The organism is Serratia nevei (assembly GCF_024160145.1).
Lineage (GTDB): Bacteria > Pseudomonadota > Gammaproteobacteria > Enterobacterales > Enterobacteriaceae > Serratia > Serratia nevei_A.
This window is the reverse complement of record NZ_JAMYWQ010000026.1, coordinates 1-56,312: the sequence shown is the minus strand read 5'-3', so window position 1 is coordinate 56,312 and position 56,312 is coordinate 1. Positions and strand designations below refer to the sequence as shown.

At 61.6% G+C, this 56,312-nt stretch carries 52 protein-coding genes and 1 riboswitch (1 of these 53 running past the window's edge); of the genes, 19 read left to right on the top strand and 33 right to left on the bottom strand.

All coding sequences use genetic code 11. From position 1 onward, the window contains the following. The 3 genes in view from M6G53_RS17510 to M6G53_RS17500 are tightly spaced (at most 10 nt apart) and all read right to left on the bottom strand, a layout consistent with a single transcriptional unit that may run on beyond the window. Positions 1 to 1,366 carry the 5' portion of an FUSC family protein gene (locus M6G53_RS17510; RefSeq protein WP_253333329.1) on the bottom strand. Its footprint begins 599 nt before the window's first position, so only the first 1,366 of its 1,965 coding nucleotides appear in the window; it begins with the start codon at positions 1,364 to 1,366; the stop codon falls past the left edge of the window. A gap of 4 nt (positions 1,367 to 1,370) precedes the next feature. After that, positions 1,371 to 2,408 (bottom strand): multidrug transporter subunit MdtN, encoded by a 1,038-nt coding sequence (mdtN, locus tag M6G53_RS17505; protein ID WP_253333328.1) that lies wholly within the window; start codon positions 2,406 to 2,408, stop codon positions 1,371 to 1,373. Between the two features lie 10 nt (positions 2,409 to 2,418). Further along, positions 2,419 to 2,682: a YtcA family lipoprotein gene (locus M6G53_RS17500; protein WP_253333326.1), complete on the bottom strand. Its 264-nt coding sequence runs from the start codon at positions 2,680 to 2,682 to the stop codon at positions 2,419 to 2,421. Between the two features lie 216 nt (positions 2,683 to 2,898). On the opposite strand from M6G53_RS17500, the gene M6G53_RS17495 reads away from it, so the two are divergent. The 3 genes from M6G53_RS17495 to M6G53_RS17485 all read left to right on the top strand — a co-directional run bounded on the left by M6G53_RS17495 (position 2,899) and on the right by M6G53_RS17485 (position 5,401). After that, positions 2,899 to 3,510: a TetR/AcrR family transcriptional regulator gene (locus M6G53_RS17495; protein ID WP_253333324.1), complete on the top strand. Its 612-nt coding sequence runs from the start codon at positions 2,899 to 2,901 to the stop codon at positions 3,508 to 3,510. A 179-nt stretch (positions 3,511 to 3,689) separates the two neighbouring features. After that, positions 3,690 to 5,006: an aconitase X gene (locus M6G53_RS17490; RefSeq protein ID WP_253333322.1), complete on the top strand. Its 1,317-nt coding sequence runs from the start codon at positions 3,690 to 3,692 to the stop codon at positions 5,004 to 5,006. Beyond that, the gene (locus tag M6G53_RS17485; RefSeq protein WP_253333320.1) at positions 5,003 to 5,401 is read left to right on the top strand and encodes an aconitase X swivel domain-containing protein; all 399 of its coding nucleotides are present in this window, start codon (positions 5,003 to 5,005) and stop codon (positions 5,399 to 5,401) included. The genes M6G53_RS17490 and M6G53_RS17485 overlap by 4 nt, the downstream gene beginning before the upstream one ends. Before the next feature lie 52 nt (positions 5,402 to 5,453). Here M6G53_RS17485 and M6G53_RS17480 read toward each other — a convergent pair whose 3' ends face one another. Further along, positions 5,454 to 5,780 carry a hypothetical protein gene (locus M6G53_RS17480; RefSeq protein ID WP_253333317.1) on the bottom strand — a complete coding sequence of 109 codons (327 nt, stop codon included), beginning with the start codon at positions 5,778 to 5,780 and terminating at the stop codon, positions 5,454 to 5,456. Between the two features lie 208 nt (positions 5,781 to 5,988). Here M6G53_RS17480 and M6G53_RS17475 point away from each other — a divergent pair, with 208 nt between their 5' ends. The 4 genes from M6G53_RS17475 (at position 5,989) to M6G53_RS17460 (ending at position 9,252) form a co-directional block, all read left to right on the top strand. Further along, positions 5,989 to 7,542 carry a UGSC family (seleno)protein gene (locus tag M6G53_RS17475; RefSeq protein ID WP_253333315.1) on the top strand — a complete coding sequence of 518 codons (1,554 nt, stop codon included), beginning with the start codon at positions 5,989 to 5,991 and terminating at the stop codon, positions 7,540 to 7,542. Continuing rightward, positions 7,530 to 8,159 (top strand): phosphopyruvate hydratase family protein, encoded by a 630-nt coding sequence (locus tag M6G53_RS17470; RefSeq protein WP_366519503.1) that lies wholly within the window; start codon positions 7,530 to 7,532, stop codon positions 8,157 to 8,159. Before M6G53_RS17475 ends, M6G53_RS17470 begins: the two co-directional genes overlap by 13 nt. Before the next feature lie 74 nt (positions 8,160 to 8,233). Further along, positions 8,234 to 8,935, top strand: coding sequence for an AzlC family ABC transporter permease (locus tag M6G53_RS17465; protein ID WP_253333313.1), 702 nt, complete (start codon positions 8,234 to 8,236; stop codon positions 8,933 to 8,935). Continuing rightward, positions 8,932 to 9,252 carry an AzlD domain-containing protein gene (locus M6G53_RS17460; RefSeq protein ID WP_253333311.1) on the top strand — a complete coding sequence of 107 codons (321 nt, stop codon included), beginning with the start codon at positions 8,932 to 8,934 and terminating at the stop codon, positions 9,250 to 9,252. Before M6G53_RS17465 ends, M6G53_RS17460 begins: the two co-directional genes overlap by 4 nt. Positions 9,253 to 9,258: 6 nt before the next feature. Here M6G53_RS17460 and M6G53_RS17455 read toward each other — a convergent pair whose 3' ends face one another. Next, positions 9,259 to 10,098: an AraC family transcriptional regulator gene (locus M6G53_RS17455; protein ID WP_253333309.1), complete on the bottom strand. Its 840-nt coding sequence runs from the start codon at positions 10,096 to 10,098 to the stop codon at positions 9,259 to 9,261. A 329-nt stretch (positions 10,099 to 10,427) separates the two neighbouring features. Then, a riboswitch (TPP riboswitch) is annotated at positions 10,428 to 10,524 on the top strand. Positions 10,525 to 10,559: 35 nt separating this feature from the next. Between M6G53_RS17455 and thiM the strand changes: the two genes are divergently transcribed. From thiM to M6G53_RS17440, 3 genes are all read left to right on the top strand, one after another. Then, positions 10,560 to 11,351 carry a hydroxyethylthiazole kinase gene (gene thiM / locus M6G53_RS17450; protein ID WP_253333307.1) on the top strand — a complete coding sequence of 264 codons (792 nt, stop codon included), beginning with the start codon at positions 10,560 to 10,562 and terminating at the stop codon, positions 11,349 to 11,351. Next, positions 11,351 to 12,151 carry a bifunctional hydroxymethylpyrimidine kinase/phosphomethylpyrimidine kinase gene (thiD, locus tag M6G53_RS17445; RefSeq protein ID WP_253333360.1) on the top strand — a complete coding sequence of 267 codons (801 nt, stop codon included), beginning with the start codon at positions 11,351 to 11,353 and terminating at the stop codon, positions 12,149 to 12,151. The genes thiM and thiD overlap by 1 nt, the downstream gene beginning before the upstream one ends. Before the next feature lie 84 nt (positions 12,152 to 12,235). Then, positions 12,236 to 12,694 carry an inhibitor of vertebrate lysozyme family protein gene (locus tag M6G53_RS17440; protein ID WP_253333305.1) on the top strand — a complete coding sequence of 153 codons (459 nt, stop codon included), beginning with the start codon at positions 12,236 to 12,238 and terminating at the stop codon, positions 12,692 to 12,694. A 39-nt stretch (positions 12,695 to 12,733) separates the two neighbouring features. Here the strand turns inward: M6G53_RS17440 and gutQ are convergent, their stop codons facing one another. From gutQ to yegS, 9 genes are all read right to left on the bottom strand, one after another. Then, the gene (gene gutQ, locus M6G53_RS17435; protein ID WP_063990517.1) at positions 12,734 to 13,705 is read right to left on the bottom strand and encodes an arabinose-5-phosphate isomerase GutQ; all 972 of its coding nucleotides are present in this window, start codon (positions 13,703 to 13,705) and stop codon (positions 12,734 to 12,736) included. After that, entirely contained in the window at positions 13,698 to 14,471 is a 774-nt protein-coding gene (srlR, locus tag M6G53_RS17430; RefSeq protein ID WP_033635559.1) for a glucitol operon DNA-binding transcriptional repressor SrlR, read from the bottom strand. The genes gutQ and srlR overlap by 8 nt, the downstream gene beginning before the upstream one ends. Before the next feature lie 83 nt (positions 14,472 to 14,554). Beyond that, positions 14,555 to 14,911 (bottom strand): transcriptional regulator GutM, encoded by a 357-nt coding sequence (gene gutM / locus M6G53_RS17425; RefSeq protein ID WP_253333303.1) that lies wholly within the window; start codon positions 14,909 to 14,911, stop codon positions 14,555 to 14,557. A gap of 46 nt (positions 14,912 to 14,957) precedes the next feature. Further along, positions 14,958 to 15,737, bottom strand: a complete 780-nt coding sequence (gene srlD, locus M6G53_RS17420) for a sorbitol-6-phosphate dehydrogenase (RefSeq protein ID WP_253333301.1) — start codon at positions 15,735 to 15,737, stop codon at positions 14,958 to 14,960. Between the two features lie 10 nt (positions 15,738 to 15,747). Continuing rightward, positions 15,748 to 16,110, bottom strand: a complete 363-nt coding sequence (gene srlB, locus M6G53_RS17415) for a PTS glucitol/sorbitol transporter subunit IIA (RefSeq protein WP_021504438.1) — start codon at positions 16,108 to 16,110, stop codon at positions 15,748 to 15,750. 22 nt (positions 16,111 to 16,132) lie between these two features. Continuing rightward, positions 16,133 to 17,113: a PTS glucitol/sorbitol transporter subunit IIB gene (gene srlE, locus M6G53_RS17410; protein WP_187322675.1), complete on the bottom strand. Its 981-nt coding sequence runs from the start codon at positions 17,111 to 17,113 to the stop codon at positions 16,133 to 16,135. A gap of 15 nt (positions 17,114 to 17,128) precedes the next feature. Continuing rightward, entirely contained in the window at positions 17,129 to 17,677 is a 549-nt protein-coding gene (gene srlA / locus M6G53_RS17405) for a PTS glucitol/sorbitol transporter subunit IIC (protein ID WP_253333299.1), read from the bottom strand. Between the two features lie 234 nt (positions 17,678 to 17,911). Next, positions 17,912 to 18,961 (bottom strand): class I fructose-bisphosphate aldolase, encoded by a 1,050-nt coding sequence (fbaB, locus tag M6G53_RS17400; RefSeq protein WP_033644067.1) that lies wholly within the window; start codon positions 18,959 to 18,961, stop codon positions 17,912 to 17,914. Positions 18,962 to 19,230: 269 nt separating this feature from the next. Next, on the bottom strand, positions 19,231 to 20,136 hold the full coding sequence (gene yegS, locus M6G53_RS17395) for a lipid kinase YegS (protein WP_253333296.1): 906 nt from the start codon (positions 20,134 to 20,136) through the stop codon (positions 19,231 to 19,233). Positions 20,137 to 20,165: 29 nt separating this feature from the next. Between yegS and M6G53_RS25515 the strand changes: the two genes are divergently transcribed. Then, a complete protein-coding gene (locus tag M6G53_RS25515) occupies positions 20,166 to 20,300 on the top strand; it encodes a hypothetical protein (protein ID WP_301286243.1) in 135 nt (44 codons plus the stop codon). A gap of 302 nt (positions 20,301 to 20,602) precedes the next feature. Here the strand turns inward: M6G53_RS25515 and trhP are convergent, their stop codons facing one another. Then, the gene (gene trhP / locus M6G53_RS17390; protein WP_253333295.1) at positions 20,603 to 21,955 is read right to left on the bottom strand and encodes a prephenate-dependent tRNA uridine(34) hydroxylase TrhP; all 1,353 of its coding nucleotides are present in this window, start codon (positions 21,953 to 21,955) and stop codon (positions 20,603 to 20,605) included. A 301-nt stretch (positions 21,956 to 22,256) separates the two neighbouring features. Further along, entirely contained in the window at positions 22,257 to 22,595 is a 339-nt protein-coding gene (locus M6G53_RS17385) for a YegP family protein (protein ID WP_253333293.1), read from the bottom strand. A 338-nt stretch (positions 22,596 to 22,933) separates the two neighbouring features. Here M6G53_RS17385 and M6G53_RS17380 point away from each other — a divergent pair, with 338 nt between their 5' ends. Both M6G53_RS17380 and M6G53_RS17375 read left to right on the top strand, forming a co-directional pair. Beyond that, complete coding sequence (locus M6G53_RS17380) at positions 22,934 to 23,197, top strand: antitoxin (protein WP_253333291.1); 264 nt, start codon at positions 22,934 to 22,936, stop codon at positions 23,195 to 23,197. A 3-nt stretch (positions 23,198 to 23,200) separates the two neighbouring features. After that, positions 23,201 to 23,590, top strand: a complete 390-nt coding sequence (locus M6G53_RS17375) for a type II toxin-antitoxin system VapC family toxin (RefSeq protein WP_047730091.1) — start codon at positions 23,201 to 23,203, stop codon at positions 23,588 to 23,590. Between the two features lie 4 nt (positions 23,591 to 23,594). Here the strand turns inward: M6G53_RS17375 and baeR are convergent, their stop codons facing one another. Genes baeR through M6G53_RS17345 form a run of 6 tightly spaced genes read right to left on the bottom strand, consistent with a single transcriptional unit; the run spans position 23,595 to position 34,566 of the window. After that, on the bottom strand, positions 23,595 to 24,311 hold the full coding sequence (gene baeR / locus M6G53_RS17370; protein WP_253333289.1) for an envelope stress response regulator BaeR: 717 nt from the start codon (positions 24,309 to 24,311) through the stop codon (positions 23,595 to 23,597). 9 nt (positions 24,312 to 24,320) lie between these two features. Beyond that, on the bottom strand, positions 24,321 to 25,694 hold the full coding sequence (gene baeS, locus M6G53_RS17365) for an envelope stress sensor histidine kinase BaeS (RefSeq protein WP_253333287.1): 1,374 nt from the start codon (positions 25,692 to 25,694) through the stop codon (positions 24,321 to 24,323). Beyond that, on the bottom strand, positions 25,691 to 27,121 hold the full coding sequence (mdtD, locus tag M6G53_RS17360) for a multidrug transporter subunit MdtD (RefSeq protein WP_253333285.1): 1,431 nt from the start codon (positions 27,119 to 27,121) through the stop codon (positions 25,691 to 25,693). Before mdtD ends, baeS begins: the two co-directional genes overlap by 4 nt. A gap of 10 nt (positions 27,122 to 27,131) precedes the next feature. Further along, complete coding sequence (mdtC, locus tag M6G53_RS17355; RefSeq protein WP_253333283.1) at positions 27,132 to 30,212, bottom strand: multidrug efflux RND transporter permease subunit MdtC; 3,081 nt, start codon at positions 30,210 to 30,212, stop codon at positions 27,132 to 27,134. Continuing rightward, positions 30,209 to 33,328 carry an MdtB/MuxB family multidrug efflux RND transporter permease subunit gene (locus M6G53_RS17350; protein WP_253333281.1) on the bottom strand — a complete coding sequence of 1,040 codons (3,120 nt, stop codon included), beginning with the start codon at positions 33,326 to 33,328 and terminating at the stop codon, positions 30,209 to 30,211. The genes mdtC and M6G53_RS17350 overlap by 4 nt, the downstream gene beginning before the upstream one ends. After that, on the bottom strand, positions 33,328 to 34,566 hold the full coding sequence (locus M6G53_RS17345; RefSeq protein WP_253333279.1) for an MdtA/MuxA family multidrug efflux RND transporter periplasmic adaptor subunit: 1,239 nt from the start codon (positions 34,564 to 34,566) through the stop codon (positions 33,328 to 33,330). Before M6G53_RS17345 ends, M6G53_RS17350 begins: the two co-directional genes overlap by 1 nt. 273 nt (positions 34,567 to 34,839) lie before the next feature. Here M6G53_RS17345 and M6G53_RS17340 point away from each other — a divergent pair, with 273 nt between their 5' ends. Further along, positions 34,840 to 35,793, top strand: coding sequence for an aldo/keto reductase (locus M6G53_RS17340; RefSeq protein WP_100396702.1), 954 nt, complete (start codon positions 34,840 to 34,842; stop codon positions 35,791 to 35,793). A gap of 68 nt (positions 35,794 to 35,861) precedes the next feature. Next, positions 35,862 to 36,479: a pyridoxamine 5'-phosphate oxidase family protein gene (locus M6G53_RS17335; RefSeq protein ID WP_253333277.1), complete on the top strand. Its 618-nt coding sequence runs from the start codon at positions 35,862 to 35,864 to the stop codon at positions 36,477 to 36,479. Here the strand turns inward: M6G53_RS17335 and M6G53_RS17330 are convergent. Beyond that, positions 36,476 to 37,042 carry a GNAT family N-acetyltransferase gene (locus tag M6G53_RS17330; RefSeq protein ID WP_102984290.1) on the bottom strand — a complete coding sequence of 189 codons (567 nt, stop codon included), beginning with the start codon at positions 37,040 to 37,042 and terminating at the stop codon, positions 36,476 to 36,478. The two genes, M6G53_RS17335 and M6G53_RS17330, sit on opposite strands and share 4 nt — an antisense overlap. A gap of 51 nt (positions 37,043 to 37,093) precedes the next feature. Then, positions 37,094 to 38,446 (bottom strand): molecular chaperone, encoded by a 1,353-nt coding sequence (gene yegD / locus M6G53_RS17325; RefSeq protein WP_253333275.1) that lies wholly within the window; start codon positions 38,444 to 38,446, stop codon positions 37,094 to 37,096. 164 nt (positions 38,447 to 38,610) lie between these two features. On the opposite strand from yegD, the gene alkA reads away from it, so the two are divergent. Next, complete coding sequence (gene alkA / locus M6G53_RS17320; protein ID WP_100396705.1) at positions 38,611 to 40,101, top strand: DNA-3-methyladenine glycosylase 2; 1,491 nt, start codon at positions 38,611 to 38,613, stop codon at positions 40,099 to 40,101. 12 nt (positions 40,102 to 40,113) lie between these two features. Here the strand turns inward: alkA and M6G53_RS17315 are convergent, their stop codons facing one another. From M6G53_RS17315 to ppk1, 6 genes are all read right to left on the bottom strand, one after another. Further along, positions 40,114 to 40,467, bottom strand: coding sequence for a DNA-binding protein (locus M6G53_RS17315; protein WP_253333273.1), 354 nt, complete (start codon positions 40,465 to 40,467; stop codon positions 40,114 to 40,116). Between the two features lie 187 nt (positions 40,468 to 40,654). Then, positions 40,655 to 43,975 carry a diguanylate cyclase gene (locus tag M6G53_RS17310; RefSeq protein ID WP_253333271.1) on the bottom strand — a complete coding sequence of 1,107 codons (3,321 nt, stop codon included), beginning with the start codon at positions 43,973 to 43,975 and terminating at the stop codon, positions 40,655 to 40,657. A 185-nt stretch (positions 43,976 to 44,160) separates the two neighbouring features. Next, positions 44,161 to 45,594 (bottom strand): magnesium transporter, encoded by a 1,434-nt coding sequence (gene mgtE, locus M6G53_RS17305; RefSeq protein WP_015378729.1) that lies wholly within the window; start codon positions 45,592 to 45,594, stop codon positions 44,161 to 44,163. Positions 45,595 to 45,697: 103 nt separating this feature from the next. Further along, entirely contained in the window at positions 45,698 to 45,880 is a 183-nt protein-coding gene (locus M6G53_RS17300; protein WP_004941600.1) for a YfgG family protein, read from the bottom strand. A 181-nt stretch (positions 45,881 to 46,061) separates the two neighbouring features. Next, on the bottom strand, positions 46,062 to 47,612 hold the full coding sequence (gene ppx / locus M6G53_RS17295; RefSeq protein WP_253333269.1) for an exopolyphosphatase: 1,551 nt from the start codon (positions 47,610 to 47,612) through the stop codon (positions 46,062 to 46,064). Positions 47,613 to 47,622: 10 nt separating this feature from the next. Continuing rightward, entirely contained in the window at positions 47,623 to 49,686 is a 2,064-nt protein-coding gene (gene ppk1, locus M6G53_RS17290) for a polyphosphate kinase 1 (protein ID WP_253333267.1), read from the bottom strand. Positions 49,687 to 50,082: 396 nt separating this feature from the next. Between ppk1 and M6G53_RS17285 the strand changes: the two genes are divergently transcribed. From M6G53_RS17285 to pstB, 3 genes are read left to right on the top strand one after another with little or no spacing between them, the layout of a single operon-like run. Beyond that, the gene (locus M6G53_RS17285; RefSeq protein WP_253333265.1) at positions 50,083 to 52,254 is read left to right on the top strand and encodes an ABC transporter permease subunit; all 2,172 of its coding nucleotides are present in this window, start codon (positions 50,083 to 50,085) and stop codon (positions 52,252 to 52,254) included. Beyond that, positions 52,251 to 53,900 carry a phosphate ABC transporter permease PstA gene (pstA, locus tag M6G53_RS17280; protein ID WP_253333263.1) on the top strand — a complete coding sequence of 550 codons (1,650 nt, stop codon included), beginning with the start codon at positions 52,251 to 52,253 and terminating at the stop codon, positions 53,898 to 53,900. The genes M6G53_RS17285 and pstA overlap by 4 nt, the downstream gene beginning before the upstream one ends. 28 nt (positions 53,901 to 53,928) lie before the next feature. After that, the gene (gene pstB / locus M6G53_RS17275; RefSeq protein ID WP_253333261.1) at positions 53,929 to 54,741 is read left to right on the top strand and encodes a phosphate ABC transporter ATP-binding protein PstB; all 813 of its coding nucleotides are present in this window, start codon (positions 53,929 to 53,931) and stop codon (positions 54,739 to 54,741) included. Between the two features lie 272 nt (positions 54,742 to 55,013). Here the strand turns inward: pstB and M6G53_RS17270 are convergent, their stop codons facing one another. The 3 genes from M6G53_RS17270 to M6G53_RS17260 form a co-directional block, all read right to left on the bottom strand. Next, on the bottom strand, positions 55,014 to 55,235 hold the full coding sequence (locus M6G53_RS17270) for a hypothetical protein (RefSeq protein WP_253333259.1): 222 nt from the start codon (positions 55,233 to 55,235) through the stop codon (positions 55,014 to 55,016). A 186-nt stretch (positions 55,236 to 55,421) separates the two neighbouring features. Next, positions 55,422 to 55,973: a spermidine N1-acetyltransferase gene (gene speG, locus M6G53_RS17265; RefSeq protein WP_253333257.1), complete on the bottom strand. Its 552-nt coding sequence runs from the start codon at positions 55,971 to 55,973 to the stop codon at positions 55,422 to 55,424. Between the two features lie 107 nt (positions 55,974 to 56,080). Beyond that, positions 56,081 to 56,312: hypothetical protein (locus tag M6G53_RS17260; protein WP_253333255.1), on the bottom strand; the 232-nt coding region annotated here is incomplete at its 5' end.

The window sequence follows — 56,312 nt, the reverse complement described above, 5'->3', positions numbered from 1 at the left end:
CCAGCAGCGCCAGGGAAAAGGTGAATACGATCTGCACCCCGGCATAGCTTATCTTCTCGGAACCGGCGGCGATCCAGGCGGAGAGGGCGATCACCGGCAGCGTCAGCAGCAACAGCCCGACGAGGCTGTCGAGGTGAGGCATGATCCACACCACCGAGATCAGCGCCAGCAGGCTGCCGATCGCCGCGCCGCCGAGACGCAGCCGCGCCCGCCGCTGCGTGGCGCCAAGGCTGGGCTGCGCCACGATCAGGCAGCTCAGCATGATGGTATGAATGCCGGACCAATCGACGGCGGTATAAAACACGTAAGCCACCAGCACGGTCAGCAGCGTTTTCAACGAAAACTGGATGTAAACCGGGTTGGTCAAGGCATCGGGGGTAAAGAAGGGCACTTTCGGCGGCGGCGCGGCCTGCGCGGTGTCGGCGTAATCGCTGCGGTTGGCGTAGACCTGCAGGAGGCCGGCCATTTCATTGAGCGGCGCCGGCACCTGCGGATCGCTGCTGCCGGCGATCGCGACGGAAAATCGCAGCGCGCTGTCATCGTTTATTGCGGCTTGCAGCGCGCGACAGGCGGCGTCTATCTCTTGCGCCAATTCGCGCGCGGCCGCGCCAAAGGCCGGCGGCAGCTGGTAGGCCAGGATATTGAGCTGCAACACCAGGGTGATCAGCGCCAGATAACCGGGTTCGTTGGCGCGGCAGCGATCGCTGCGCATCACCGAAAAGCGCAGCAGCTTATGCAGCTCGGTGGCGTGCTGCGAGATGGCGCTCAGATCGCGCGTCGCGTCGCCGTTGGCCAACAGGGCGCGGGTTTCGTCCAACACTGCGCTCATCCGGCCCTTTAGCTGCTTGAGCGGCTCGGCGGGCAGCAGCAGGGTATTGACCAGCAGGGTGAGCAAGATGGCGTAGTTGATCGCCACCCATACCCACAGCACCAGCCGTATCACCACTTCCGCCTGCGGGGTGAGATCGACAAAGCTTTGCGTGTAGATCACCACCAGCGCCATCAGGAAGAACAGCACCCCGACCTTGGTCACCCGCATCAGGAACACGCTGAGGAAAAACAGCGCGCTGGAGAGCAGGATGCGCAGCATCGGGTAGTCGTAGGTGAACTTCAGCACCAGAATGGCGGCGCCGATCGCCAGCGTCGAGCTGACGAAAAACAGGATGCCGATCGTGCGGGTGATCACGATATTGGATTGCGTGATAAAGAAGATAGCGATCAGCGATAACGCCAGCCACGGCACCTGCAGCGTCTGCGAGATCACGATGGCGATCGCGCTGGAGAGCAGGGCGCGGATCACCAGGTTGATGCGGCTGTCCGAAGGGCGCAGCTCGTCGATCAGCTGAGACAGCCAGCCGCGAGACATCGTTTTATTCTCCATGGCGCAGGTTCAGTTTCGCCACCGCCGAAGCGCCCACGCGGAACAGCGCCGGGTTGGGGGCTTCCACCGCAATCTTGACCGGGAAGCGCTGCGAAACGTGCACCCAGTTGATGTTGCGCGATACGTTGGGCAGGCCGCCCAGCACCGTGCCGCCGTCGTCGGGCTGCACGCCGTAGCTGACCGATTCCACCTTGCCGTTGAATGTCTGGCCGGTATCGCTCATCAGATAGAGCGTGGCCGGCACGCCGGGATGTACGCCTTTCAGGTCGGTTTCGCGGAAGTTGGCGACCACGTACCAGCGGCGGGTGTCGATCAGCGTAAATACCGGTTTGGCGCTGGAGGCATATTGGCCGACGGTGGTTTTCAGCGAGGCGATGCGGCCGTCGAACGGCGCTCTGACCTCGGTGAATTCCAGGTTCAGTTTGGCGATGGCGATGTCGGCCTGCACTTCGGCGCGCTGCGCGACCAGGGCTTCGACGCCGCTGACGGCGGCTTCCGCCTGTTTCGCCTGCAGCAATGCGGCCTGCAGCTCCGCCTGCGCCGAGCGCTGGGAGGTGCGGGCGGTTTCCACTTCTTCCGCCGAAACGTAGTTCTTGCCGAGCAGCTTCTGCCGGCGGTTGAGGGTGTCGGTCGCCTGCGCCACCAGCGCCTGCGAGCGTTTGACGATGGCGTTCATCGATTCGGCGTTGTACTGCTGCGCGTTGACCGAGCGCTGCGTCAGCTTGATTTGCTCATTCAGCGTGATCAGGCGCGCCTTGCTGGCCGCCAGCGCATCCTGGTAAGGGCGCGGATCGATGCGGAACAGCAGATCGCCTTGCCGCACTTCCTGGTTGTCGCGGATCGGCATCTCGATGATGCGGCCGTTCACCTCAGGCACCACGTCGATGGTGTCGGCATAGGCGTAGGCATCGTCGGTGGTGGGGGCGTTTTCCACCCGCCAGACGACGACGGCGGCCACGATGAGCGTCAACGCCAGGATGGCAAGCACCAGCAGTCTGCGCCGGTTTGGGGTATGTGGTTGGGTCATGGCGTCAGTCTCAGTGGGGGAAAACCAGTAACCAGGTCAGCATGGCAATCAGCGCGGTCAGCGCCGGATACGTCAACAGCTGCGGCGCCAGCCAGGCGCGTTTTTCCGGGGTGCGCAGCAACAGGTGGATCGCCACCATGCCCGCCACGCCGCCGCACAGGCAAAACAACCAGTCGGGGAACGAGGCGCCGAACACCACCATCGACGGTGCCGGCGAGCACCCGGTGAGCAACAGCGCGGTCAGGCAGGTGATAAACAGTTTTTTGTCGGGCATAGGCGTTCTCTGGCGATTGGCTTGGGCGACGGGCCGAATGAAATGACTCTTTTTCAGTGAGTGAGATCACTGTTTGTCTCCCCTGCGCTTGCGTCAGGGTAAACTAGAATAAATACTCTACTCCAAACTAGAGGAATTAATCTAGTTTTTTGTGTTGCTCTGCCTTCGTTGCGGCAAATGGGTATAATGTTTCGATCATAGTAGGCAGATACGAATATGCATATCGACGAACACATCACCGGGCGGGAGCCGCAGCAGGAAAGAGGGCGGCAGCGCGTACAAACCATTCTGGACTCGGCGGCGGCGATCGTGGCGCAGGACGGGCTGGCGGCGCTCAGCATGCAGCGGCTCGCCAAACACGCCAAAACCTCCATCGGCTCGATGTATCACTTCTTCCCCGATCGCCACGCGGTGATCAAGGCGCTGGCGGATCGGCATACCGAGTCGGTCGAGGCGCTGGTGCGCGACATGGCGTTGGCCAGTGATGACGAATGGCGCGGTCTCTCCGCTGAAGAGGTGATCCAGCGGCTGTTTTCACCCTATGCGCAATATTTGCGCGAGCACACCGATTACCTGCCGGTAATGCGGGAGATGAACCTGCCGGACGAAAAGTCCACCTTCCTGGCGCTGATCGCCAGAGTGCTGCAGCTGCGCCGCCCCGAGACCGCCGAAGCGGAGATCCTGCAACAAACCCGGCTGTTGCAAAGCCTGGTGGCCGGCACCTTGCACCACATCTTCAAAACGGCGCCGCAGAGCGTGGCGTTTTCGCTGGCGGAGCTGCCCGGCGTGCTGAGCCTGTATCTGGCGGGGAAAGAAAGCGCGGCGTAGGCAATGAGCCGATGGTTTGCGGCGGCCGTGCACGTGCCGCCGCTGCGGCGCAAGTTGGCCGCTTGTTGTTATTAATCTTCTGATTATTGATATTTCCATTCAGTCCGTAGTGTTAATTTCTCGTCACGCTAAACATTGCAGGGGCCTCTCTGGCGCTCCCTCCAAGGAATCAGTGACTTATGCAACTAACCGAAACGGATCAGGCATACCTTGCCGGCGCGGCCGGGCCTGGCGTGCAAAAGTGCATGCAGGTGCTCGTCAATTTTTCGAAAGCCTTTGGCGCGCCGAAGCTGGTTAATATCGCCAGCGCGCACGTTATTCCCAATATTCCCTTGGGGCTGCTGGAAACGCTGACGGAGGGGGTGGAAACGCTGCCCGTCATGACCACCCTGCATCCCCACATGTCCGCGCTTTGCCCCAGTGCCTGGCCCTCGATGGGCATCGACACGCAGTATGCGCAGGCGAAACTTCCCGATGTGAAACGCCGCGCGGCACTGTTTGCGGAGAAAGGGTTTAATCAAACCTATACCTGCTACCCGGCGATGGTGGGCAGCCTGCCGAAAAAAGGCGACTACGTCTCCTGGATCGGTTCCGGAGGGCAGGTGCTGGTGAATTCGATCATCGGCGCGCGCTGTAATCGCGACGGGGCGTTGCTCACGCTGGCGGCGGCCATTACAGGCCGTTCGCCTTATTACGGACTATTTCTGGATAGCAACCGCCTGGCAGAGGTGCAGGTCACGTTTGACGGGCTCGATGCGAATCGGCTCTCAAAAACGGAGCTTAGCGCGATAGGTTATTACCTGGGGGCGCAGGCCAAATCGCATAATATCGTGATCGACGGCATCGACCGTGAACTCGGCATGGACCATCTTAAGCAGATCATGATCCCGCTGACGGTCACGGGCTCGGTGGGGGTTTGTCATGTTCTCGGGGTGACGCCGGAAGCCGACACGCTGAAAGAAGCGCTTGGCGGGCGCTGGCCGGTGAAAAAGATTTCGGTCGGCCGCGAGATATTGCGTCAGTCGCTGGCGCAGTATGCGCCGAAGAACGGATCGGGCTTTCCTCTGTTGCCGCCGCAGGCCGGCGTGACGCCGAAGCGGGACATGGCGCCGACCGATATGGTGGTGCTGGGGTGCCCACACCTGACCATTCAGGAGATCCGGTTACTCGCCGGTTTGCTGGCGGGGCGGCATATTCCGCGCCATAAACATTTATGGATCGGGTTGGCGCATCAGCAATACCAGCTCGCCAGGGAAATGGGCTATGCGGCGACCATTGAACGTGCGGGCGGCGTCATGGTCAGCGCCTGTATGTCCACCATTCCTGATTCCCCCATTCCGGCGCAGGTCAATTCCGTAATGACGTCTTCGATGAAAGCGGCTCACTACATCACGCAGTTGAATCAGAAACGCCTCTGCGTAGGCGTTGCGGACATCGAATGTTGTATTCAGTCATTGCTCGATTCAACCGTCTTCACACCGAAGGTAACCGCATGAAATTACAAGCCAGATCGCTGAATCCCGGGCGCGTGACCGCCGAGGCGTTTCTCGTCGAACAGGCATTTTCGTTCATCGGCGACTTCGATCCTCAGACCGGGGCGCTGCTGATCCCGCATCATCCGCGCTATGGGGAGTCGTTGGCGGGCAAGGTGCTGGTGTGCCCGGGCGGCAAAGGGGGAACCATGGCGCCATTTTTGATTTACGAGGCGCTTCAACTGGGTAACGCGCCGGTGGCGATTATTTGCAATCGTGCGGACCCGATTCTTTTTGAGTCGGCGATGGCGATAGACATCCCCATTTTTGACAGCTTCGACGGGGACGTTTTGGCGCTGTTCAGGCATGGCCAGCAAGTGGTCATTAACGGCGAAGACATTGCCATTGCGGCGTGTTAGGTCACAGATAAATAAAGCACCGGTTGAGCAATGGGCCGGTGTCTTTATATTTTCAGGCGTATTCAGACTGCATTTTTAGCCAGAATTCTTCCTGGCAGCGATTATAAAACTGCTTTTTCTGCGGTGAAATGGCATATTCGCCGTCGTGCACCACTTCATAACTTACCCAGCACTCACGGCAAACATCATCCGATTGGAACGTATCCGATTCCCTTTTATATAAAACCTGAACGCCATTATTGAACGTGTAAAGGATTTCACGTTCTTCGATCATGTTTTCCCCTTCCTGGAACCGTTCGACGGTTTCCGTCTTATTGACCGTTCTTACCGGTGACGGCAGCGCATGGATAGCGCAAAGGTAGCTGTAGAGTTGATGCATGGCAATCTGTCCCAAACGCGCCACTGGCGGCACTATGTCGCCCAAGAGTAAAGCAAATGCCGGTTGATGAAAAGGCGAAAGAGCGGCGGGCGGTTTTGCCCGCGTGGCGCCAGCTTGGCGGACTTTGGCAATTAACTGGCGTATTTTCTATATTCCGCGATTTAGGCTCATTGCTACTATTTTTATCCCGAAAACCTCAGGGTAAACAATGATAATGATGAACGATGAGTTGGCCGATGCTATTTTTGATCCGCGTGGAGAGAACCAATTTTACGCATTACAGTTGGCGCCGCGCCCCAGCCTGCAGGCATTAAGGGACGGCAAAGTCCTGTTTTTTGACAATACCAAGTTGGATTTTTGTCATTACCGTGAAATATTCACCCGTCTTGAGGCGGTGTTGAATGAACACGGCATTCACCATATCGAACATGTTCGTCAGTCGGTGCGCGGCACCATGACGGAACAGATCCGCGCGCTGGCGGACAATTTGGCGCAAAGGCAGGTTCAGGCCGCCGTGGTGGCGTTAGCCGACATGGGAACGTCGGTGATGACCACCATCCTCGCCATTGAACTGGAGAAAAGAGGGATCGCCACGCTCTTGATCGCCTCGCCTCCCGGAGACAATCTGGCCGAACACGTGGCGCATTACCGGGCGGGGCAGCTGTGCATTTGCCGTCTCGATATCTATCAGGCCAGCACCGTCAGCGATATCCGCCGTCAGGTTGACGCCCAGCGCGCCTGCGTGTTGGCGGCGCTCACTTGTGCCGGCAATACGCAGGCCGCCGCTGAACTTCATCCGAAGATGGACCGCGATCGGCATGTGTCCGGGGTGGAAATGATGCGCTACAGCGGCCTGGACGCGCTGATGGCGGAGTATGAAAGCCTGTCTATCGGCGATGGTTTGCCGGTGATCCCGCCGACGCCGGCGCGTTTTGCCGCCATGCTGGAATACTGTGCCGAGCCGCTGGATACCGTGCTGATCCCTGAGGCGGGGCCTTCAGGCAAAAATATCCGCGTGCGGGATGTGGTCGTCAACAGCATTCTGGCCGGCTGCAAACCCGCCTTCTTGCCCATTGTGACGGCGACGCTCCGTGCCATGGCCGATCCGGCGTTCAACTTCCAGCAATCCATCACCACCTCGTATAACGGCGGCAACCTGGTGCTGGTCAGCGGCCCGATTGCCGGCGAACTGGGGATCAGTTCTGGCCAGGGCTGCATGGGGCCAGGATTTCGTGCCAACGCCACCATTGGCCGGGCCGTTAACCTGACGATCCTCAATGTGTGCCGCGCCTACCCGGGCAAAGCGGATCTGGGCTGCCTCGGCTCGCCGGTTGAATTCACTTACTGTTTTGCCGAAAGCCTGAGCCACAGCCCGTGGCCGACGTTGAATGAAGAGCGGTTCGGGCCTGAGGCGACCAGCGTGTATCTGATGAAGGCGGAACCGCCGACCGACGTGGTCGATTTTCTGAGCCAAACGGCGGACAGCCTGCTCGAGGTGATTGTCGACAGCGCCACCCATCTGGGGCGCATGAACGCGTATATCCCGGGGCGAATCTTGATTGTCCTGACGCCCGATCACGCCCAAATGCTGCAGAACGCGGGCTGGAGCAAGAGCGCGCTGCGGGAATATCTGCATGCACATATCCATAACCCGCTTGGCGCCGTGCAGGGCAAAGGCCTGGTGCCCGTGAGGCCGGCGCAGTTTGCCGGCCGCGATCCCATGCCGGCGTCTCCGGCACCGGCGGCTTCCTGCCGCCGCTAAGCTCCAATGAGCAGGGGCTGACGCTGCTGCTGGAAGCCATTGAAAAAGCGGGCTATGAGCCGGGTGTGGAGGTCGGGTTGAGCATGGATATCGCGGCCGAGATGTTCTTTAAAGACGGCCGGTATCACCTGGCGGCTGAAGGGCGAACGCTCACGACCGCGGCCTTTATTGATTACCTGGCGTCGCTCTGCGGGCGCTATCCGATCCTGCTGATGGAAGATCCGTTGGGTGAGGATGACTTTGACGGGTGGGTCGCGCTGACGCGCCGGCTGGGCGGCGAAATAGAGCTGGTGGGCGACGATCTGTTTACCACCAATCTGGCGCGCTTTGAGCAGGGCGTCGCCATGCGGATGGCCAACTCGATTTTAGTCAAACCGAATCAGGTCGGTACGCTGAGTGAAACCATGAACCTGGTGGCGTCAGCCAAAGCGGCCGGATACGGCATCGTGTTCTCACGGCGCTCCGGTGAAACCGAGGACACCAGCATCGCCGATTTGGCGGTGGCGCTGAACGGCACCAAGGTGAAGTTTGGCTCCCTGGCGCGCACCGAGGCGATGGCCAAATACAATCAGCTGCTGCGATTACAGGACGCGATCGCCAGTGCGCAGAGAGTCTGATTTGGCCTGTACTCCTTATCGCCTCCCCCGTCAGCGGGGGAAGGCTTATTCTCGAGAACCGTACCATGAAGCCGATGTCTTTCTTTGTTCAGGGCAATAAAGACGCCATGCCCCTGTTGCTGGGCCTGCTGCCCTTCGCCGTGCTGACCGGCGTCAGCGCCATTCAGGCGGGAATGACGCCCTGGGTTGCTCAGCTGTCGTCTTTGTTGCTGATGTCTGGCGCTTCACAAATTGCCGCTGCCACGCTGATGACCGCCGGCGCGGCGCCGTTCGTCGTGATCGTCACGCACATTGCGATCAATTTTCGCTATGCCATCTACAGCGCCGGGCTGTCTCAGTTGAAGCTCCATTTCACTCCGCTGACCAAGCTCGCGGCGGCGCAGGTGCTGATCGATCAGACTTACGCGCTGACGTTTTTGCGTTGTCAGGCCCAGCCGCCGGGCGCAAAAGAGAAAACGCTGTATTACTTCGGCACGGCGCTGCCGATGTGGCTGGTGTGGCAAGCGGGAACGGCGGTGGGGATCCTTGCCGGCCCGCTGATTCCCGCCGGCTGGCATCTGGAGTTTGCCATCACCCTGTGCTTTATCTCCCTGTTGGTGCCGATGTTGAAAAACGCCCCTATCTTGGTGGCGGCTGCCTGCGCCGGGCTGATGTCCGCCTTTACCAGCGGATGGCCCTATAATCTGGGATTCTTGTTTTCCATGGCCGTGGGCGTATTGGCCGGCGGCCTGTATCACAAGGCCCGGTGGTCTCAACGCAGTGGGGAAGCGTCATGAGCGAAACGACGATTTTATGGGTGCTGGTCATCAGCAGCCTGGGGACGTTTCTGCTGCGCTACTCTTTTCTGTGGCTCAATGACCGCCTGCCGTTTCCCGAACGGGTGGGCGAGTGGCTGAAACTGATCCCGGCTACGGCCATCGTGTCTCTGATCGTGCCTGCCCTGATCGCGTCTCCCTCGGCGCTGACGGCTGAGGGGGCGCCAAAACTGTGCGCGGCGCTGGTGGCGACGCTGGTGATGTGGAAAACGCGCAATGCCACCTTGATGCTGCTGCTCGGCATGGCGACGTTTTGGCTGAGCGGCGGGCTTGGCTGACCGCGATCAACGTGCGTTGGGCCTGAGCAATTGGTCGCGGTATTTTTTCGGCGTGATGTCCCTATAGTGTTTGAAAAAGGAGATAAAGGCGCTGGTGGTGGAGAACTCGAGGTAGTGAGCGATCTCGGTGATAGGTTTGCTGGTGGTGAGCAACTCCAGCGCCAACTGCAAACGCACCTGCTGGCGCCACTGCTGATAACACATGCCGGTTCCCTGGACGAACAGCCGATGGATGGTGCGCTCGGATGCGCCGCAGTGGGACGCCAGCTCATTCAATCGGGGCACCATTTCGCCTTTCAGGTGGTAGCACTGCAGGTAATTGCGTACCCGGGAATCGTTAGGTAAAGCCGGCCAGGTGGGGGGATGGGCGGCGACCCGGATTTTATCGATGAGCAGGGATTGCAGATGGAACTCGGTGCCCGCCATCCAGTCGGTGTGGAAAGGGGAGCGGCACATGGTCTCGATAACCTCTTCCAGCAGTGGCGTGACGGTAAATATTTCGACGCTTTTCGACAGCGACGCGAAGCGTTTTTGGTCGAGATAAACGGCGCGAAAATCGACATTGTCGCGGAGGATCACATTGTGGGAAACGCCGCCGGGGATCCAGAGCAGCTTGTGCGGCAGCACAGAGCAAATCCGCGTTTCCAACATGACGATAGCGGCGCCCGATTTGACATAGACCAACTGGCCTTTGGTATGCGAGTGCATTCTCGAACGCAACGAGTGTTCTTTCTCCTGGGAGAAAGAGGCGTAGATCGACACGATGGGCGTATCAATGGCGTCGGGGTCAAAATGTTTATTAAGCAGATCTGAATTGACGAAAATGGATTCAGTGATTTCTGGCATAGCACCATGACTCATAAAGTGTGTGGCTATAGTAATGAGATCTGATGAGTTGTGTCTAGCGCCCGCATGCGACTCCTGCCTCCGGTAACACTTTTTGCGCCTGTTGAAAGCGGTTGACGTGATTTTCCGCGTTAAGGCGGGGCGCAGCGCAGGCTCAGTAATTATCAGTAATTTTGATGTTTATTGGGCGGCAAGCCGGTCTCTCGGCTTTCTCTCCAGCGCCGGAGTCGCCATCAGGCGTGCGGCTGATTTATTCGCTTGTTTGTCCGCGCCGCCGCTGGCATGATCCCGTGCAGGGATTAACGCAATGTTGATCACAACCTATTGATTTTCATGACTCGGGGTGCCCTTCCTGGTGAAGGCTGAGAAATACCCGTATTACCTGATCTGGATAATGCCAGCGTAGGGAAGTCACGGCCGCCCAACCGGCGCCGCCTTCTTGAACGCCGGTTGGGAGGAGTATGATCGCTCGACCTGATGCACTGCCCGGCGCCCGCGCCGCGGCCTGTCTGACCCAATTCCAACAGCGGCCTCCGCTGATCCACTGCCTGACCAACGAAGTGGTGCAATCGCTGACCGCCAACGTGCTGCTGGCGCTCGGCGCCTCCCCGGCGATGGTGGTGGAGCCGCAAGAGGCGGCGCAGTTCAGCGCGTTGGCCGACGGCCTGCTGATCAACGTCGGTACCCTCAATGCGCTGCGCGCCGAATCGATGCGGGCGGCGGTGGCCGCCGCCAATCAGGCCGGCAAGCCCTGGACGCTGGATCCGGTGGCGGTCGGCGCGCTCTCCTACCGCACCGCCTTCGCCAAACAGCTGCTGGACGAGAAGCCGGCGGCGATACGCGGCAACGCCTCGGAAATCATGGCGCTCAGCGGGCTGCTGGCCAGCGGCCGCGGTGTGGACAGCGGCGACGATTCGCTGGCGGCGCTGCCCGCCGCGCGTGAGCTGGCGCAGCGCAGCGGCGCGGTGGTGGCGGTTACCGGCGCGGTGGATTACGTCACCGACGGCCAGCGCGACTGGGCGATCGAAGGCGGCTCCCCGCTGATGACGCGGGTGGTGGGCACCGGCTGTGCGCTGTCGGCGGTGGTGGCGGCGTTTTGCGCCCTGCCGGGCGATCGCCTGGATAATGTGGCCACCGCCTGCCGGGTGATGTCCCACTGCGGCGGTCTGGCGGCCAGGCATGCCGGCGGGCCGGGCAGCTTTACGCCGGCGTTCCTCGACGCCCTGTATCGGCTGCGCGGGGAGGATCTATGATGAAACGCATCAACGCCCTGACCATCGCCGGCACCGATCCCAGCGGCGGCGCCGGCATTCAGGCCGATCTGAAGACTTTCTCGGCGCTCGGCGCCTACGGCACCTCGGTGATCACCGCGCTGGTGGCGCAGAATACCCGCGGTGTGCAGTCGGTGTATCACATCGATCCGGCGTTCGTCGCCGCGCAGCTGGACTCGGTATTCAGCGACGTGCGCATCGACAGCGTCAAGATCGGTATGCTGGCCAATGCCGACATCGTGCAGGCAGTGGCTGAACGCCTGCGCCATTACCGGCCGGAATTCGTGGTGCTGGACACCGTGATGTTGGCGAAAAGCGGCGATCCGCTGCTGGCGCCGGAGGCGGTGGCGTCTATTCGGCGCGAGCTGTTGCCGCAGGTGTCGATCATCACGCCGAACCTGCCGGAAGCGGCGGCGCTGCTGGCCTGTGCGACGGCGGAAGATGAAGCGCAGATGCGCGAACAGGGGCGGGCGCTGCTGGCGATGGGCTGCCGGGCGGTGCTGATGAAGGGGGGGCACCTGAGCGAAAGCGAGAGCCCGGACTGGTTGTTTACCGCCGAAGGCGAGCAGCGCTTTACTGCACCGCGCGTCGCCACCCGCCACACCCACGGCACCGGTTGCACGCTCTCGGCCGCGCTGGCGGCGCTGCGCCCGCGCCATGCCGACTGGGCGGCGACGGTGGCCGCCGCCAAAGACTATCTGCAACAAGCGCTGCAACAGGCGGACACGCTGGAAGTGGGGCACGGCATCGGGCCGGTGCATCATTTTCACGCCTGGTGGTGAGTCAACTTTTTGCCGCAGCCGTGGTCTGACTGGTTCAGGCCCGGTTTTATGGGCGAAACCTGATTTAACCTAGGGAGAAGGACTATGACGGGACACCAGGCGCTGCGTTGCGCCCTTTTCGGCGCACTGCTCAGCTTCAGCGCGGGCAGCGTTGCCCAGCAGATCGTCACCACGTCGGATTTGATTCAGCAGCCGGGGTATCAGGCCAGCTGGCAAAACATGGTGAAAGGCCAGGCGCGGATGCCGGGTTGGGCGCGCAAGGGCGTCGGCACCTCTACGCCGGCGCAGAATTTGGACTGGAAGGGCAAAGCGTATCTGGTCGGCAACCTGTGCAAACCGCACGATTGCGGCAACAACTTTTTGATCGTGGCGTTCAGCGCGGACAAATCCCAGGCCTGGGGCGTGCGGGTAGAAGTGGCAGACCGGCCGGAAGCCGTCGACCATCCGAAGAAATACGCCAAGTACCAGTGGCTCGGCAAGCCGGATGACGACATGAAAGCGCTGCTGAAGCAGCAGTTCGAGAACAATCCCGACTGGAAATAATCTGACCGGAGGCGCCGGTGACGGCGCCCCCGGCGTTGATCAGCCGATGCCGGCCTGATGCAGATCGTGCAGGTTGAGCGCTCCCACCAGCACGCCGTCCATATCGACCACCGGGGCCGCGCTGATGTGCTGTTCGTGCAGCGCTTCCAGCGCCTCGCCGGCGCGCCACTGCTCCGGCAGCCGGTAGCCGGGGCGGGTGATCGCCGGGCTGAGCGGATCCTGCAGGCTGTTGCCCTTCACCAGCCAGCGACGCAGGTCGCCGTCGGTAAACACGCCCACCACCCGCTGCTGCGCGTCGCAGACCGCCACTAACCCGAGCCCGGTGCGGCTCAGCTCCAGCATCGCTTCCATCACGTTGGCGCTTTCGCTTACGCGCGGCAGGCGATCGCCGGTGCGCATCAGGTGATGCACGCGGTTCAGCAGCCGCGCCCCCAGGCTGCCGCCCGGGTGGGAGCGGGCGAAATCTTCCGCGTTGAACCCGCGCTGGCGCATCAGCGCCATCGCCAGGGCATCGCCCATCATCAGGGTGTTGACCGCGCTGGAGGTCGGCGCCAGCCCCATTGGGCAGGCTTCGCGCTCGACGCCGATATCCAGCACGCAGGCCGCGGCCAGCGCCAAAGGCGACTCTTTGCCGCCGGTGACGGCGATCACCGGAATACCGTTCTCCGCCAGCAGCGGCAGGATCAGATCCAGCTCTTTGGCGCGGCCGGAGTAGGAGATGAAGACCACCACGTCGTCGGCGCCGATCATGCCGAGATCGCCGTGCAGCGCCTCCGCCGGGTGCACGAAGAACGACGGCGTGCCGGTGCTGGCCAGCGACGCGGCGATCTTCTTGCCGATATGGCCGGATTTGCCGATGCCGGAAATCACCGCTTTGCCACGGCAGTTCAGCAGCAGTTCGCAGGCGCAGACGAAGTTGTCATCCAGCCGCGCCAGCAGGCGTTGCGCTTCGGTCAGCTCGATCTCCAGCGTTTCGCGGGCGAAGGCGAGCAGGGCGTTGGCGTTACTCATCGGGGTCTCCTACCAGAAGGATATTGATGCCTTTCGCCTGCAGGGCGGCGAGGTAATCGGGGTTGATGTCTCGGTCGGTGATCAGCGTATCGACGGCGCTGAGTTCGCACACCACGTTCGGGCTCTTGCGGCCGAATTTCGAGGAGTCTACCAACAGAATGATGCGGCCGGCGGCTTCGCACATCGCTTTGCTGACGTTGTGCACTTCGTTGAAGGTGGTGACACCGGCGTTGAGATCGACGCCGTCCGCGCCGATAAACAGTTTGTCGAAGCTGAACTGCTGAAACGCCGATTCGGCCAGGCTGCCGTGGAACGAGGCCGATTTTTTGCGGTAGGTGCCGCCGGGCATCAGGATGGTCTGATCGTTGTCCAGCTCCACCAGCGCGTTGACGATGGTCAGGCTGTTGGTCATCACCGTGATGTTATTGAACTGCGCCAGGTGCGGCACCATCTGCAGCACCGTGCTGCCGGCATCGAAGATCAGCGAGTCGCCGTCGGCGATCAGCGCCACGGCGGCGCTGGCGATGTGGCGTTTTTTCTCGGTATTGATATGGGTTTTGCGGTCGATCGGCTGATCGCCGTCGTCGCGGCTGAGCACCACGCCGCCGTAGGTACGGATCACCTCGCCTTCTTCTTCCAGCAGGGTGAGATCCTTGCGGATGGTGGTGCCGGTGGTGGAGAAATGCTCGGCCAGGGCGTCCACTGCCGTTTTGCCATGCCGCTGTAGATATTCAAGGATAGCGGCCTGCCGCTGCTTTGGTTTCATCGCGATTCCCGTTCACAAGAGTTGGGCATTTCCCCTCGCTGAATAATTCACTATGAAAGGTAATGTCTTTTAATGTGAAAATATCACGATTTGGGTTTAATCGCTAACGATAGTGCAGACCGGCATGCGCGATCCTCGGGGAAGATCACATCCGGGCGCAAATCCCGCTGATGCAAACCGTGCAATCGAGGCAGCGGGCGGGGCCGGGCGAAAACGGTCAGGCCGCGCAGCAACAGGCTGCCGCACACCCGCCGATCGGCGTCGAAGGCCAATGCCAGCACCACCCGCGGGCGGAAACGGCCGCCGGAGCGGCCAACGCCGACGGCGCCCAGCCGGCACAGGCCGTCGAAGGCGCGGTTGAAGCGCTGCAGTTGCCACCAGCCGAAGGCGATTTGCAGCAGCCAGGCCAACAGCGCGAAGGCGATCAGAGCTTGTGTCATGGGGTTCTCCTTAAGCCCCCTTCGGCGGAAGGGGGCGTCGATGGCGTCAGAACATGACCTGGCCGCCGGTGATGTTGATCGACTGGCCGGTGCAGTAAGAGGCCTTGTCGCTGGCGTAGAACAGCAGGGTGTCCAGCACGTCCTGGTAGTCGCAGCCGCGCTTCAGCGGCACCTTGTCGATGTAGTACTGCTCCACCTGATCCGGCGCGATGCCCAGCTTTTGCGCGTACTGCGGCAGCAGCGACTGGAACATCGGCGACTTCAGCAGGTTGCCGAGCATCAGCGAATGCACGGTAATGCCATACTCCGCCAGATCGAGCGCCAGCGACTGCGTCAGCCCCACGCCGCCGAACTTGGCGGCGCTGTAGCCGGAGTTGTGCTTGCTGCCGACCTTGCCGGACTTGGAGTTGATCTGAATGATGCGCCCGGCGATGCCGTCGCGGATCATCAGGCGCGAGAACTCGCGGGCGCAGAGGAAATAGCCCACCAGGTTCACCTGCAGCGAGCGATCGAAGTCGCCCAGCGGGAAATCGGTGATCGGCGCCGCCTTGGCGATGCCGGCGCTGTACACCAGCAGGTTGGCCTGGCCGAACGCCCGGTCAACCGCCGCCGCCAGCGCGATCACGCTCTGCTCGTCGGTGGCGTCGGCCTGAAAACCGCAGGCGCAGCCCGCGCCAAATTCCTCGTTGATCTGCTGTGCCACCTGATTGGCATTGCCGGCGTTCAGATCGGCCACCGCCACCCGATAACCGGCCTGCGCCAGCCCGTGGGACAAAAAGGCGCCTAACGTTTGGCCGCCGCCAATCACTACAGCTACTTCAGACATGGTCTACTCCTTATGCGATAAATGACAGCGTGCTGCCCAACGGGATATCGGTCGGCGTCGGGCCGGATACGTGGATCGAGCCGGGGAATTCGGCTTCGGCTTCGCCGTCGAAGCGCACGGTGATGTGGCCCAGTTCGCGCAGGTTCTGCGTGGCAACGCTGCCGACGGCGGTGATGGCGTAGCGCCGCTGCGCCAGCTCCATCACGCCGCCGACCTGCAGCTCACCGGCGGTCGCGCCGTGGCGGTGGATGAAGCAGAACTCTTCGATATCCGCCGGCGCGCCTTCACGGAAGGTGATCAGCATGTTGTCCAGCAACGCGTCGCGGGCGCAGCCGCCGATCTGCGTGATGGTGGTGTGAAAAATGGTGTGCATAAACGTCTCCCTGGAAATCAGCTTATTGATAAATAAAGGCCGAGGCGGCCCAGGCGATCAGCACCGTCGGCGCGCCGGTCAGGAAGCGGCCGACCAGTACCGAGGGTACGCCGACCCGCACGGTGTCCTGCTTGGCTTCCGCCAGCGACAGGCCGACCGGAATGAAGTCGCAGGCGGCCTGCGCGTTGATGGCGAACAGCGCAGGCAGCGCCAGCTGCGGCGGAATATGGCCGAGGCCGATCTGCACCCCGACCAGCACGCCGATCACCTGGGCGATGACCGCGCCGGGGCCGAGGAACGGCGACAGCAGCGGGAATGAGCAGATCAGCGCCAGCGTCACCAGGCCGATCGGGCTGTTGGCGAGCGGCGTCAGGCCGTGAGCGATAAAGTCCCCGAGGCCGGAGGCCATGATGATGCCGATCAAGGCCGAGACGAATGCCATAAACGGCAGGATGGTCTTCAGCACGGTGTCGATGGTGTCGCGCCCGGCCTGGAAGAACACCGCCACCACCGATCCCATGCCCATGCCGACCTTCGCCAGCAGCCCGTCGCTTTGCTCGGTGATCTTCTTGCTGGTGTCGTAGTCGCGCGCCTTGGGCGACGCTGCAACGGCGGCGGCGGGCTGGCTATCTGCCGCTTCGATTCGGCTGATGTTGTGGTCGCGCACGCCGGAGACATAGATGTCTTCGAGGATAAACTGCGCCAGCGGGCCGGACTGGCCGGTGGCGTGGATGTTGACCGTCGGAATGCGGCGTTTCGGGTACAGGCCGCAGCGCAGTGTGCCGCCGCAGTCGATCACCGCCACGCCGATCTCTTCCGCCGGCGGCTCGCCCTCTTTGAAACCGTCGACGGCCGGCCAGCCGGTCAATTCGCTGAGGCGATCGACGATCGAAGGCCGGGTGCCGGCGGTGATGTACACCACTTTCTTGCCGGGCTCTATCGGCAGCTCCAGGGGGCCACCCCAGCCGCTGGCGCCTTTTTCAATACGGATATAAGCACTCATGCTGCACTCCACGAATTAAAGTTGCACCTGGCGATCCAGACGGATGCCCATCTTGCGTTCGAACAGGCTGGTGGTCAGATCGGTGACCCAGCCGCGGAAGAAATTGGTGAACAGCCCCACCAGGAAATAGCTCACCGCCAGCGGGCCGAGCGGCAGGCCGAGGGTGGTCAGGCCGCTGGCGATGCCGAGGTAAACGAACAGCTCGCCGGGATTGATGTGCGGGAACAGGCCGTTCATCGAGTGGCAGCTGTAGGAGGCCGCCGCGTAGTAGCTCGGCTTGTATTTCTCCGGCATGAAGCGCCCCAGGCTGAGGGTCATCGGGTTGCAGAAGACAAAGGTGCCGATCAGCGGCAGTAGCAGATAACGCGCGACGGGGTTGCCCGCGCAGCGCTGCGCCAATCGTTCGATACGTTCCTGGCCAACAAATTTGATCAGCGCGTTCATGATTACTAACAGGCTGATCAACAAAGGTAAAATGCCGGTCACCATGCCGACAAACACTTCACCGCCTTTCTGAAACAGGCCGATAAACCACTCGGCGCCGTGGGTGATTAGCTCAATCATTATGTTCTCCTGTAATGGACTGATATGGCCTGGAGCGAACGGCGGCTCTGTCGCCATGGGCCTTACAGTAGTCACTTTGTTGGGCTATTTGTTTTAAATAGATCACAATTTGAAAGATAAATATTTTATTTTGAAAGTTTAAAATGAAAGAAAGAGAAGGTCTGTGGCATGAGGGGGAGAACGTGGGCACAAAAAAGCCCGGCGAGCCGGGCTTGGGACAGACGGTCTGTCACATCAGGCGATGGTGACCTTCTTGTCCAGGTAGGCGTCTTGCACGGCGTTGATCAGCGCCACGCCGTCTTTCATCGATTTCTTGAACGCCTTGCGCCCCAGGATCAGGCCCATGCCGCCGGCGCGTTTGTTGATCACCGCGGTGCGCACCGACTCCTGCAGGTCGTTCTCACCGGCGGCGCCGCCGGAGTTGATAAGCCCGGCGCGGCCCATGTAGCAGTTGGCCAGCTGGTAGCGCACCAGATCGATCGGGTGATCGGTGGTCAGCTTGGTGTAGACGCGATCGTCGGTATAGCCGAATTTCACCGCGCGGTAGCCGCCGTTGTTTTCCGCCATTTTCTGTTTGACGATGTCGGCGCCGATGGTGGCGGCGATGTGGTTGGCCTGGCCGGTCAGATCGGCGCTGGAGTGGTAGTCCACGCCATCCTTGTTGAACGCCGGGTTGCGCAGATAGGCCCACAACACGGTGACCATGCCCAGCTCATGCGCGCGCTCGAAGGCGATCGAGATCTCTTCGATCTGGCGGCGCGACTGCTCGGAGCCGAAGTAAATAGTGGCGCCGACCGCCACCGCGCCCATGTTGAACGCCTGCTCGACGCTGGCGTACAGAGTCTGATCGTACTGGGTCGGGTAGCTCAGCGTTTCGTTGTGGTTGAGTTTGACCAGGAACGGAATTTTATGCGCGTAGCGGCGCGACACCGATGCCAGCACGCCGTAAGTGGAGGCGACGCAGTTACAGCCGGCTTCAATCGCCAGCTCGACGATGTTCTTCGGATCGAAATACAGCGGGTTGGCGGCGAACGAGGCGGCGGCGGAGTGCTCGATGCCCTGATCGACCGGCAGGATCGACAGGTAGCCGGTGCCGGCCAGGCGGCCGTGGTTGAACAGGGTTTGCATCGAACGCAGCACGCTGTTGGGACGGTTGTTATCGATCATTACGCGGTCGACGAAGTCGGCGCCCGGCAGGTAGAGATTCTCGGCGGGGATAGTGGTACAGCGGTGTTGCAGCAGATCTTCCGCTTCCTTTCCTAGCAACTGCACAATATCAGTCATGATTCACTCCCGATTAAGCTTCTTCATACACCGGCAATGCAAGGGTTTTTGACCACCGGCGCAGTAAAAAAGCGGTGATTGAAGCTGTAAAGCGATACTACCGAACTTGATCCGGCAAGGACAAACAATAGATGCGATTGAGAGGAAATGCCATTTGCGAGGCCAAATACGCGGGGACGATCGCCCCCGGCGCGCTAAGCGATTGATTATTGGATACCGAGCTCGACATTTTGATCCAGCGACGGGCGCAGCGGCTGCGCCCGACAAAGTCAGCCCAGCAGGGCGCAGTTAGGCGGCAGGCGGCATTCGATGGCCTGTGGCAACACTTCGATGCGGAAATGCCGGCCCTTGAGCGGCTCGCCGTCGAGGTTGAAGGTCATCTCATGCGGCGCGTCGATCTCGAGCCACGGCAGCGCCGCGCTAAGGATGCTGTTGCTCTCTTCGTCGTTGAACAGGGCGGCGACCAGCGCCGGCAGCAGCTCATCGGCGATCAGCAGGCGCAGCTGCAGCAGGCCGTCGTTGATCAGTGCACTGGGGCACAGCTCCTGGCCGCCGCCGGCCTGTTTGCCGTTGCCGATGCCGATCACCAGCGCGTCGCCGGCCCAGCGGAAGTCCGGCCCGCGGATTTCACAGCGGTCGGCCTGCAGCGTATCCATGCGCAGTAAACCGTGAACGAAGTAGGACACGCCGCCCAGCGCCGCCTTCAGCTTCTCCGGCGTTTCGGTGGTGATGCGGGTGCCGAAGCCGCCGGTGGCCATGTTGATGAAGTAGCGCTCGTCGTTGACCTTGGCCAGGTCGATCGGTACCGTACGGCCCTTGATCGCCAGCTGCAGCGCCAGTTCCGGCGACGGGGGAATGTTGCAGGCCATGGCGAAGTCGTTGGCGGTGCCGAGCGGCAGGATGCCGAGCACCGGCCGGTTGTGCGCCGGCAGCTGCACCAGCGCGGCGGCCACTTCGTTGATGGTGCCGTCACCGCCTCCGGCGACGACGGTGCCGACGCCGAGCTGCGCAGCTTCCGCGACGTAGCGCGCGGCGTCGCCGTGCTCCCAGGTGACGCGCACGTGCAGCGTGATTCGCTCTGCGCGCAGCCGTTTCACCGCTTGACGCAGCTCTTCGTTACCGGCGCCCTTGCCGTTGAGAATAAGCAGGGCGGGTGCATGTGGGTGTTGAGGCATTGCCGTTATCCTCCGGCGGAAAACCAAGCATGCCTCAAGATAAACCAGCCGCCGTCGCCAGGCCATCAGAATATTCAGCTAATTCCGCTTATTTCTCGCTGCTCAATGAATATGACGGCAGTGCGAATTTATCTGAATTTTACATGGCAATAACAGCAGTGTAATGAAGAAATGATTAATCGTTATAGCGTTATTTATATATCGATGTGAGGTTGTTATTTTTATTAAAGCGGATAACGGGAAAAGGTAATAGAAATAGCCGCATTGATAAAAATGGGGTAACCCTATAAAGAAAAAGCCAGCCCAAGGGAGATTGGGCCGGCTAAGGAGGTGGTTCCTAGTATTGCTATGCAAATATTTTCGTTGTTCGTTTTAAGCAGCGTGATAGTAACTAAGCTGCGCGCACATTGATGTGATCCAATTCTAATATTTGCTAAAAATTGCCGCCAAGTGGCGGCGATTCATTTTACACTCCGGCGCTATTTTCTTCCGCCAAATTGCGGATCAGCAACGCATAATTGAGATCGATATCCTGCGGGATCGGCAAATAAACGATATGGCTGTTGCCCGGCGCCACCTCAATCGGCTCGCCTTTCTTATTTTGCATGCTTTCGAGGGTGAAGACCACGTTGCCGCCCGGCGTCATCATTTCGACGCTGTCGCCGAGCGCGAACTTGTTCTTCACATCGACTTCCGCCCAGCCATTATGGCGCACGCCGGTGAATTCGCCGACGAACTGCTGGCGCTCGGAGAGCGAGGAGCCGTAGTCGTAGTTCTGCTGGGCTTCGTGGACGTGGCGGCGCAGGAAGCCTTCGGTGTAGCCGCGGTGCGCCAGGCCTTCCAGCGTGGTGAGCAGGGTCGGATCGAACGGCTTGCCGGCGGCGGCGTCGTCGATGGCGCGGCGGTAGACCTGGGCGGTGCGGGCGCAGTAGTAGAAGGACTTGGTGCGGCCTTCGATCTTCAGCGAATGCACGCCGAGCTGCGTCAGACGCTCCACGTGCTGGATGGCCCGCAGATCCTTGGAGTTCATGATATAGGTGCCGTGCTCGTCTTCGAAGGCGCTCATATATTCGCCTGGTTTTTGCGCTTCAGACAGCATGAACACCTTATCGGTCGGCGCGCCGATGCCCAGCGTCGGCTCGACGGTTTGCACCGGGATCGGCTCGTGCAGGTGCACGATATTGCCGGTGTCGTCCTCTTTGCCTTCCTCCGCCTTGTACTGCCAGCGGCAGGCGTTGGTGCAGGTGCCCTGGTTGGGATCGCGTTTGTTGATGTAGCCGGACAGCAGGCAGCGGCCGGAGTAGGCCATGCACAGCGCGCCGTGGACGAAGATTTCCAGCTCCATGTCCGGCACTTCGGCGCGGATCTCGGCGATCTCTTCCAGCGACAGCTCGCGCGACAGGATCACGCGGGTCAGCCCCATTTGCTTCCAGAACTTCACCGTCGCCCAGTTCACCGCGTTGGCCTGCACCGACAGGTGGATGTCGATCTGCGGGAAGGCTTCGCGCACCATCATGATAAGGCCGGGATCGGACATGATCAGCGCATCCGGCCCCATATCGATCACCGGCTTCAGATCGCGCAGGAAGGTTTTCAGCTTGGCGTTGTGCGGGGCGATGTTGACCACCACGTAGAACTTTTTGCCCAGCGCGTGGGCTTCGTTGATGCCCTGCGCCAGATTCTCGTGGTTGAACTCGTTGTTGCGCACCCGCAGGCTGTAGCGTGGCTGGCCGGCGTAAACCGCATCGGCGCCGTAGGCGAAGGCGTAACGCATGTTTTTCAGCGTTCCGGCCGGGGAGAGAAGTTCCGGTGTAAACATAGTGGGTCTCGGTCTGATTTCAGGTCAGTATACCTCTGTCTTTCGAACTGCAGCGTTGTTGGCTGTATTCGCTCACTCCAGTCACTTGGTTGACCAAGCTCCTGGAGACTCACGAACTTGCCGCCTAGCTGCCGTATGAAAGCCAGTGGGTATATCGCGCCCCAGATGGCGCAGTAAAAGCGGGGGATTGTAGCCGCAGCGCGGCAAGAAATCAGCAGTTAACCGGATTTATTCAAGGGAGATTGATCCCGGTCAAACGGAAAACGCGCGATGGCGGCCACCGCGCGGGCGAAACGGGGGATCAGGCGCTCAAATCGCGGATATCGGTGGTCGGGCCGTTTTTCATCACCGACTGGATACCGTTTTTGGCCGCGCTTTCGGCGCTGTACATTTCGCTGACGCCGATCACCTGATGGTTCTTGGCCTTCAGCACAAAATAGGGCTGATTGCTGGTGCTGTGCTTCAGTTCAAACTGCGCCTCGTGCGGCGAATTGGTCTGCACCGAGGCGATGCCGTTCTCCGCCGAGGCTTTGCTGGCGTACATCTCGCTGGTCAGAATGATCTCACCGTTACTGGCTTTCAGGTTGAAGTGGTACTGACCGTTCTTTGCTTTTTTCAGCTCGTAATGACCGATTGCCATGGTTCTTCTCCTGTAGGTTCCGATTCGTGCTGTAAGTGTAGCCAATCGCTTGAAAATCGGCGGCTAAACCTCACCGCAGATTAGTCGAAAAAATGCGCGTTTTTTTTGCGTCGGCGCGGAGTTTTCATCCGAGCAGCCCAGCGCCGCACGGGAAGCTAAGGGAAGGCGTGGTGATTGCGCAGTGCGCCGCATAACAAGGGGAACAGGGTTTCACCCCGTGAGATTGTGCGTTACGGTTTGGCCGTTTCGTCAATGTGGATGAAAAATGATCGATACATCTTGGCATCGACACGCTACAGGCATATGCTTTGGCCTATGCCTGCTGTGGAGGTGTCGAGATGGAAAGAATCGCAAAGCTGTTTAAAAACGGCAGAAATCAGGCGGTGAGGTTACCGGTGGAATTTGAATTTGATACGGATCGTGTCTATATCCGTCGCGATCGGGAGGGCAACGTGATTTTATCCAAATATCCGGCAAAGCCGGACAGCTGGGCACCGCTGCTGAGCATTATCGCCCAAACGTCGGTGCCGCAAGAGTTTCTTGGCGCGGAAGATCGTCAGCAAGGGGTTGCAGACCGCGATCCATTCTCAGAGGAAGAGTAGGCGATGTACATGTTTGATACCAACACCGTCAGCCACTTGTTTCGGCAGCATCCGCAGGTGCTTAACGTCATGGAAAAGCTCCCGCCTTCTGCCGTATGTATTTCCAGCGTCACGGAGGCGGAACTGCTTTACGGTGTGGCTAAACGGCGGAACAAGGCGTTGCAAAGCATGGTCGAGGCCTTTCTTGCCGCGGTGACGGTCTATGCATGGGATAGTGAGGCCGCCCGCTGCTACGGTGAAATGCGCGCGAACATGGAGAGAAAGGGCAAAATCATGGGCGCGCTGGATCAACTGATCGCCGCTCACGCGCAGAGCCGCGGCGCGACGTTGGTGACCAACGATCGCGCATTCGCCATGGTGCCCGGGTTGGCGGTCGAAGACTGGACGCGCTGATCCCCTAAACCCCATTCACCAGCCGGCAGGGATCGGCTTCCCAGCGGTAGCCCACGCCGTATACCGAGCGGATAAAGGATTTCTCCCCGTCGATCAGCTCCAGCTTGCGGCGCAGGTTTTTGATGTGGCTGTCGATGGTGCGATCGGTGACCACCCGATAGTCGTCATACAGGTTGTTCAGCAGCTGTTCGCGTGAAAACACGTTGCCAGGCTGGCTGGCCAGCGTTTTCAGCAGGCGGAATTCCGCCGGCGTCAGATCCAGCAGCTGCCCCTGATAGCTGGCCTGGAAACGCGGCTCATCGATGTGCAGCAGATCGTCTTCGCGTGCATTTTCCTGCGGCCGGTAGCTGCGGCGCAGGATGGTTTTCACCCGCGCCACCACTTCGCGTGGGCTGTAGGGTTTGCAGATGTAATCGTCGGCGCCGATTTCCAGCCCCAGCAGGCGGTCGATCTCTTCGATTTTCGCCGTTACCATCACGATTGGCACGTCGCTGAAACGGCGCAGCTCGCGGCACACCGTCAGCCCGTCGGCCCCCGGTAGCATCAGATCGAGCAAAATCAGCGCCGGCGGATGCTGGTGCACGGCCGGTACCACCTCGTTGCCGTTGGTCAGCCAGTGGGTGGCATAACCCGCCGCCTGCAGGTAATCCACCAACAGCTGGCCCAGCTTGGGCTCATCTTCAACAATCATGATCTGCACGGGTTGATTCTGCATATCCATCAGGGCGCCTTATTTTTTTATCGGGGTAGCAAACTCTACTGTAATGCGCACGCCGCCTAAAGGCGAATGCTCGGCGCGGATTTTCCCGTCATGCGCTTCCACGATGTTGTGGCAGATCGCCAACCCCAGCCCGGAACCGCCGCTGGCGCGGTTGCGGGAGCCTTCCGCCCGGTAGAAACGTTCGAAAATGCGCGTCAGTTGTTGATCGCTGATGCCCGGCGCGCTGTCCTGCCAGTAGAGGAACAGCCGCCCCGGCTGCAGCTCGGCGCTGATTTCCAGCCGGCCGCCGGCGTCGGTGTAGCGCAGGCTGTTTTCCAGCAGGTTATTGAACAGCTGATTCAGGCGATCGGGATCGCCGAACAGCGGCGCCTGGGGCGGCAGCTGCGTGACGATCTCCAGCCCTTTGGCGCGGAAGCGCTCGCGGAAGGCGGCGACGGCGATCTGCAGCAGGTGCATGCAGTCTACCGACGATTTGCGATAGGCCAGCGCGCCGAGATCGGAGAGCGAAAGCTGGTGCAGATCGTCCACCAGCTTGGTCAGGGTGGACACCTCGGCCTGCAGCGAGCTGAGCGACGCCGGCGTCGGCTGGCGTACGCCGTCTTGCAGCGCCTCCAGCTCGCCGCGCAGCACCGCCAGCGGCGTGCGCAGCTCGTGCGATACGTCGGCCATAAAGGCGCGGCGCATCTGTTCGTTTTTCTCCAGCGAGGTGGCCAACTGGTTGAAGTCGTGCGCCAGCCTGCCCAGTTCATCCTGGCTGCTGACCGTCACACGGGTGGTGAAATCGCCCGCCGCCAGGCGGTGGGTGCCCGCCACCAGGCGCTTGACCGGGGCCAGCATGCCGCGCGACAGCAGCCAGGTCACCGCCGCCGCCAGCAGGGTAGAGAGCGCGACGATAATCCAGCTGGTGCGCCGCTGCTGGCGATCGAAGTTGATGTCGGTATTGCGCGTCAGGCGCTCGACCGGCGTGGTGATCACCCAGCCGACGATCTCGTTGTTGTAGCGGATCGGGTGGCGCGGGCCCTCTTTCGGCACCGGCCCGGAGTGCCCCACCAGGCGGTTGAACTGGCTGTCCACCACCCAAAATTGGGTGCGCCAGCCCTTGGGCGGCAGGTTATGACTGCTGTCGCTGTTCTGTTCGAACGAACGCATGATCTGGTAGATCACCTGATCGTTGTTGCGCAGGAATATCCAGTTGCCGTGGCGGCTGTATTGTTCCTCCAGCGCTTCGCTCAGCATGTTGATGCGCTGCTCGTTGCTGTGCTTGATGTAGTCGATAAAGCCGCGTTCAAAGCTGACGCGCACCCCCCAATGCATGGTGATCAACACCAGCATGCAGGCGGCGAAAATGGCCAGGAACAGTTTCCCGGTAATACCTATCTTCATTGCAACCTCGTTGAGCCGGTGCCCGGCTCTTTGGTCAGCGTGCGGTTGGGCGCGCTATCGGCCGGCACGCGCGCGAAGGCCAGTGCGGGCAGGGCGATAATCAACGCCATACAGCAGTAGCTGTAAATAAATGCGCTGTGGATGGCCGGGCTGTCGGCCACCACCTGGTGATGGGCGAAGCTGCCGATCAAGATGCCGGCAAGGCTGACGCCGAGGCTCATCGACAGCTGCATGACCATCGACAGCAGGCTGTTGCCGCTGCTGGCCAGCCGGTCCGGCAGGTCTTTCAGCGTCAGGGTGTTCATCGCCGAGAAGCGCAGCGAGTTGACCATCCCCTGGAAGAACAGCACCACCGGCAGCAGCCACAGCCAGCCGAGTATCGCCGCCAGCAGGAAACTCAGGCTGACCAGCGCCAGCAGCAGCGTGGCGGCCACCAGTACGTTGCGGTAGCCGAAGCGGTTGACCACCCGTACCACGATGCGCTTCATGCCCATGCTGCCGATGATCATCGGGATCATCATCAGCCCGGCGTGGAACGGCGTGAAGCCCATGCCCACCTGCAGGAACAGCGGCGTCATGAACGGCAGCATGCCGCTGCCGATGCGCCCCAGCAGGCTGGCCAACAGCCCGATTTTGTAAGTCGGGGTGCGCAGCAGCCGCAGCGAGAACAGCGCGCGGCTATTGCCGTAGGCATGCCAAACATACCCCAACAGTGCCGCCACGCCCAGCGCGACCAATCCGGCGATGGCGCTGCCGGACAGCCCCATGCCTTTGTGGCCGTCGAGCGCCAGCGTCAGTGACGCCATGCCGATCGCCAGCAGAATAAAGCCGCCGAGATCGAAACGACGGGTCTGCATTTGGTAGTTGGGCATCAACAGCAGCGTGGCGATGGCGCCCACGATGCCCACCGGGATATTGATCAGGAAAATCCAGTGCCAGCTGGCGTATTGCACCAGAAAGCCGCCCAGCGCCGGCCCCATCAGCGGGCCGATCTGGCCCGGCAGCGTCACGAAGGTCATCGCCGCCATGTACTGCTCGCGCGGTACGATTTTCATCACCGTCAGGCGGCCGACCGGCACCATCATCGCGCCGCCGATGCCCTGAAGCACGCGCGAGGCGATCAGTTCGTTCAGGGTTTCCGAACGGGCGCACAGCAGGGAACCGAGAGTGAACAGCACGATGGCGCTGAAAAACACCCGCTGTACGCCGACCTTGTCCGCCAGCCAGCCGCTGGCCGGCAGCGTCACCGCCACCGTCAGCACATAGGAGACGATCACCGACTGCATGCGCAGCGGATTTTCCCCCAGGCTGGCGGCCATCGAGGGCAGGGCGGTGTTGACGATAGTGGTATCCAGCGTCTGCATAAAGAAGCCGAATGCCACTATCCAGAGTTGCCAGCGCACCGTGGCGGCGTGTTTCATCAGCATCGGTCGGCCATTAATGGGGCAGCGGGGCCAGTTGCTTGTTGCGGCGGAACTTCGCCTGCAAGCGGTCGAAGTAGAGATAGACCACCGGCGTGGTGTACAGCGTCAGCAGCTGGCTCATCACCAGGCCGCCGGCGATGGTGATGCCAAGCGGCTGGCGCAGCTCCGCACCGTCGCCGCTGGCCAGCACCAGCGGCAGCGCGCCGAACAGCGCCGCCAGCGTGGTCATCATGATCGGCCGGAAACGCAGCAGGCTGGCCTGGAAAATCGCCTCGCGGGCGCTGATGCCGCCGTTGCGCTGCGCCTCGAGCGCGAAGTCGACCATCATGATGGCGTTTTTCTTCACGATGCCGATCAGCAGCATGATGCCGATCAGCGCGATCAGGCTGAACGGCGCGCTGAACAGCTCGAGCGCCAGCAGCGCGCCCACGCCCGCAGATGGCAGCGTGGAGAGGATGGTCAGCGGATGGATATAGCTCTCGTACAGCACGCCGAGCACGATGTACACCGTGGCGATCGCCGCCAGGATCAGGATCACCTGCGATTTCAGGGTGTCCTGGAATACCTGGGCGGTGCCGGCGAAGGCGCCGCGCACCGTGGACGGCACGCCGAGTTGAGTCATGGTGCGGGTGATGGCGTCGGTGGCGTCGCCCAGGCTCGCATTGAGCGGCAGGTTGAACGAGATGGTGGAGGCGGCGGACAGCCCCTGGTGGTTGACCGCCAGCGGCGTGTTGGCCGGCTGCCAGTGCGCGAAGTAGGAGAGCGGTATCGCCTTGCCTTCGCTGTTGATGATGAACATTTTGTCCAGCGAACTCACGTCCTGGGTATAGGGCGGCGCCACCTCCATCACCACCTTGTACTGATTGAGCGGCTGATAGATGGTGGAGATTTGCCGCTGGCCGAAGGCGTTGTTCAGCAGGTTGTCGGCGTCGGACACCGCGATCCCGAGACGTGCCATGGTATCGCGATCGTAAATCAGATCCATTTCCGAACCTTTATCCTGCTGATCCGAGTTGACGTCCGCCAGCTCCGGCAGGGCGGCCAGCGCGGTGCGGATTTTCGGTTCCCAGGTGCGCAGCGCGCTCAAATCGTCCGACAGCAGCGTGTACTGGTAGCTGGCATTGGCCTGCCGGCCGCCGACGCGGATATCCTGCACCGCCATCAGGTACAGGCTGGCACCGGGCTCTTTCGCCAGTTTGGCGCGCAGACGGGTGATGACCTGCTGCGCATTGTCTTTGCGTTCGGAGAGCGGCTTGAGCGAAATGAACATCGAGCCGCTGTTGGTGCGCGAACCGCCGGTGAAGCCGGTGACGTTGTCCACTGCCGGATCGTCGCGCACGATGGTCATGAAGTCTTGCAGTTTCTGGCGCATCGCCTGGAACGAAATGCTCTGATCGGCCTGAATCGATCCCACCAACCGGCCGGTGTCCTGTTCCGGGAAGAAGGTTTTCGGAATGCTGATATACAGCCAAACGTTGAGCGCCACCGTGGCGCACAGGATTGCCAGCACCCAGCGGGCATGACCGAGCACCCAGTGCAGCGAGCGGCCATAGCCCTGCTGCAGTTTCAGCAGCACCTTGCCGAAACCGCGCACGCGCGACTGCGCGTGTTCGGGTTGCCGGCGCAGCAGGTAGGCGCACATCATCGGCGTCAGCGTCAGTGAGATGATCAACGACAGCCCGATCGACACCGACAGGGTGACGGCGAATTCGCGGAACAGGCGCCCCGGCAGCCCCTGCATCAACAGCAGCGGGATGAACACCGCCACCAGCGACATGCTCATCGACAAAACGGTAAAGCCGACCTCGCGGATCCCCTGCAGCGCCGCCTGTAAAGGCTTAAGGCCGGCTTCCACGTGACGGGAGATGTTTTCCAGCACCACGATGGCGTCATCCACCACGAAACCGGTAGCGATGGTCAGCGCCATCAGCGACAGATTGTTGAGGCTAAAGCCGCACAGGTACATGGCGGCGAAGGTGCCGATCAGCGACACCGGCACGGCGACGGCGGGGATTAGCGTCGCGCGGCCGGAGCGCAGGAAGGCGAACACCACCAGGATCACCAGCGCGATGGCGATGACCAGCGATTGCTCCACCTCCGCCAGCGAGGCGCGAATGGTCGGCGAACGATCCTGCGCGATGTTCAGCTTGATCGAGGCGGGAATGCTGGCCTGCAGGCCGGGCAGTTCGGCGCGGATGCGATCGACGGTGGCGATGATGTTGGCGTCCGGCGAACGGCTGACCACCAGCAGGATCGCCGGCTGGGCGTTGGTCATCCCGGCGTTGCGCACGTCCTGCACGGAGTCGATGACGTCGGCGACGTCGCTCAGCCTGACGGCGGCGCCGTTGTTGTAATGCACGATCAGCGGTTTGTAGCCCTCGGCCTTCTTGATCTGATCGTTGCTCTGGACCTGCCAGCGTTTGTCTTCATTTTCCACGGCCCCCAACGGCGTGCGCAGGTTGGCGTTGCTGATGGCCTGGCGCACGCTGTCCAGCGACACGCCCTGGTTAAACAGCGCGGAAGGATTCAGCTCTACCCGCACCGCGGGCAGCGAACTGCCGCCGACGGTGACGTCGCCGACGCCCTCGGTTTGGGCGATTTTCTGCGCCAGCTGGGTGGAGGCGAAGTCGTACAGTTGCCCCTGGCTGTAGGTGTCGGAGGTGAGCGTCAGGATCATGATTGGCGCGTCCGACGGGTTCATCTGCCGATAGGTGGGGCGGCTTGGCATGCCGGAAGGCAGCAGGCTTTGCGCGGCGTTGATCGCCGCCTGTACGTCGCGCGAAGCGCCGTTGATGTCGCGGCTGAGATCGAACTGCAGCACCACGCGGGTGCTGCCGAGCGAGCTCATCGAAGTCATCTCATTGACCCCGGCGATGCGGCTGAGCGCGCGTTCCAGCGGCGTGGCGATCGACGTCGCCATGGTTTCCGGATCGGCACCCGGCATGGTCGCGGTGACGGAGATCACCGGGTAATCCACCTGCGGCAGCGGCGCGACGGGCAGCAGGCTGAAGCCCAGCGCGCCCGCCAGCGCTATCGCCAGCGTCAGCAGGGTGGTGGCGACCGGCCGGAAGATAAACAGCGAGAAGAATTTCACGGTGTCTCCCGCGCTTCTTCTTTGGCGTGGGTGTTGCGCGCCAGTTTATCGAACAGCAGATAGATAACCGGGGTGGTGAACAGCGTCAGGATCTGGCTCATGATCAGGCCGCCGACCATACAGATGCCGAGCGGCCGGCGCAGTTCCGCGCCGACGCCGGTGCTGAGCATCAGCGGCAGCGCGCCGAGCAGGGCGGCCAGCGTGGTCATCAGGATTGGCCGGAAACGCAGCAGGCAGGCCTGATAGATGGCGTCATAAGGCTTCATGCCCTGCTCGCGTTCGGCGGCCAGGGCGAAGTCGATCATCATGATGGCGTTTTTCTTCACGATGCCGATCAGCAGGATGATGCCGATGATGGCGATCACGTCCAGCTCGCTGCCGGCCAGCATCAGCGCCAGCAGCGCACCGACCCCGGCGGTCGGCAGGGTGGAGAGGATGGTGACCGGATGGATAAAGCTTTCATACAGCACGCCCAGCACGATATACATCGCCACCACCGCCGCCAGGATCAGCCACAGCGTGCTGCCGAGCGCGGCCTGGAAGGCCAGGGTCGCGCCCTGGAACTTGGTGGTGATGTCTTTCGGCATCGCCAGGGTCTTCTCGACCTGGGTAATGGCGTTGACCGCTTCTTCCAGCGAGTAGCCCTCCGCCACGTTGAAGGAGACGGTGGTCGCCGGGAACTGATCGAGATGGTTGATCGCCAGCGGCCCGTTGCGCTGTTCGATTTTGGCGAGGGTATTGAGCGGCACCACGGCGCCGCTGCTGCTGGTCAAGCGGATGTCGTTCAGCGCCGCCAGCCCCGGCGTCGCCTGCACGTCATGCTCCAGCACCACGCGGTACTGGTTGGCCTGGGTGTAGATGGTGGAGATCAGGCGCTGGCCGAAGGCGTTGTACAGCGCGCTGTCCACGTCGCTCATCTGGATACCGAGGCGCGAAGCCGAATCGCGATCGACATTGATATAGGCTTCCAGCCCCTGATCCTGCCAGTCGCTGCTGACGTCCTGCAGCTCGGGCGTTTGCCGCAGTTTGTCGACCAGCTGCGGCACCCACTGGCTGAGCTGCGTGAGCGACATCGCCTGCAGGGTGAACTGATACTGAGTGCGGCTCACCTGGGTGTCGATGGTCAGATCCTGCACCGGCTGCAGGTAGAGCTTCAGGCCGGGCAGCGACGCCGCTTTTTCCTGCATGCGGTCGATGATGCTCTGCAGGCTGCCGCTGCGCTCGCTCAACGGCTTCAGGTTGATCTGCAGCCGGCCGCTGTTGAGGGCGGCGTTGGTGCCGTCGACGCCGATAAACGAGGTCAGGCTTTCTACCGCCGGATCTTGCAGCACCTGCGCGGCGACCTGCTGCTGCAGCACCGCCATTTTGCTGAACGACACCGACTGCGGCGCCTCCAGCGTGCCCTGGATCAGGCCGTTGTCCTGAATCGGGAAGAAGCCTTTGGGAATGAACAGATAGAGCAGCACGGTGACGGCCAGGGTGCTCAGCGCTACGCACAGCGTCAGCCACTGGTGGGCCAGCACGACCTTCAGCCAGCGGCCGTAGCCGGCGATCACCCGCTCGAAGAAGCGCTCCGAAGCGGCGGAGAAACGGTTTTGTTTGCGCAGCGACTCATGGTTCAACAGGCGGGCGCACATCATCGGCGTCAGCGTCAGCGACACCACGGCGGAGATCAGAATCGCCACCGCCAGCGTCACGGCGAACTCGCGGAACAGGCGGCCGACGATATCGCCCATGAACAGCAGCGGGATCAGCACCGCCACCAGCGAGAAGGTCAGCGAGATGATGGTGAAGCCGATCTCGCCGGCCCCTTTCAGCGCGGCGTCGAGCGGTTTTTCGCCTTTCTCGATGTAGCGCGAGATGTTCTCGATCACCACGATGGCGTCGTCCACCACGAAGCCGGTGGCGATGGTCAATGCCATCAGCGTCAGGTTGTTGATGGAGAAGCCGAGGAAATACATGGCGGCGAAGGTGCCGACCAGCGACAGCGGTACCGCCACGCTGGGGATAATGGTTGCCGGCACGTTGCGCAGGAAGACGTAAATCACCATCACCACCAGCGCGATCGCCAGCAGCAGTTCGAACTGCACGTCGCTGACCGAGGCGCGAATGGTGGTGGTGCGGTCGGTCAGCACCTTGACGTCGACCGACTTGGGCAGGCTTTTAATCAAGGTCGGCAGCATGTCGCGGATGCTGTCGGCAGTGGTGATGACGTTGACGCCGGGCTGGCGCTGAATGTTCAGCACGATCGCCGGTTGCTTGTTGGCCCACGCCGCCAGCCGGGTGTTTTCCGCCCCTTGCTCCACGGTGGCGATGTCCTGCAAGCGGATCGGCGCGCCGTTTTTGTAGGCGACGATCAGCCGCCGATACTCATCGGCGGATTTCATCTGATCGTTGGCGGACAGGGTGACCGATCGGGCCGGGCCATCCAGACTGCCTTTGGCGGAGTTGACGTTGGCGGCCGTGATGGCGGTGCGCACGGTTTCGCTGTCGAGCCCGTTGGCCGCCATGGCCGGCGCGTTGAGCTTCACGCGCACCGCCGGGCGCTGGCCGCCGGAAAGGGTGACCAGGCCGACGCCGGTCACCTGGGAAATTTTCTGCGCCACGCGGGTTTCCACCATATCTTCCACCTGGGTCATCGGCATGGCGGTAGAGGTGACGGCCAGCGTCAGGATCGGCGGATCGGCGGGGTTAACCTTGCTGTAGATCGGCGGATAGGGCAGATCGGTCGGCAGCAGGTTGGTGGCGGAGTTGATCGCCGCCTGCACCTCCTGCTCGGCGATATCCAGCGACAGCGCCAGCTGGAACTGCAGGGTGATCACCGAAGCGCCGCCGGAGTTTTGCGACAGCATCTGCTTGAGGCCGGACATCTGGCCGAACTGGCGCTCGAGCGGCGCGGTGATGGCGGAGGTCACTACGTCCGGGCTGGCGCCGGGGTACAGCGTCACCACCTGAATCGTCGGGTAATCGACCTCCGGCAGGGCGGAAACCGGCAGTGCGCGGTAGCCGATGATCCCCGCCAGCAGGATCGCCACCATCAGCAGCGTGGTGGCGACCGGGCGCAGAATAAACAGGCGGGACGGGCCGCCGCCGGGATTCGGCGTCATCACCTGCATCAGGCCTTCTCCCGCTTGGCGTGCGGCGCTGCGTTGCCGCCGGCCGCTTTGGCCTGCGGCGTCACTACCTCAACCTTCATGCCTTCCGTCAGTTGATCGATGCCGTCGGTCACCACGCGTTGCCCGGCGTTCAGGCCGCTGGCGATCACCACGTTCTGGCTGTCTTCAATGCCGACGGTGACCAGGCGCTTGCTGACCTTGTTTTCCTCGTCCATCGTCCAGACGAAGTTGCCTTCGTTGCCCATCTGCACGGCGGCGGTCGGCACCACGATGGCGTTTTGCAGCGTGGCGACTTTCAGCCGCGCATTGACGAACTGGTTAGGGAACAGCGCATCGTCCTGGTTGGCGTATTGCGCCTTCAGCTTGATGGTGCCGGTGGTGGTGTCTATCTGGTTATCCAGGCTGAGCAGGTTGCCCTGCGCCAGCAGGGTTTTGTTGGTGCGCCCCCAGGCTTCGACGCTGACCGGCCCGGCTTTCTGCGCCTTGACTATCTCGCTGATATTGCTTTCCGGTAAGGTGAACACCACCTCGATCGGATGCGTTTGTGTGATCACCACGATGGCGGTGGTGCCGCTGGTGATGTAGTTGCCCATGTCAACCTGCTTGAGGCCCACGCGGCCGGAGATGGGGGCAATGATCTTGCTGTAGGTCAGCTGAAGCTGGGCGCTGTCTACCGCGCCCTGATCGGCTTTGATTGACCCTTCGGTCTGCTGCACCAGCGAGGCCTGCGTGTCCAGTTCCTGCCGGGAAATCAGGTTGGTTTTCACCAGTTGCTGGTAGCGGGCCAGATCGCGCCGGGCGTTAACCAGGGTGGCCTGATCTTTCGCCAGTTGCCCCTGAGCCTGGGTCAGCTGCACCTGGAAGGGGCGCGGATCGATCTCCGCCAGCAGATCGCCGGCCTTCACCTGCTGCCCTTCGGTGAAATGCAACGTCATCAGCTGGCCGTCGACCCGGCTGGTGACGGTAACGGTATTGGCGGCGGTGACGGTGCCCAGCCCGACCAGATAACTTGGCACGGATTGCTGAGTGGCCGTGGCCACCTGCACCGGCGACAGATTGCCGCGCCGTTTGCCGCCGCTCGCCCCCTTGGCGCCGCCGGCAGGGCGGGCGGCCGCAGGCGTTTCGGCGGCCGGCGGCGCGGCGTTAAAGTGACGCCAAATCAGCACGGCGACAATGGCCACGATGGCGGCAACCAGCAGGCGCAGCATCAGGGAACGACGTTGGGGTTTTGCATTCATGGCGGCGAAAATTCTCTCCAGAGGACAACCGTGCGGGCACGCATTGCCACAAAAGTGACACTCCTTACAGAATACTAGTTTAGCCAGCCAAAGCGGCATAAAAATGAAGGAAATAAGGAGGAACCGTCAGCATTTTCCGAATAAGTTAACGATTGTTGCCTACTCTGTTTATAAGCGTTGGGTTTTAACTTATAGCCAATGCGTTTTAACGACTTTCTGTATTTGGCGCTAATAATTAACGAGCGAATTATTTAACCCATGGAGCCTCTATCAATGAGCAAAAAACAACTGGGCCGTTCGGGCATTCAGGTGCCGGCGTTGACCTTCGGCGGCAACGTGTTCGGCTGGACGGCAGATCAAGCGACCTCTTTCAGCCTGTTGGATGCGCTGGTGGACAATCAGCTCAACTTTATCGACACCGCCGACGTTTATTCCAGCTGGGCGCCGGGCAATCGGGGAGGCGAATCGGAAACCGTTATCGGCGAATGGCTCAAGAAGAGCGGCAAGCGCGACCAGGTGATCATTGCCACCAAGGTGGGCAAACCGATGGGCGAAGGCAAACAGGGGCTATCGCCGCGCTATATTCAGCAGGCGGTGGAGGATTCGCTGCGCCGCCTGCAAACCGATTATATCGATCTTTACCAATCGCACGACGATGACCGCGATACGCCGTTGGAAGAGACGCTGGCGGCGTTCGATGCGCTGATCAAGGCCGGCAAGGTGCGGGCGATTGGCGCCTCCAACTATCAGGCGGATCGCCTGGAAGAAGCGCTGCGGGTGAGCGAAAGCAACGGATTGGCGCGCTACGAAACCCTGCAGCCGGAATACAATCTGTATGCGCGCGAAGGGTATGAAGCCGAGCTGGAGGGCGTGGCGCAGCGCCATGGTCTCGGGGTGATCAATTTCTTCGCGCTGGCCAGCGGTTTCCTGACCGGCAAATATCGTAGCAAAGCGGATGAAGGCAAAAGCCAGCGCGGCGATCGCATCGTCGAACGCTACCTTAACCCGCGCGGCTTCCGCATTCTGGCGGCGCTGGATCAGGTGGCCGGCAAGCACGGCACCTCCCCGGCGCAGGTCTCGCTGGCCTGGCTGATTGCGCGCCCGAGCATCACCGCACCGATCGTCAGCGCCACCTCGTTGCCGCAGCTGGATGAGTTGGTCAGCGCCACGCGCCTGACGCTGGATGAGGACGACATCCAGGCGCTGAACCACGCCAGCGCCGGGTAAGGCGCGTTACCCGGCGGCGATTATGCTCTATGCTGAAGGGGTCAACATGGCCCATTCAGGAAACCGCAATGTCTGGTGATACCATCAACGACCTCGCGACGCTGGAACAGCTGTACGGCAAACCCGGCGCCCCCTCGGTTTTTAAAGAAGTCAGCTATATCCACCCGGCGTACCGCCCGTTTATCGAGGCGGCGCCGTTTGCCGCCCTCTCGACGGTCGGGCCGGACGGCATGGATGTCTCGCCGCGCGGCGATCCGGCCGGTTTTATCCACATCGAAGACGAGAAAACCCTGCTGCTGCCGGATAGGCGCGGCAATAACCGCATCGATAGCCTGCGCAATATTCTGCACGACAACCGGGTGGCGCTGCTGCTGCTGATCCCCGGCATTGGCGAAACGCTGCGGATTAACGGGCGGGCGGAGATCGTGGTGGCGCCGGCGGTGCTGCAGCGCTTCGCCCACCGCAATCAGCTGCCGCGTTCGGTGTTGCGCATTCGGGTGGAGGCGGTGTTCTTCCAGTGCAGCCGGGCGATCTTGCGTTCGGGACTTTGGGAAAAGGGCAGCCGCCTCGAACGTTCGGCGCTGCCCAGCCCCGGCCATATTTTGGCCGCGGTGAGCCAAACGCGCTTCGACGGTGAGGAGTACGACCAGGCGCTGCCGCAGCGGCTGAAGGATACGCTGTATTAATCGCCGCGGCGTTCGCGCCACGTTTGCCGGTTCAGCCGGTACAAGACATGTTTTTGCAGCGGGTGCCCCGCCGGCAGGCGCGGGTGCAGGAAGGTTTCGCCGTCAAAGTGCATGCCGATGCGCTCCATCACCCGGCGCGACGGCTGGTTATCTTCGGCGGTGAAGGACACCACTTCCGGCAAGTGCAGCGTGTCGAAGGCACACGCCAGCGCAGTGCGTGCCGCTTCAGCGGCGTAGCCGTTGCCCCAGTGGGCCGCCGCCAGCCGCCAACCGATCTCCACGCAGGGGGAGCAAGGCAGATCGTCGCCCGGCCGCGCCAGCCCGACAAAACCGATAAAGGGCGCGCCGCCTTTCACTTCCACCGCCCATAGCCCCCAGCCATGTTGCTGCATGAAGGCGCGGATGCGTTCGGCCTGCGCGTGGCTTTCTTCGGCCGTCATCGTCGCCGGGAAATAGCGCATCACCTGCGGATCGGCGTTAAGCGCGGCGAAGGCCGGCAGATCGTCGTCGCGCCAGGGGCGCAGCCGCAGCCTGTCGCTGTCGAGGGTAAGGATGGTTGACATGATGCATAGCCTCCAATGAGCAAGGGCGCGGCGAGCCGCGCCCTTGGGCCGTCAACGGAACAGCATTTGCGCCCAGCGCGCCAGCCCGGCGGTGACCGAGCCGAAGTCGTTGCCGCCGACGATCGGAATGCCCGGCAGCTGCTGTTGCAGCGCGGCGCGCAGCAGCGGCGAACGCGCGCTGCCGCCGGTCAGGTAGATCACCTGCGGCGCGGTCTGGCTGCTGGCCAACGCGGCGCTGACCTGCTCCTGGATGCGCATCAACGGCTGCGAGATGGCGTCGGCGAGCTGATCCTGGCTGATGCTTTCCGCCAGATCGGCCTGGACGAAGCTGAGCGGCGCGCTGATGGCGGTTTGGCCGGACAGGGCTATCTTACTCTCTTCGGCCGCGCGCACCAGTCGGTAGCTCAGGCGCTGCTGGTACACTTTCAGCAGGCGTTTGACCTTTTCCGGCTCCGCCGCGTCGAGGATCAGATCGCGCAGCACGCGGCCATTGGCGGCGCTGTAGAAGTCGTTTTGCGCCGGTACGTCGTTGGTCGCCACCGCGTTCCAGTAAGGCAGCGCCGGCAGGGCGATGCCTTTCCCTGTTTCGCCGCCCAGGCCGAACAGCGGCATCAGCTGTTTGAAGGCCAACATGATGTCCAGATCGTTACCGCCGACCCGGCAGCCGCTGTGGCCCAGCAGGCTCTGCTGACGATCGGCGCGGTCGCGCCACTGCGGGCCCATCAGCAGCACCGAGCAGTCGGTGGTGCCGCCGCCGATGTCCACCACCAGCACGGTTTGCTCTTCACTCAGCGTCGCCTCGAAGTCCAGCCCTGCCGCCACCGGCTCGAACTGGAATTCAATCTCTTTGAAACCGGCGCGTTCGGCGGCGCGCTGCAAAATGCCCTGCGCCTGCCGGTTGGCCTCTTCGCCGCCGATGCCCTGGAAGTTGATCGGTCGGCCGATCACCGCTTGATCGATACCGGCCTGCAGCACGTTTTCCGCCTGGCGTTTGATGTGGAACATCATGGCGCAGACCAGGTCTTCGAACAGGGCGATCTGCTGCGGCTTCAGGCCGTTGGCGCCGAGGAAAGACTTCGGCGAGCGCACGAAGTACACCTCTTCCGGATCTTCCATGTAGTGCGCCAGCGCCTGCAGGCCGAACAGCACGCTGTCGCCGCCGACCGGAATGTCTTCTTCGCGGTTGTAACTGATGGCGCGGCGCAGCAGCTGCTGGTTTTCTTCGCTGCCGGTCGGTATCTGCCAGTGGCGGTGCAGGCACTCGCTCACCGCTTCGCGGGTCGGCGCGCACAGCATCGAAGGCAGATACGGCTCGTTGTTTTCCAGCGTCAGCAGCTCGGGGCCGTGGTCGCGCATCACCGCGACGGAACAGTTGGCTGTCCCATAGTCGAATCCAATAAACATCTCTTTTTTGTCCCCATGCCAATGAAGGGGGGCGACTTTACCCGAGACGAGGCCGGTGGGCAATGCGCTGATGCGCGAGTGTTGAAAAATTTAGCGGGCGCGGCATCGGCATGCTTAACTTAATGTCCGAATTCCGCACGTCAGCGCGCCAGCCGAGCCCCATAATGCAGAAAAAACCGAACCCGAGCGTTGCCATGAATACCCAACAGCAAGCGTTGTACGACGCGCTGCGCGCGCGTGACCGCAAATTCGACGGCCGCTTTTTCGTCGGCGTCTCTTCCACCGGCATTTATTGCCGCCCGGTGTGCAGCGCCCGCACGCCGAAGCTGGAAAATTGCACCTTCTATCCGAGCGCGGCGGCGGCCGAGCTGGCGGGCTTTCGCCCCTGTCTTAAATGCCGGCCGGAACTGGCGCCCGGCCTGGCGCTGATCGATCTGGGCAACCGCTATGCACAGGTGGCGGTGCAGCTCATCGAGCAGGGCTATCTGTCCGAACACAGCTGCGAAGCGCTGGCGGCGCGGCTCGGCATTTCCGATCGCCACCTGCGGCGTATCTTCGCCGAGCAGTTTGGCGCTTCGCCGATCGATTACGCGCAGTCGCACCGGCTGCTGCAGGCCAAACGCCTGTTGGCGGATACCGATCTGCCGCTCAGCGAAGTGGCATTCGCCGCCGGTTTCGGCAGCCTGCGGCGTTTCAACGAGCTGTTCAAGGCGCGCTATCGCCTGATTCCGTCGGCGCTGCGCAGCGGCGGCGCGCGCGGTGAACGGGCCGCCGCCAGCGGCCTGGTGTTCCACCTGGGCTATCGGCCGCCCTATGACTGGGATCGCATGCTGAACTTCTTGCAGGCGCGCGCCGTGCAGGGCGTAGAGCGGGTCGAGGGCCGCCGCTATCTGCGTTCGATCTCAGTCAGCCAGGGCGGTACGGAGTATTGCGGCTGGCTCAGCGTGCAGCCGGAAGAAGCGCGCAACCGGGTCAGGGTAGAGATCGCGCCGGCGCTCAGTTTGGTGACGACGGAGGTGCTGCGCCGCGTACGCTTGCTGTTCGATTTGGACGCCGCGCCGGATCGCATCAATGAGGCGCTGGGTTCGCTGGCGGCCGATGCGCCGGGGCTGCGCTTGCCGGGCTGCGTAAACAGCTTCGAGCAGGCGGCGCGTGCGGTGCTGGGGCAATTGGTCAGCGTGAAAATGGCGGCAACCTTCGCCGGGCGGATGGCCGAACGTTGGGGAGAACCGCTGGCGGCGCCGCACGAGGGCATCACCCACGTTTTCCCTAGCGCCGAACGGGTGGCGCAGCTGCAGCCCGAAGCACTGCGCCCGCTCGGGGTACAGCTGAAGCGCGCGGCGGCGCTGATCGAGATCGCCCGCGCGCTGGGCGAAGGGCGGCTGCAGCTCGATAACGTGCTGGATATCGAACAGGGCATAAAGGCGCTGACCGCGCTGCCGGGCATCGGCAGCTGGACCGCCAGCTATATCGCCATGCGCGCCTGGTCGTGGCCGGACGTGTTCCTGGCCGGCGATTACCTGATCAAACAGCGTTTCCCCGGCATGACGCCGCGCCAGATCGAACGCTATGCCGAACGTTGGCGCCCGTGGCGCTCTTACGCCACGCTGCACCTGTGGCACAACGACGGTTGGGCACCGGAAGGGGAGGAGTGAGGCGCATTCGGGCTAGCGCGGGGCGTCGATCAGCTGCAGCAGGCGGCTCATGCCTTCGCGCATCAGGAACGCCAGCAGCTTTTCCCGCTCGGCCGGCGTCAGATGGTAGTAATATTCGATCCAGACCCGCACCGGATCCTGGCGTTTGATGTCGTAGTCCGGATGGTCGGCCTCGCGCAAGGCCGACAGGCTGCGCGCACCGAACGGCAGGCTGTCGATATGGTATTCCAGCGCTTTACCCTGCACGCCGCTGCGGCGGCGGCTGATCCAGCCTTCGCGCCGGGCCATCAGGTTGACCCCTTGCGGGGTTGAAGGCAGCCCCGCCTTACCCATCAGTTCCCTGGCGGAAAACCATTTCTTTTCCATAGTCCCTTATCTCTGAGCTATCACATGTCGAGGAAAATCAACGGATACGTCGATGTCCGCATGGGAGCTCCATCTTACTTAATCGTTTAAGCTTCAGGTGTTATTTATATCACTAATCTCGCATGGGTTAACATAATGTGAAAGACGGGACGTGCAGCGCTGCCCGGGAGACGGCAGCGCCGAGGCGTTAGCGGATGCCGAAGTAGCCGCCGCTGAGCAGAACCGCCAGCGGTTGCTCTTGAGCCACCTGGTCGCCGTCCGCCAGATCGACGCCGATATCGCGCAACGCCTGCAGCGTCGCAGGCTGATGAGCCGGCCCGGCGAGGGTCTGCGCCTTGATCCGATGTGCCGCGCCGTTGAGCATCGACACCATCAGCTCATCCATCTGGTTACAGTGCACATTGGTGATAAAGCGTTCATCGATACGGATGATGTCGATCTTCTGATCGCCCAGTTCATCGAAGGCATTGATGTTATGCCCGAAGCCGTTGACGATCAGTCGGCAGCCCAACCGTTGCAGCTCGCGCAGAAATGCCTGGCACTGTTCGGCGTGCTCCAGCAGCGCGGCCTCATCGATGTTGAACAGCAGCGCCCGTGGCGGCAGCGACGAGGCGCGCACCGTTGCCGTCAGGTCGCGCTGGAAGTCGGCGCTCAACAGGCTGTCAATGGCCAGCGGCAGCGCGAGTGACAGTCCTTTGCGCTTGATGTCGTCGGCGTAGCGTTCCAGCAGTTGCCTTACCGCCCAGCGATCGAGCTCCGGCATCAGGCCGTACAGCTGCGCGGCGGCGATAAAAGCCTCGTGTGGCAGAGGCCGATCGTCTGAGGTCATCACCTGCAGCTTCACCTGATGGAACGCGGCCGACTGCGGCGTCGCCGGCGGCGCGACCGCATGGGTCAGCAGCTGCAGCTGCCCCTCGCTGATGATCGCCTGTATCTCGTGTGGATTCAGTAATTCATGCTGCCGTTCCAGCTGCTGTTTTTGCCGCGTTTCGTACAGATAAACCTGGCCGCGGCCGTGGTGCTTGGCGGTATAGCAGGCGATGTCGGCCTGCGCCAACAGCTCACTGCTTTTGGCCTCGCCGCTGATGCGCGCGATGCCGGCGCTGGCGCCGACGCGGTAAATTTTCCCTTCCCAGTAGAACGGGTGCTGGCTGATTTGGTTGATCACCTGCTGCACCAGCGATTTGGCCTGTTCCAACCGGCAGTCGAACAGGATCAGACCAAACTCATCGCCGCCCAGCCTGGCCAGGCAGTCACTGTTGCGCAGCTGGCGTCGCATCAGCTGAGCGATGTCCCGCAGCAAGGCATCGCCCGCCGCATGACCGGCGGTATCGTTCACCGCCTTGAACCGATCCAGATCGAGGAACACCAGCGAATGCGCCGGTTCCCCGCCGGCGACGATCGCCGCCTTCAGCTGTTTCTCGAAGCTGGTACGGTTCGGCAGGCCGGTCAGCGCATCGTGTGAGGCGCTGTAGCTGAGCTTTTTCATCAGTTCGCGCGAGGCGGTGACGTCTTGCAGCACCATCACCGCGCCCATGGTTTCGCCGTCGAGAGTTTTCAGCGGTGAGACCGACGGCTGCACGTCGAAATAGCGCCCGTCGCGGCTGTGCAACACCAGCGCGTAATCTGCCGGCCATTGCCGCGGGGATTGCGCGAGGTTTTCGATTTCCGGGCCGTCTTTGCCGTTGGTCAGGCGCACCACACCGGCGACGGGCATGCCGATCGCCAGATCGAGCGGCCAGCCGCACATCTGCTCGGCCACCGGGTTCATAAAGGTAATGCGCAGGTGGCTGTCGGTGGAAATCACCCCTTCGCCAATGGCGTCGAGGGTGATGTGCAAGCGCTCTTTCTCTTCGTGCAGCGCCTCGGCGAGACTCTTGAGCTCGGTCATGTCGATATTGGTGCCGATCATGCGCAGCGGCCGCCCCTGGTTGTCCAGGATCACGTTGCCCTGGCCGCGGATATGGCGCACCTTGCCGCCGCGCGTGGTGATACGAAATTCCATGACAAAAGGCTTGGGATCGGCCAGCAGCGCCGCCAGTTCACGATCGGTACGGTCGCGGTCTTCCGGCACCAGCAGGGTGCGCCACAGCGCCAGCGTCGGCGTTTGGTCGGGGCTGAGATCGTAGAGTTCGAACATGCGCTGATCCCAGGTGAAGTTTTCCTGGCTCATCACCCATTCCCAGATGCCAACCCCGCCCACCTGGTTGGCCAGCGTAATGCGCTCCACCAGCCGGTTGTTCTCCGCCTCGCTGCGTTTGAGGCCGCTGATGTCCTCGACCTGAGAGATGAAATACAGCGGCTGGCCTTCGGCGTCGCGCACCAGCGAGACCGCCAACAGCGCCCAGACGGTCTGGCCGTCGCTGCGGATATAGCGTTTCTCCATGGTATAGCTGCTGATACGCCCCGCGAGCAGATCGTGCAGCTGGCTCAGATCGGCTTCGAGATCGTCCGGGTGGGTGATCGCCTGAAACGTCAGACGATGCAACCCTTCCGGCGTATAGCCGAGCAGTTTGCACAGCGCTTGATTGACCTGTAGCCATTTGCCTTCCGGCGACACCAGCGCCATGCCGATGGCGGAGTACTCCAGTGCGCTGCGAAAGCGGCTTTCGCTCTCGACAATGTGCTGTTTCTCCACCCGGAAGGTGTGCATCACCATCGCCATCGCATGCGCCGGGATCAGGATCAGCAGCATCGGCAAGTACAGGCCGAGATCGCCGAAGGCATGCGGAGAGACCTGCTGGTGCAGCAGGCCCAGCGAGATCAGCACCGTGATCAGCAGGAGGGTGCAGAAACAGACGGCGAAGGCCTCGAAGCGCGGCAGCGCAATGGCGGCCCACAGCAGCGGCAGAATGACGAAGGTGAACGGGAACGGCAGATAGGTCAACGCCAGATAGCTGAAGGCCAGGGTGCCCATCAACGTGAGCAGCAGCGGGTAAGGGTTGAGCATCGCCAGCGTGCGGCGGTGATAGGTGAGGCCAAGCGGCGCCAGCGACAGCACCCCTATCGCTTCGGAGATGAACCAGGTACCGAACGCCTGCCAAAAAGTCTGGTCAGGCGCTGGCGTCAGCCCGGCGGCCAGCAGCGCGCTGAACAGCGGGGTAAAGATCACCGCGCACACCACGAAGCGCAGCCAACAGCCCAGATCGCTCAGCGGATCGTTCGCCGGCAGCGTGCGGCGCAGCAGCAGGGCGCATACCGCCGCTTCCAGCAGGTTGATGGCGGACAGCTTGACGGGGGTGGCGCTGACGCCGAACAGCAGGAAGCTGGCGAAGACGATACCCAGGCCGCTGGCCAGCAGCGGCAGGCCCCAGTGGCGCGGGGGATATCGGTACAGCACCGCGATCGCGGCGGCGGTCGGGAACCACAGCGGCGTAAAGTGGCGGGCTTCGCTGGACAGCGACAGGCTCAGCAAGGCGAGCAAAAACGCCGCCAGCGCCACCAACAGGGAATGCGCCAGCGTGACGCCTTTGTGTGTGCCGAGCGAGTTCGGCGCGCTGATATCCATAGACACCCTTACCGATGGCCTCTGTCAGTGATTGGATTCATGACGTGGATGAATTAAGACGATTTATTGGCAAAGGGTAGTACAGCGCGAGAGGAAAACCTACCGGGAAGGCCGACTTTGCTGCGTTAACGCAAACCCGGCGACAGAATGACGAAAAAGCCGGCGCGGGGCCGGCTTTTGGCGTATTACAGCAGGAACAGGGTGGCGAGGCCGAGGAAGATGAAAAAGCCGCCGGTGTCGGTCAGCGCGGTGATGAGCACGCTCGAGCCGACCGCCGGATCGCGGCCCAGTTTGAGCATGGTCATCGGGATCACCACGCCCATCAGCGCCGCCAGCAGCAGGTTGAGCAGCATCGCCAGCGTCATCACGCCGCCCATCGCCGCGTCGCCGTACAGCAGCCAGGTGATCACGCCCATGATGCCGCCCCACACCACGCCGTTGATGATGGCCACCCCCAGCTCTCTGAGCATCAGGCGCGAGATGTTGCCGACTTCGATCTGGTGCAGCGCCAGCGCGCGCACGATCATGGTGATGGTCTGGTTGCCGGTGTTGCCGCCGATGCCGGCGACGATCGGCATCAGCGCCGCCAGCGCCACCAGCTGGGAAATGGTGTGTTCGAACAGGCCGATCACGCGCGAGGCGACGAACGCGGTGCAGAGGTTGATCGCCAGCCAGGCCCAGCGGGTCTTGACCGCCTTGCTGACCGGGGCGAACACGTCTTCTTCCGGGCTTAAACCGCCCATGCGGCGCAGGTTGGTGTCGCTCTCTTCGTTGACGGCGTCGACGATCTCTTCGATGGTCAGGCGGCCCATCAGTTTGCCCTTGGCGTCAACCACCGGGGCGCTGATCAGGTCGTAACGCTCGAACGCGCCGGCCGCTTCATCGGCCTTGTCTTCGGGCTGAAAGGTGGCGGGATCGCTGTCCATCACTTCGCGCACCGGGATCTCCGGATCGTTCAGCAGCACCGCGGTCAGCGGCAGCTCGCCCAGTAGGGTGTTTTTGCGGTCGGTGACGAACAGTTTATCGGTGGCGTCGGGAATGGTTTTGCGCATGCGCAAAAAGCGGTGCACTGCGCCGAGCGTGACGTCCGGCCGCACCGTCACCAGTTCGAAATCCATCATCCAGCCGACGCTGTCTTTGGCGTACTGGCTCATCTCGCGCACCTGGGCGCGCTGCTCCGGCTCCAGCGAGGTCAGCAACCGGCCCATCAGGTTACGCGGCAGGTATTGCGCCAGGTAGGCCTGTTCGTCGACGTCCAGCGTTTTGATCGCTTTGAGCAGATCCTTGTCGCTCATTTCCTCGATCAGGCTGTCCCAGACCGGCTCGGCAACCTCCACCAGCGTCTGACCGCGCTTGCTGTTGCCCACCAGCCGCCACAGCGCCATTCGTTCGTCCTGCGGCAGCGCTTCCAGCAGGTCCGCCAGGTCGGCGGCGTGCATATCGTCCAACAGGCCGGTGATTTCCGCCGTCTGGTTCAGCAGTTCGCTTTGGCTGAGGGCGTGTTCATCCCCGGGTCGGCCGAGGATGCCGTCGACCAATTCCTTATTGTTCAACAGCAGAGTGAGAATGCGCTGGCGATGTTCAGCGACTTTTTTGACGTTATGGGTTGCGGCTGACATGGTGTTCCTTAACGGGCGCTCGGCGTTCCTGACGCAGGCTCATTAAAAGATAGAGCATAGCGAGTGCCGGAGTCATTTTTATGAAATGGACGGGGCGCGGCGGTTATTCAGAGGAGGCGTCCTGTTGCGGCGCGCTGACTTCGGCGGCGTTTTGCGCAGCGGCCTGCTTTTTTTCCTGATGGTGCGGCACCGCCACCACGGCGGCGTACAGCAGTCGGCCGACTAAAATGATAAAGCTGATAAACAACACTATCTTCGTCATCTGTCCGGTGGTTTTCTTGCGCATATATCACCCGGTATGCCGGTGTCCTGTGTTATTCGCTCGGGAATTTGTAACCGGATTTTAGGCGCTGATGACAAAAGTTGTCCATTTTTTTCCGGCGCGCGGCGTGGCGCATTAGGGTTTCGTTTAGGTTGACGGGGCAGTGGCGGAAAGAAAAACCCCCTGTTTGGCAGGGGGCGGGGGATCAGGCGGAGCGCTGTTCGTCTTGCGAGCCTTCTTCGTCGATCAGCAGCTTCCAGCCGACGACGTCGTTCCAGTAGGCCTGTTCGCGTTCGAAGTCCAGCTGCACCAGGTTATTCTGCGCCAGGTAGCCGGCCGGGAAGCGCAGCGTCCAGTGGTTGTCGTCGGTGCTCAGGCGCAGCGTTTCCGGCGTGGTGGTCGACTGACGCTGGTTGTTGAGCAGGGTGCTTAGACGCAGCAGCTGGATCAGCGGCAGGTAGTGTTTCTTCTTGAACAGGTTGAGGCGCGGCAGTTCTTCCAGCTTGATCGCCTTGCGGTGGAAGCGCACCAGCGCCGCCAGCAGCAGCTGCTGTTCCTGGTTGAAGCCAGGCAGGTTGGAGTTTTGCAGAATGTAGGCTGAATGGCGATGCATGCCGCTGTGGTTGATGCTCAGCCCCACCTCGTGCAGCATGGCGGCCCATTTCAGCAGGGCCTCCAGCTGCGGTTGCGCCAGCTTGGTGTTTTGCGCCATCCACTGCGAGTAGAGCAGCTCGGTGGTTTCCAGCACCCGCTTGGCCTGTTCGCGATCGATGTTGTAGTGATCGGCGAGGCTTTTGGCGGTGCGGCTGCGGATGTCCTGGTGGCGGAAGCGGCCTTCCATTTCATACAGCACGCCTTCGCGCAGCGCGCCGTCAGACAGGCGCAGATCGCGGATCGCCAGCGCGTCGAACACGCCGCACAGGATAGCCAGCCCCGGCACGAACACCGATTGGCGATCTTCCGACAGCCCCGGCAGGCTCAGCGAGCTGAAGTTTTTGAACTGCAGCACCTGTTCGGTGAGCATTTCCAGGCGATCCAGAGTGATGAGACCGTCTTTTTCCCCCATCGCCACCAGCACTTCGTGGGCGGCCTTGATGGTGCCCGAGGCGCCCAGCGCATATTGCCAGCCCTGAATGCGGTACTGCCAGGCCAGCGTTTCCAGCTTCTGCGCCGCCGCCAGCCGCGCGCGGCGGAAGTTGTTTTTGCTGATCTCGCCGCCCGGGAAAAACAGCTGGGCGAAGCTGACGCAGCCCATGCGGCGGCTTTCCGCCAGCAGCGGCTCGAAGTCTTCGCCGATCACCAGCTCGGTGGAACCGCCGCCGATATCGATCACCAGTTTGCGGCCTTTCTCCGGCTGAGTATGCTCCACGCCCATGAAGATCAGACGCGCCTCTTCCTGGCCGGCGATGATTTCGATCGGGTAGGGGATCACTTTGGCGGCGCGCTTGAGGAACACTTCGGCGTTCACCGCCTGGCGCAGGGTGTGGGTACCGACGATGGTGACGTTATCCGCCGGGAAGCCCTGCAGCCGTTCGGCAAACAGCGCCAGGCAGGCCAGACCGCGTTCTATCGCCTCTTCACTGAGTACGTTGTTGCTGTCCAATCCGTCGGCGAGATGCACCCGTTGTTTTAAACGGCCCAATACCTGTAAGGCGCCGTTGACGACGCGGGCGATCACCATGTGGAAACTGTTCGACCCGAGGTCGATGGCGGCGATTTCCTGCGGTTTGTTCGTTGCAGTGTTTTTTAGCGGCATAGTTGCTGGCCTACTGTCCTGGTTGTTCCAGAGCTTTTAAGTACTCGTAAATAGCCACCTGGGCACGTACTTTGCGGCGGTTGCCGCGCGGCACGTACTGGTTGCTCAGTTCTTTATCCACATAGCGGGCTTTGACCGTATCGCTGAACAGGATCTCCAGAATGTCCAGAACGCGCTGTTTCAGCGCCGGATCCAGCAGCGATACCGCCACTTCGATACGGTAATCTATGTTGCGGGTCATCCAGTCGGCGGAGGACAGATACACCCGTTTGTCACCTTTATTGTCGAAAACGTAAACCCGATCGTGTTCCAAAAAGCGATCGACGATGCTGATCACCTGAATATTGTCGCTGATCCCCGGCAGATTGGGGATCAGGGAACACATGCCCCGCACCAGCAGGCGGATCTTCACGCCGGCGCCGGACGCGGTATATAACCGATCTACCAGCCCTTTATCCACCAGATTATTTATTTTCAACATAATGCCGGCCTGTTCTCCGGCCTGGGCGTTGGCGATTTCGTTGTCGATCAGCTCATACAGCTTCAGGCGCGAGTTTTGCGGCGACACCATCAGATTGTCGAAGGTGACTGGCCGGTAGGGGTTCTCGATAAAGTTGAACACCCGGCGTACCTCGTTGGTGATGCGTGCGTCGGCGGTCAGCAGCGAATAGTCGGTGTAGATGCGCGCGGTTTTTTCATTAAAGTTGCCGGTACCGATATGAGCATAGCGCACAATTTCATCGCCTTCACGGCGCGAAATCAGGAACAGTTTGGCGTGGATTTTCAGGCCCGGCGCGGAGAAGATCACGTGCACGCCGGCTTCGGTCAGGCGCTTCGCCCAGTGAATGTTGGCCTCTTCGTCGAAGCGCGCCTGCAGCTCGACCACCACCGTGACCTTTTTGCCGTTGTGCGCGGCGTGGATCATCGATTCGATGATGCGCGAATCTTTCGCCACCCGGTAGATGTTGATTTTGATCGCCAGCACGCTCGGATCGAACGACGCCTGGCGCAGCAATTCCAGCACGTGTTCGAAGGTGTGATACGGGTAGTAGAGCAGCACGTCTTTTTCGCGAATGGCGTCGAAGCCGTTGCGGAAACCGTCAAACCAGATGTGGCGCAGGCGCGGCAGCGGCTTGTTGACCAGATTGGCCTTGCCGACGTTCGGGAAGCTGATGAAATCTTTGAAATTGTGATAGCGGCCGCCGGCGATCACCGAATCGTAGTTGGAGATGCCCAGCTTGCCGCGCAGCAGCTCCACCATTTCGTTCGGCATGTCGCGCTGATACACGAAACGCACCGGCTCGGCGGTCAGGCGCTGTTTCAGGCTGGAGGACATCAGTTCCAGCAGGCTGGATTCCATTTCGGTGACCAGATCGTACTCCGCGTCGCGGGTCATTTTCATCGAGTAGGCGTTGAGCGCGTCGTAGTCAAAGAAGCCCTTGAAGATATCGTCCAGGCAGTAACGCAGAATGTTGTCCAGCAGGATCATCGGCTTGCGGCGGCGCGGCGCTTCCGGTGGCAGATTGACGAAACGCGGCACCTTGTCGGACGGGATCTCCAGCAGCGCATAGTCGATGCGCGCGCCGCGGATGATCTCCACCGCCAGGTAGGTGTAATCGTCTTTCAGGAACTGCACCAGGTTGGTGTCGTGGTTGATCAGGATCGGCGTGATGTGCTGGCGCAAATGCTGTTTGAAATATTGCCGCAGCCAGATTTGCTGGTTCTCGGACACCTGGCGTTCGTTGATCAGGAAGATCTGATTGCGCGCCATTTCCAGCAGCAGATCGTTGTACAGGCCATCGAATTCCTGATCGGTTTTCAGCACCTTGGCCTGGATCTTTTTCAGCAGGTGGCGCGAGGCGCCGGCGGAGCCTTGCTCTTCGCTGATCAGGATGCGCCGTTTGAGATCGGCGAAGCGGACTTTATAGAACTCGTCGAGGTTATTGGAGTAAATGCCCAGAAAACGCATACGTTCAATCAGGGGATTGCTCTTATCAGCGGCTTCCTGCAACACGCGTTCATTAAAGGATAACCAGCTTAGTTCTTTTTCGATGTAGAGCTTTTCCTGACCCATTGCCACTCCAGTTCAAATTTAGAATAGGATCCGGGACGCAGCGCCCGGATGCCGCTCTAGTGTCCTTCATCATTATTGCGAGAGATTGACAGGAAAGTCCAACATATCCATTGCGTTGGCGCGCGGCGTTTTTCGGCGGCAATAAATTTTCGCCGAGGCGGGACGCACAGCGGAATAATTGGCAGCACAAAACTAAGGTTAGCTGGCTTATTTTTGGCGTTATTAAGCGTCTTTTTGGTCATTTTTCAGCAATATATCAACGTCATATTGTCTGTTTGCAGTGTAAAAAACCTGGATTTGGGTGGGTAACTTTGTCATGCAAACGTCATAAAACTGACATAAGATGCCCGGTTATCTTACGGCGCAAGCCCGACCACATCAGCGACAGCGAGACACATGACACAGACGACGGCCAATCAACATCCCCGAGATCGCCTGCGCGGGCGCATCGACCGCGGCGTGCAGGCGGCAGTGACCGCCAGCGGGCTGATGGTGCTGATGACGTTGATGCTGATCTTCGTCTATTTGCTGTTTGCGGTGCTGCCGCTGTTCAAACCGGCCTCGCTCGGCCAGGCGCAGCCGCTGCCGATCGCGGCGTCGGCCCCGGCGCTGGCGCTGGGCATGGACGTGCAGCAGCGCGTCGGTTACCGCATCGACGCGCAGGGTTCGGGGCAATTTTATCGCCTGACGCCGCCCCCCAACGGCCAGCCCCAGGCGCCGCTGGCGCAGCAGACGCTGTTGGCCAAACCGGCGCTGCTCGCGCAGGCCGCCGGCGAGCGCGATCTGTTCGCGCTGGCACAGGCCGATGGCCGAGTGGTGGTGGCGCGCGCGGATTTCGCGACGGCGGAAAACGGCCGGCCGCAGTGGCTGTTCCCGCTCGGGCAGACGCCATTGGCGCTGGATCCGCAACGCAAGCCGCTGAAGCTGTTGGCGCTGGCGGATACGCATCGCGGGCAGTATTTGCTGGCCGGGGTGACCGACGATCGGCGCCTGGTGTTCGGCCGCTTCAGCCCGGATGGGCCGCCGCAGTTGAGCGAGCGCCCGCTGGAGCATGAGGGGCAGCAGCTGGTGCTGACGCCGGATGGCCGCCAGCTTTACCTGCTGACCGGCAACCGGCTGGCGCGTTATGAGATCGAAGGCGCGCAGCTGCAGCTGCGTGAAACGCGCACCCTTGGCGAACAGGCCCCGTATCAGATGACGGCGCTGCCCGGCGGCAGCGCGCTGCTGATCAAGGGCGCCGACGGCAATCTGCGCGAATGGTTCGAGGTGGAAACCGATCGGCGCTGGCGCCTGACGCCGGTGCAGCATTTCGACCATGGCGCCGACGGGCAAGAGCTGACGGTGGCCGAGCCTTACCGCCGGGTGTTCGCCACCCTGCGGCCCGATGGCGGCTTCTCGCTGTTCTCCACCATTCAGCCGCAGCCGCTGCTGAACACCCGTTTGGGCGCCGAGGTGCGGCAGATGGCGTTCGCGCCGCGCGGCGATGGCCTGCTGCTGGAGAGCGCGCAGGGCTGGCAGCGCTATGCGCTCGACAACCCGTATCCGGACGTCACCTGGCGTTCGCTGTGGGGCAAGGTGTGGTATGAGAACTACCCGCAGCCGGCCTATGTTTGGCAGTCCACCTCCGGCGAAGACAGCTACCAACCCAAATTCAGCCTGATGCCGGTGATCTTCGGCACCTTCAAGGCGGCGGCTTACGCGATGCTATTCGCCATTCCGCTGGCGCTGGCCGGCGCCATCTATACCGCTTACTTTATGACGCCGGGGCTGCGGCGGGTGATCAAACCGGCTATCGAAGTGATGGGCGCGCTGCCGACGGTGGTGATCGGGCTGGTGGCCGGCATTTGGCTGGCGCCGATCATCGAGCAGTATCTGTTGGCGGTACTGGCGTTGCCGCTGCTGTTGGCGGCGGCGGTGCTGCTGTGCGGCGCGCTGACCCATCGCTTTATGCCACGCTGCCGGCCGGGTGTCGATCTGCTGTTGCTGTTGCCGCTGCTGGCGTTGACGGTGTGCCTGGCCTTCAGTCTGGGGCCGCGGCTGGAGGTGGCGCTGTTCGGTGAGCCGCTGCATTTCTGGCTGGGGGATAATTATGACCAGCGCAATGCGCTGGTGGTGGGCGTGGCGATGGGCTTCGCGCTGGTGCCGATCATCTTCTCGCTGGCGGAAGACGCGCTGTTCAGCGTGCCGGCCACCCTGAGCCAGGGCTCGCTGGCGCTGGGCGCCACCCAATGGCAGACGGTGATCAAAGTGGTGCTGCCTTCCGCCAGCGCCGGCATTTTCTCCGCGCTGATGATCGGCTTTGGCCGCGCGGTGGGCGAAACCATGATCGTCCTGATGGCCACCGGCAACACGCCGATTATCGACGGCAGCCTGTTCCAGGGGCTGCGGGCGCTGGCGGCCAATATCGCCATCGAGATGCCGGAGGCGGTCTCCGGCAGCAGCCATTACCGTGTGCTGTTCCTGACCGCGCTGGTGCTGTTTGTCTTCACCTTCGTGTTCAACACGCTGGCGGAGGCGGTGCGCCTGCGGCTGCGCAAGCGCTATACGCCGAATCAGGAGGCGCCATGAAGAACTGGGTGAAGAGCGGGTCGCCGTGGGTATGGCTGACCGCCGGTTCGGTCGCCGTCAGTTTGCTGGCGCTGATCGGCATTCTGTTGCTGCTGGCCGGGCAGGGAATGCGCTATTTCTGGCCGAGCCCGGTCTACCAGTTCGAACTGAATCAGAACGGCGCCGGGCCGGTGACGGTGATCGGCGAGCTGTACCAGCAGCAAAGCATTTCGCGCCGCCAGCTGACGGAGGCGGGCGTGACGCCGCCGGGTGAGGCGCAAAGCGTCGAACGCTATCTGATCAAGGTCGGCAACCGCGAGCGCGAGGGGCAGGATTTTCGCACGCTGCTGGCCAGCGACATCCGCAGCCAAAGCACGCCGCGCAGCCTGCTGGTGCTGGAGCGCGACAGCCACGGCACCGCCTACGGCTATCTGGCGGGGCTACTGGAGGACGGCCAACCGCTGACCGGCCGTAATCTGGGGCAGGCGTTGCAGCAGCGGCTGCCGCAAATCGCCGCGCTCTCGCGCCAGGCGCACGACATTCAATTCCGCGATATGGCGCGCATCAATCAGCAATTTGACGCGCTGCGGCTGCGGGAAAAGCGCCTGCAGCGCGACGATCAGCTGGACGCCCGTGCGCAGGACGCCATCAAGGCCGAGCGGCTGGAGTTGCAGCGGCAGTACCAGCTGCTTTCCGAACGCCTGGCGGGGCTGAACCGCGATCGCCAGCGCGATGCGCTGCTGCTGCGTGACATGCAGGGCCAGACCCTGACCATTCCGCTCAGCCAGGTGCGCGATGCCTGGTACCCGAACGCCATGAACACCACCGAGAAGCTGGCGCACTGGGGCGAGCAGGTGAAGAAGTTCCTCACCGACAGCCCGCGTGAGGCGAACACCGAAGGCGGGGTGTTCCCGGCCATTTTTGGCACGGTGTTGATGGTGATCCTGATGTCGATCGTGGTGATGCCGTTTGGCGTGATTGCGGCGGTATATCTGCACGAGTATGCCGGCAACAATCTGCTGACGCGGGTGATCCGCATCGCGGTGGTCAACTTGGCCGGCGTACCCTCGATCGTCTACGGCGTCTTCGGCCTCGGCTTTTTCGTTTATATGATAGGCGGCACGCTCGACCAGCTGTTCTATCCTGAATCCTTGCCCAACCCGACCTTCGGCACGCCCGGCGTGCTGTGGGCGGCGCTGACGCTGGCGCTGCTGACGCTGCCGGTGGTGATCGTCGCCACCGAGGAAGGGCTGTCGCGCATTCCCACTTCGCTGCGGCAGGGCTCGATGGCGCTGGGCGCCAGCCGGGCCGAGACGCTGTGGCGCATCGTGCTGCCGATGGCGGCGCCGGCGATGATGACCGGCCTGATTCTGGCGGTGGCGCGCGCCGCCGGGGAGACTGCGCCGCTGATGCTGGTGGGGGTAGTGAAATCGGTGCCGGTGCTGCCGGTGGACGAGATTTTCCCGTATCTGCACCTGGAGCGGAAGTTTATGCATTTGAGCTTCCAGATCTACGATATGGCATTCCAGAGCCCGAGCGTAGAGGCGGCGCGGCCGCTGGTGTTCGCCACCGCCTTCCTGCTGGTGACGATCGTGGTGAGTTTGAATCTGGCGGCGATGGGTATTCGCCATTCGTTGAGGGAGCGGTATCGAGCATGGTCGCAGTAACAATGACGCTATTTTTGGGGAGCGCGTAATGGGTTTGATGACGCCAGGCAGTTTGCCCCGGCTGGATGTCCAGCATCTCGACGATGAACAGACCGCGCTGGCGGTCAACGGCCTGAACCTGTTTTATGGCGACAAACAGGTGCTGCACGACATTTCGCTGCGCATTCCGAAACACCGGGTGACGGCCCTGATCGGCCCTTCGGGCTGCGGTAAGTCGACGCTGCTGCGCTGTTTCAACCGCATGAACGATCTGGTGGACAACTGCCGCATCGAGGGCGATCTGCAGCTGAACGGCGCGGCGATCTCCGGCGCACAGATCGACGTGGCGGCGCTGCGGCGGCGGGTGGGCATGGTGTTCCAGCGGCCGAACCCGTTCCCGAAATCGATCTATGAAAACGTGGTGTACGGCCTGCGGCTGCAGGGCGTGCGCGACCGGCGTTTGCTGGATGAAGCGGTGGAGCGTTCGCTGCGCGCCGCCGCGCTGTGGCATGAGGTGAAGGACCGGCTGCGCGAAAATGCGTTCCGCTTGTCCAGCGGCCAGCAGCAGCGCCTGGTGATCGCGCGCGCCATCGCCATCGAGCCGGAGGTGTTGCTGCTCGACGAGCCGACCTCGGCGTTGGATCCGATCTCCACGCTGACCATCGAAGAGCTGATTTCCGCGCTGAAACAGCGTTACAGCGTGCTGCTGGTGACGCACAACATGCAGCAGGCGGCGCGCGTCTCCGACTACACCGCCTTTATTCATCAGGGCCGGCTGGTGGAGTACAACGACACCGACGCCATTTTCACCTCGCCGCGCCAGCGCCGCACCGAAGACTATATTACCGGGCGGTATGGGTGAGGGATGAGCGACGGAGGTTTTCGCTCCGTCGACTGGAATGGCCGCTGCAGTCGGCCAGTTTCTGCTGTTTTATTTTACCCGCGTATTAAGCGGGCATGAATTAAGGCATCGCATAAGTCTGATTGTCGGCGAGTTTGTTCTATTCATTTTTCATCATGCGGAATTCTATCAATTATTTGCAATTTATTATCAACCACAATTATTTCTTCGGTGATTATCAACGTAATTGCTCATGTCGGGAATGGCTGCGGCTGGTTTGAAATGACTAATCCTTAATGCGCACGGCCTTTAGTCGAAACCCGCAGCACCACCCCCACCAACAGCAACGCAGCCCCCGAGGCATAGAGCGGGAACCAACGTGTCCACCAAAGCGGAGAAAACAGCGGGGCGCTATTGGGATCTGCGGAGGCGTAGCCGCTATAGGTATTCAGGCCGGCGGCGATGGCGAGCATTGCCAGTCCGATAAAAAGAAGTAGGTTTGAAACGGTCGTCATGTCAATTTTCCTTTGTAGAGGCAGAGGTTGAGTATTATTGCCATTAATTATTTTTTGATTAATTATTCAGGCTAAATATTGTTATCTTTCCTTATTGCGTCATTTGTGGCGATAAATAGCATTCCTGCATACTAGCGCGTTATTCACCAATAAAAAACCCGCCCATGCGGGTTTTCTCGCTAAGCGTTACTTCACCCGCGGTTTATCGCCCGGCGTTTTGAACTTCGCCAGATATTGCGGCTGGAAGATGCACATGCGCAGCACGGTGCGGTATTCGCCGTTGACGAAGAACTCGTCGATCAGCTCGCCTTCCACGTTGAAGCCCAGCTTGCTGTAGATGTGGATCGCCTTCGGGTTCTCCTTGTCGACGATCAGGTACAGCTTGTACAGGTTTAACACCGAGAAGCCGTAGTCCATCGCCAAGCGGGCGGCGGTGCTGGCGTAGCCTTTGCCCTGGTGGGCGGGATCGATGATGATCTGGAACTCAGCGCGGCGGTGGATGTGATCGATCTCTACCAGCTCCACCAGGCCGACCTTGGCGCCTTCGTGCTCGATGATAAAACGGCGCTCGCTCTGATCGTGGATGTGTTTGTCGTAGAGATCGGAAAGTTCGACAAAGGCTTCGTAGGGTTCTTCAAACCAATAACGCATAACGCTGGCGTTGTTGTCCATCTGGTGGACGAACGCCAAATCGTCCCGTTCCAATGGGCGTAACCTGACGCTGGCAGTGCTGGACATGTGGGCTCCTGTGTGCCGTAAAATTCTCCGAATTATAACGCCAGCGGATGAGTTGCGGCGAAAAAAAAACGGCGCCGCATGGGCACCGTTTAGGCAAGGTTCAGACTTCAGACAGTGCAGATATCACCTGGCCGGGCGATACTTTTGGCCTCGTGTGGCGATGGGGTCTGCAATAAGATTTGTTCGGCGATTTCCGCCGATACCTTTTTAATTGTTAGTACCGATGTAAAAATGACCCACATGCCAATGTAATTCGGACCCACCTGGGGTAAAACTGGCAGTTTTAAGCGAGCTGCCGATGCTAACATTGGAGTTAAGAGTGGAGATTGCTGTTCTTCT

Coding starts and splice junctions, on each gene's coding strand:
- srlD (WP_253333301.1), bottom strand. CDS start 15,737: ATGTCTGAAGTAGCTGTAGTGATTGGCGGCGGCCAAACGTTAGGCGCC.
- M6G53_RS17350 (WP_253333281.1), bottom strand. CDS start 33,328: ATGCAGGTGATGACGCCGAATCCCGGCGGCGGCCCGTCCCGCCTGTTT.
- pstA (WP_253333263.1), top strand. CDS start 52,251: ATGAAGAACTGGGTGAAGAGCGGGTCGCCGTGGGTATGGCTGACCGCC.
- M6G53_RS17300 (WP_004941600.1), bottom strand. CDS start 45,880: ATGCGCAAGAAAACCACCGGACAGATGACGAAGATAGTGTTGTTTATC.
- M6G53_RS17310 (WP_253333271.1), bottom strand. CDS start 43,975: ATGGATATCAGCGCGCCGAACTCGCTCGGCACACACAAAGGCGTCACG.
- M6G53_RS17465 (WP_253333313.1), top strand. CDS start 8,234: ATGTCTTTCTTTGTTCAGGGCAATAAAGACGCCATGCCCCTGTTGCTG.
- srlR (WP_033635559.1), bottom strand. CDS start 14,471: ATGAAACCAAAGCAGCGGCAGGCCGCTATCCTTGAATATCTACAGCGG.
- M6G53_RS17375 (WP_047730091.1), top strand. CDS start 23,201: ATGTACATGTTTGATACCAACACCGTCAGCCACTTGTTTCGGCAGCAT.
- ppk1 (WP_253333267.1), bottom strand. CDS start 49,686: ATGGGTCAGGAAAAGCTCTACATCGAAAAAGAACTAAGCTGGTTATCC.
- M6G53_RS17315 (WP_253333273.1), bottom strand. CDS start 40,467: ATGGAAAAGAAATGGTTTTCCGCCAGGGAACTGATGGGTAAGGCGGGG.
- srlE (WP_187322675.1), bottom strand. CDS start 17,113: ATGAGTGCTTATATCCGTATTGAAAAAGGCGCCAGCGGCTGGGGTGGC.
- M6G53_RS17455 (WP_253333309.1), bottom strand. CDS start 10,098: ATGCCAGAAATCACTGAATCCATTTTCGTCAATTCAGATCTGCTTAAT.
- srlA (WP_253333299.1), bottom strand. CDS start 17,677: ATGATTGAGCTAATCACCCACGGCGCCGAGTGGTTTATCGGCCTGTTT.
- mdtN (WP_253333328.1), bottom strand. CDS start 2,408: ATGACCCAACCACATACCCCAAACCGGCGCAGACTGCTGGTGCTTGCC.
- M6G53_RS17460 (WP_253333311.1), top strand. CDS start 8,932: ATGAGCGAAACGACGATTTTATGGGTGCTGGTCATCAGCAGCCTGGGG.
- pstB (WP_253333261.1), top strand. CDS start 53,929: ATGGGTTTGATGACGCCAGGCAGTTTGCCCCGGCTGGATGTCCAGCAT.
- ppx (WP_253333269.1), bottom strand. CDS start 47,612: ATGCCGCTAAAAAACACTGCAACGAACAAACCGCAGGAAATCGCCGCC.
- M6G53_RS17385 (WP_253333293.1), bottom strand. CDS start 22,595: ATGGCAATCGGTCATTACGAGCTGAAAAAAGCAAAGAACGGTCAGTAC.
- yegD (WP_253333275.1), bottom strand. CDS start 38,446: ATGTTTATTGGATTCGACTATGGGACAGCCAACTGTTCCGTCGCGGTG.
- M6G53_RS17485 (WP_253333320.1), top strand. CDS start 5,003: ATGAAATTACAAGCCAGATCGCTGAATCCCGGGCGCGTGACCGCCGAG.
- thiM (WP_253333307.1), top strand. CDS start 10,560: ATGATCGCTCGACCTGATGCACTGCCCGGCGCCCGCGCCGCGGCCTGT.
- M6G53_RS17380 (WP_253333291.1), top strand. CDS start 22,934: ATGGAAAGAATCGCAAAGCTGTTTAAAAACGGCAGAAATCAGGCGGTG.
- speG (WP_253333257.1), bottom strand. CDS start 55,973: ATGTCCAGCACTGCCAGCGTCAGGTTACGCCCATTGGAACGGGACGAT.
- gutQ (WP_063990517.1), bottom strand. CDS start 13,705: ATGAGTAACGCCAACGCCCTGCTCGCCTTCGCCCGCGAAACGCTGGAG.
- M6G53_RS17285 (WP_253333265.1), top strand. CDS start 50,083: ATGACACAGACGACGGCCAATCAACATCCCCGAGATCGCCTGCGCGGG.
- M6G53_RS17480 (WP_253333317.1), bottom strand. CDS start 5,780: ATGCATCAACTCTACAGCTACCTTTGCGCTATCCATGCGCTGCCGTCA.
- baeS (WP_253333287.1), bottom strand. CDS start 25,694: ATGAAGATAGGTATTACCGGGAAACTGTTCCTGGCCATTTTCGCCGCC.
- M6G53_RS17475 (WP_253333315.1), top strand. CDS start 5,989: ATGATAATGATGAACGATGAGTTGGCCGATGCTATTTTTGATCCGCGT.
- gutM (WP_253333303.1), bottom strand. CDS start 14,911: ATGACACAAGCTCTGATCGCCTTCGCGCTGTTGGCCTGGCTGCTGCAA.
- thiD (WP_253333360.1), top strand. CDS start 11,351: ATGAAACGCATCAACGCCCTGACCATCGCCGGCACCGATCCCAGCGGC.
- M6G53_RS17500 (WP_253333326.1), bottom strand. CDS start 2,682: ATGCCCGACAAAAAACTGTTTATCACCTGCCTGACCGCGCTGTTGCTC.
- trhP (WP_253333295.1), bottom strand. CDS start 21,955: ATGTTTACACCGGAACTTCTCTCCCCGGCCGGAACGCTGAAAAACATG.
- alkA (WP_100396705.1), top strand. CDS start 38,611: ATGCAGAAAAAACCGAACCCGAGCGTTGCCATGAATACCCAACAGCAA.
- fbaB (WP_033644067.1), bottom strand. CDS start 18,961: ATGACTGATATTGTGCAGTTGCTAGGAAAGGAAGCGGAAGATCTGCTG.
- M6G53_RS17495 (WP_253333324.1), top strand. CDS start 2,899: ATGCATATCGACGAACACATCACCGGGCGGGAGCCGCAGCAGGAAAGA.
- M6G53_RS17345 (WP_253333279.1), bottom strand. CDS start 34,566: ATGAATGCAAAACCCCAACGTCGTTCCCTGATGCTGCGCCTGCTGGTT.
- M6G53_RS17335 (WP_253333277.1), top strand. CDS start 35,862: ATGTCTGGTGATACCATCAACGACCTCGCGACGCTGGAACAGCTGTAC.
- baeR (WP_253333289.1), bottom strand. CDS start 24,311: ATGGATATGCAGAATCAACCCGTGCAGATCATGATTGTTGAAGATGAG.
- mgtE (WP_015378729.1), bottom strand. CDS start 45,594: ATGTCAGCCGCAACCCATAACGTCAAAAAAGTCGCTGAACATCGCCAG.
- M6G53_RS17490 (WP_253333322.1), top strand. CDS start 3,690: ATGCAACTAACCGAAACGGATCAGGCATACCTTGCCGGCGCGGCCGGG.
- yegS (WP_253333296.1), bottom strand. CDS start 20,136: ATGCCTCAACACCCACATGCACCCGCCCTGCTTATTCTCAACGGCAAG.
- M6G53_RS17440 (WP_253333305.1), top strand. CDS start 12,236: ATGACGGGACACCAGGCGCTGCGTTGCGCCCTTTTCGGCGCACTGCTC.
- M6G53_RS17330 (WP_102984290.1), bottom strand. CDS start 37,042: ATGTCAACCATCCTTACCCTCGACAGCGACAGGCTGCGGCTGCGCCCC.
- M6G53_RS17270 (WP_253333259.1), bottom strand. CDS start 55,235: ATGACGACCGTTTCAAACCTACTTCTTTTTATCGGACTGGCAATGCTC.
- mdtD (WP_253333285.1), bottom strand. CDS start 27,121: ATGCTGATGAAACACGCCGCCACGGTGCGCTGGCAACTCTGGATAGTG.
- M6G53_RS25515 (WP_301286243.1), top strand. CDS start 20,166: ATGCCTCAAGATAAACCAGCCGCCGTCGCCAGGCCATCAGAATATTCA.
- M6G53_RS17340 (WP_100396702.1), top strand. CDS start 34,840: ATGAGCAAAAAACAACTGGGCCGTTCGGGCATTCAGGTGCCGGCGTTG.
- srlB (WP_021504438.1), bottom strand. CDS start 16,110: ATGCACACCATTTTTCACACCACCATCACGCAGATCGGCGGCTGCGCC.